We start from the raw sequence: 56169 nt of genomic DNA, 5'->3' as shown, positions 1-56169 counted from the left end.
GCTTTTGGCAACAGGTGAGTGCAGCCGGGTTTTTCCAAGGCCAGGTCGACGGAGACAGCCTGAGCCTTGTCGTCTTTCTGCTCGGACAACCAGCGCCATGCCAGGACGGCTCCGGGGCCGATGCCGCTGACCAGGGTCGCCGGGCCGTTCAGTTCGCGCAGGCCGGCTTGCAGGGCGCGGCTTTGCAGCAGGCAGTCCTTGGGCAGGATCACTTGAACGATCTGCGCCGAAGCGCTGCGGCTCAGGGTGCTCAGTTGCTTGTCGCTGAGTTTCTGGTCGTCGTTGACCGCCACCAGCACCTGCGCCTTGGGCTTGGTGCCGGGGATGACCCGGGTCATGGCGGCGCCATCGGCCGGGGTGAGCTGTTCGAGGGTCGGTTCCGGTGCCGGGCGTTTGAGGTACCAGAAACCGCCACCGGCAATCGCGGCCAGCACCAGCAGTGCGACCAGGATGTACTTCAGGGAGCGTTGAATCATCAGCGTTTCACCAATCCAGTCAAGCCGCCCGCGATCAGGGCAGCAGTGTCGGCCAGCGCCACCAGCGGATCGAGTCCGGCGGGCACGGCCATATAACGGGGTTCCCAGTCAGGCTGGAACTTGTCTTTGAAGCGGCGCAAGCCTTGGAAGTTGTACAGCTGCTCACCACGGCGGAAAACCATCGAGCCCAGACGCTGGGTCAGCGGTGCACCGCGCCGGGGTTGCAACCCCGACAGCGGCACCATGCCCAGGCTGAAGCGCGCGTATCCGTGACTCTTATAGTGTTGAATCAGACCGACCATCATGAATTCCATGGTCAGCTTGGGGGCGTCCGGGTGCGCGCGCATCAGGTCGAGACTGGCCAGGTCATGGCTGTAGGTCTCGAGCAGGTTGGCGAACGCCACCGGGCGGCCTTCGAAGCGAATCACCGCGATGCGGAAATGCTTCAGGTAATCATCGCTGAAACGGCCGAGGGAGAAGCCTTTCTCGCGCACGTTCTTGCCGGTCAGCCAGGCATCGGAAATCACCTTGAGCTCATCCATCGGCGCCTGGCCCGGCTCATGGATCTCCAGCGACAGGCCGTCACGGGTGCCACGGTTCCAGGTGTAGCGCAGGTCCTTCATCTCCTTGCCCTTGGCTTCCAGGTCAAAGCGATGCAGATCGACCCGGGCTTCCTCGCCGAGCTTGATCGCGGTCAGGCCGATGTCCATGTAGTACGGCAGGTTCTCGGCGCGCACTTGATAGAACACAGGCCGGGCGTGATGGATGTCGCACAGGTCGCGGAACTGCCAGATCATCTCGGCCCGTTGCTGGCCGGGGCCGATCGGGTCGTACAGGGCCACCAGACTGCGGCCACGGCGGGCGTACATCAGGAAGGCTTCGTCGTTGGGATGAAACAGCAGCGCCTTGTCGCCGGTCAGGGCCAGGCCGCCGTCCGGTTGCGAGGAGGCCATCAGAATCTTCGAGGCGCGTTCCAGTTCATCGGGTGTCGGCAGATGGATCACCGGGCGAGCGGTGCGCAGCAGCCAGGTCAGGGCGATCACCAGCAGCAACACGGCGGCACCGAGCAGCGAGCGCAGGCCGCGCGGGGCGTCGGCGTCGAGGGTGAACTGCCACCACAGTTGATGGCTGTACGGAACGTCCTGATAAGCGAACAGCAGCAGCCAGGTCGAAGCACCGAGTACGCACAGGCTGGCGACCAGATACAGCGGCGAGAACGGCAGTTCGGTCAGACGGCTCGGGCGGTAGAACGAGCGACGGAATACCCCCAGCAGCGCGGCGGTGAGGGTCATCAGGGTCGCTTCTTCCCAGTCGAAACCCTTGAGCAGCGAGAGCAGGGCGCCCACCAGCAACAGAATGGTGGTCAGCATCCACGCCGCCGACAACCGGCGACGCAGGCCCTGGGCGAGCATCAGGCACAGCACGCCGATCAGGCTGGCGCCAAAGTGCGAAGCGTCGACCAGACGGTGAGGAATCAGAAAGCCGATGTGCTCCAGGCGGGTGTCGATCTCTGGCGTCGCGCCGGAAAACAGCAGCACCACGCCGGACAGGAACACCAGCACTGCGAGAATCGGTGCCGCCAGACCGGACGCCGCACGCATGGTCTGCGATTGAAACAGGCGTTGGCCTTCGTTGATCAGCAACAGCACGCAGGCCACCAGCAACGGCAGCACCACATAGATCAGGCGATACAGGAGCAGGGCGGCAGCCAGTGGAGCGGCACCGAGTTTGTCGGCGAACGCCGCGAGCAGAATCGCTTCGAAGACACCCACACCACCCGGAACGTGACTGAGTACACCGGCCGCCAGCGCCAGCAGATAAACCAGCAGGAAGGCACCGAAGGGCGGCGCTTCCGGCAGCAGCAGATAAAGGACGGTTGCAGCGGCGGCGACGTCGAGGGCGGTGATGACCAGTTGCAGGAACGTCAGGCGGCGACCCGGCAGGCGCAGGGTGCGACGACCGGCTCGGACCAGCAGGTTGTCCGGATAAGGTTGTTCCGGCAGGCGACGGCGATAGATGCCGATGGCCAGAATCGCGCCGAGCAGCAGCACTACGCCGGCAATCGTCCCCAATAAAGTCTCGGACAGCCCCAGTGCCTGTGAGGCGGCGGGCAGGTTGCTCAGGGTCGCAAGTGCAGCCAGCGGCGGCAGGGCGCAGCCCAGTGACAGGCTGGCGAACAGGGTCATGTGCGCGACTTCGGAAGCGCCCAGGCCATGCCGTGCATATAAACGGTAACGCACCGAGCCACCGGACAGCATCGACAGGCCAATGGCATTGCCGATGGCAAACGCGGTGAAACCGCCGAGAGCCAGGGTTTTCGGTGCCAGCGTCACGCGGGCATACCGACTGGCCGACCATTCGTAGCCGAGCAGAATGATGAAGCCGACGACTGTCGCACCGAGGGCGCCGAGCAGGGCCGGTTTCGGCACGTCGAGAATCGAGTCGTGCAGGGCGTCGAGATCGAGTTCGCTGAGCAGATGGCGACAGGCAATCAGCGCGATGGCGAACAGCAGCAACGTGACCGCCAGACCGATCGGTTGCCGGTATTTGCTGATCCGATCCAGCAGGCGCAGACGCTCAGGCTTGATCGGTGGGGTCGCTGTGACGGTGTCTTGTGAATCAGACGAGTTGGCGCGCATCAATCACCTCTTGGATTGTGCGCGACAGGATGGAGGTATCCAGCCAAGTAACCAATCCCTGTAGAAAAAAATAATCACAAAATACTACGCCTCTCACCGGGGATCGGCGAGGGCAGCTCCTGGATTGCAGACGCCTTGCCTGCGACTTCAAGCATAGTCGCAACTTGGCGGGTCTGAAGATCCTGAACGGTTCACTGCACAGTGACAGATCATTGTTGCGAAAGGACTTTTTCCACAGATACAAAAAAGGCCACTCTTTCGAGTAGCCTTTTTTGATGTTTGGTTGCGGGAGCCGGATTTGAACCGACGACCTTCGGGTTATGAGCCCGACGAGCTACCAGACTGCTCCATCCCGCGTCTGTGTGGCGGCATTCTACAGGCGAACGGCGGGGTGTCAACCGATAATCCCGAGAAGGGTCAAATAAGTGTGCAATCGCGGCAAACGGTCGCAGGTGGCTGCTTAAGTTTCGGAATTGAAACGGATTCCTGTTTGCAGAACGCCGTGCATCGTCGTGAAAAACAGACACGCACAAAAAAGGCCAATCTTTCGATTGGCCTTTTCTGATGTTTGGTTGCGGGAGCCGGATTTGAACCGACGACCTTCGGGTTATGAGCCCGACGAGCTACCAGACTGCTCCATCCCGCGTCTGTGTGGCGGCATTCTACAGAGGAACGCCGGGGTGTCAACCTTCAATTTGGATAAAACCTCTTCAGCTTCAATCGGTTAGCGCTGACGGACGGTCTTTTCAGAGGCTGCAGGTCAGGCACAGCAAGGGTTTCAGCTCTATTGGAGGTTGGTTTTCGATTGAGAAAATAAATTCAAAGGTCGTTTCCTACAAACTGAAAAGAACATTCATACCACTGGTGCTATATACAGGTGTCAGTGAGATACTGCCGGTCCGGCTCGCCATGTTTCCTTTTCTGTCATGACTCAGCGAAAAATCATCCACGTCGACTGTGACTGTTTCTACGCCGCCATCGAGATGCGGGATGACCCGAGCCTCGCCGGCAAGCCGTTGGCGGTCGGTGGCTCGGCGGACAGGCGCGGGGTGATCGCCACCTGCAACTATGAGGCGCGTGCATACGGGGTTCGCTCGGCGATGTCCTCTGGACACGCCTTGAAGCTGTGCCCGGACCTGACCATCGTCAAGCCGAGAATGGACGCCTATCGCGAGGCGTCGAAAGAAATTCACACGATCTTCAGCGATTACACCGACCTCATCGAGCCGCTTTCGCTGGACGAGGCGTACCTCGACGTCTCGGACAGCGCGCATTTCGGCGGTAGCGCCACGCGGATCGCCCAGGACATTCGCCGCCGGGTGTCCAATCAGTTGCACATCACCGTCTCCGCCGGCGTGGCGCCGAACAAGTTTCTGGCCAAGATCGCCAGCGACTGGAAAAAGCCCAACGGCTTGTTCGTGATCACCCCGGATCAGGTCGAAGACTTCGTCAGTGGCTTGCCGGTGAGCAAGTTGCACGGGGTGGGCAAGGTCACGGCCGACAAGTTGAGCAAGCTGGGTATCAGTGACTGTCTGCAATTGCGCGACTGGGACAAGCTGGCGCTGGTGCGGGAATTTGGCAGTTTCGGCGAGCGCTTGTGGAGTCTGGCCCGTGGGATCGATGAGCGGTTGGTACATAACGACAGCCGCCGTCAGTCGATCAGTGTCGAAAACACCTACGACGTCGATCTGCCGGATCTGCGCAGTTGTCTCGATAAGCTCCCCGAGCTGCTGGAAACCCTGAAAACCCGCATGGCGCGGATCGACAGCAGCTACCGGCCGGGCAAGCCATTCGTCAAAGTGAAGTTTCACGATTTCACCCAGACCACACTGGAGCAGGCCGGGGCAGGGCGGGATCTGGGCAGTTACCAGTTGATGCTGACGCAGGCGTTCAACCGCGGTGGCAAACCGGTGCGGCTATTGGGAGTGGGCGTGCGGCTGGAGGATTTACGCGGCGGGTTCGAACAAATGGAGTTGTTCGAGCGATAGACGGACAAAAAAATGCCCGAACCAGGTTCGGGCATTTTTTCAGGGGGGTTCAGTTCGGCCCCGGATCCGCCACCAGACGCCCCGCATCCCGGGTCAGGGACTTGAGGAATTCGGCCTGCAACTCAGGATCGTTGCGGGTCAGTTCGATCAGGCTTTGTTCCAGTTCACTGGCTTCTTCTTCCAGACCCAGTTCCGACAGACGCTTCACCCGGTGTACCCACTGGCTCACTTCGTCGTCTTCCAGATCGTCGTAGATCAGCCCGTGAGCCTCCAGCAGCTTGCCGCGCAGGTGAGTGCTGATCGCCAGAGACGAATCGGAATGCACGTCATCCTTGCTGTCTTCGACGCTGATCTGCAGTTTGCCTACATGATTGAGGTCGTTTTCGGCGAACGGGCTGTCCAGCAGGTTCAGACGCAGCACGCCGTTGCGATCGGTGGTCATGTCGAAGGTCTGCTTGCCGGCCTTGACCTGAACCGGGCGCTCGCTCCACGGCAGGCTCGAATACTCCGTGCGCTTGTCGCGCTGGACTTCGTCGATGCCGGCCAGATTCTGTTGCGCGCGACCGTTCGATTGCACGTTCATGAACGGGTTGAGCCCGGCGAAACCGTAGCTGAGCCAGTCCCGTGTCACGCTGTCGGGCAGATTGCCGAGGGCAAACACGTTGACCACGTTCGCACCGACGCCGCCGACCACCGCCACCGCGCCCAGCGGAATCTCGTAGATCTCCCGCCATGGCTGGTAAGGCGTGTAACGGTCGTAATGGCGCGTGACCTCGAATTCTGTGACTTCGAAGGTCTTCTGTTCGTTGATCTTCACGCGCCGTTGCGGCAGCTCAAGCACCTTGGGCTCGCCGACATCGATCTGCAGGCTGTGATCGAGCAGTTTGCGCTCGACACGTTCCTCGTGCTCGCTGCGTTGTGACATGTGATTGGCACAGCCGCTGACCAGCAGGGTGCCGCACAGGGCGGCACCACCGAGGCCTAAGGTGTTTCGCTTGAACATGACGTCTCTATCTGGTTTCAGCGGCGGATACGGGCCTGAAGGAAGGACAGCACGTCGGCAACCGGCAGCGCTTGCGCCTGGCCTTCGGTACGGCTCTTGTATTCCAGGTTGCCTTCGGCGAGGCCGCGGTCGCTGACCACGATCCGGTGCGGAATGCCGATCAGCTCCATGTCCGCGAACTTGATGCCCGGGCTGGTTTTCTTGTCGCGGTCGTCCAGCAGCACTTCGAAGCCGGCCGCGGTCAGTTCCGCGTACAGCTTGTCGGTGGCTTCGCGCACCAGCTCGGTTTCATAGCGCAGCGGCACCAGAGCGATCTGGAACGGCGCCAGAGTGTCGCTCCAGATGATGCCGTTCTCGTCGTTGTTCTGCTCGATGGCGGCAGCCACCACGCGGGAAACACCGATACCGTAGCAACCCATTTCCAGGGTTACCGGCTTGCCGTTCTCGCCCAGCACTTCGCACTTCATCGCCTTGCTGTACTTGTTGCCCAGCTGGAAGATGTGCCCGACTTCGATGCCGCGCTTGATTTCCAGGGTGCCCTTGCCGTCAGGGCTCGGGTCGCCGGCCACGACGTTGCGCAGGTCGGCCACGGTCGGAACCGGCAGATCACGCTCCCAGTTCACGCCGAAGTAGTGCTTGTCGTCGATGTTGGCACCGATGCCGAAGTCGCTCATCAGCTCGACCGAGCGGTCGATGATGATCGGCAGCGGCAGGTTCAGCGGGCCGAGGGAGCCGGCACCGGCGCCGATGGCGTCACGCAGTTCGGCATCGGAGGCCATGACCAGCGGGCTGGCAACGCCTGGCTGGTTGGCAGCCTTGATTTCGTTCAGCTCGTGGTCGCCACGGATGATCAGCGCGATCAGCTTGCCTTCTTCTTCGGCGTGCACGATCAGGGTCTTGATGGTCTTTTCAATCGGCAGATTGAATTTCTCCACCAGGGCCGCGATGGTCTTGGTGTCTGGTGTGTCGACCAGACGCAGCTCTTCGCTTGGCGCGGCGCGCGAGGTTTCACGCGGCACGGCTTCGGCTTTTTCGATGTTCGCCGCGTAATCGGAACCGTTGCTGAAGACGATATCGTCTTCGCCGGACTCGGCCAGCACGTGGAACTCGTGGGAGCCAGCGCCACCGATCGAACCGTTGTCGGCTTCCACCGGACGGAACTTCAGGCCCAGGCGGGTGAAGATGTTGCAGTACGCTTCGTGCATGCGGTCGTAGGTGATCTGCAGCGACGCCTGATCCGCATGGAAGGAGTACGAGTCCTTCATGATGAATTCGCGACCGCGCATCAGGCCGAAGCGTGGACGGATTTCGTCACGGAATTTGGTCTGGATCTGGTACAGGTTGATCGGCAGCTGTTTGTAGCTGCTCAACTCGTTGCGCATCAGATCGGTGATCACTTCTTCGTGGGTCGGGCCCGCGCAGAAATCACGACCGTGGCGGTCTTTGATGCGCAGCAGCTCAGGGCCGTATTCTTCCCAGCGCCCCGATTCCTGCCACAGCTCGGCCGGTTGGGTGCTCGGCATCAACACTTCCAGAGAGCCGGCGGCGTTCATTTCTTCGCGAACGATGGCTTCCACCTTGCGCATCACTCGCAAGCCCATCGGCAGCCAGGTGTACAGGCCCGAGGCGAGTTTGCGGATCATGCCGGCGCGCAGCATCAGCTGATGGCTGATCACGACCGCGTCGGAAGGCGTTTCTTTCTGTGTGGCGAGCAAAAATTGACTGGTGCGCATGGTTGGCCGTTGTCGGTTGCTATGACTGGAAATGACGGAGCAGTGTAACGGCGAGATCCGCCGACGTACAGAAGTGCAACCCCGGCGCGAACCCTCTCGCCGGGTGCGAGATGTCTTACGATTCTTCCGCGACGGAGGTCGGTGCAGGTTCCGGCGTCGGTGTCGGGCCTTCGCGGCGGCTTTCCTGGAACCAGTGCAGGGCGATCAGCACCAGGGTCGGAACACCGAGCAGCGCGGTGATCAGGAAGAAGTTGTGATAGCCGAATTTCTCCACCATGACCCCGGAGTAGCCGCCGATCAGGCGTGGCAGCAGGAGCATGATCGAGCTGAGCAGGGCGTACTGTGTCGCGGAGAACTTCAGGTTGGTCAGGCTCGACAGGTAGGCGACGAACGCCGACGTGGCCAGGCCCGAGCTGAAGTTGTCGAGGGAGATCGTCACCACCAGCATCTGCAGGTTCGGACCCATGTCGGCCAGCATCAGGAACAGCAGGTTGGTGGCCGCCGACGCAGCGCCGCCGATGAGCAGGATCGGCAGGATGCCGAAACGCACGATCAGCAGGCCGCCCATGCCGGCGCCGACGAGGGTCATGATCAGGCCGAAGATCTTGCTGACGCTGGCAATCTGGTCCTTGGTGAAGCCCTGGTCGATGTAGAACACGTTGGCCATCACGCCCATCACCGTGTCGGACATCCGATAGGTGGCGATCAGACCGAGCAACAGCAGCGCCTGCCAGCGGTAGCGCAGGATGAAGTCGTTGACCGGCGTCAGCACTGGCGCCAGACCGCGACGCCCCATGGCCGAGAGGCACAGGCAAGTCAGCGTGGTGTAGAGAATCGCACGCAGGAACGCCCGGTCTTCCAGCAGCAGGTCCAGCGGGCTCATGTCGCCGAACAGCACGCTGGCGAAATCGGTGTTGTAGAGTTGGGTGAACATCGCAGGCACAGACACCAGCAAAATGATCAGCACGAACACCGACATCAACTGATGCATGAAGGTGTAGCGCCCGGCCTGCAACTGGGTGCGCAGCGGCACGGGCGGCTCGCGCATCAGCAGGGTGGTGAGCAGGGCAGGGACCATCAGAGCGCCGAACAGCACGTAGGTGCCGGTCCAGGCGGAGTGCTGGTAGTTGAAGCCGGTGGAGCCGAAGCCCTCGGCGAAGAACAGTGCACCGGCCGTCGCGAGCAGCGCAGCAACCCGATAACCGGACATGTAACTGGCGGCCAGTGCGGCCTGGCGGTTGTCTTCGGCGATTTCCAGTCGATAGGCGTCGACGGCGATATCCTGGGTGGCAGAGGCGAATGCAACGACCACCGCGATAGCGATCAGCCAGGACAGGTGTTTCTGCGGGTCGCAAAAGCCCATGCCGATCAGACCGAGGATCACCAGCGTCTGTGAAAGTACCAGCCACGAACGGCGGCGCCCCAGCTTGCCCAACAACGGCAGGCGCCATTGGTCGAGCAGGGGCGACCAGACCCATTTGAAGGCATAAGCCAGACCGATCAGGCTGGCGTAGCCGATCGTCTCGCGGGCCACACCGGCTTCACGCAGCCAGACCGAAAGTGTCGAGAACACCAGCATGTACGGCAGGCCGGCGGCGAAACCCAGCAACAACAGCACGAGCGTCGAAGGACTGGCATAGGCGGCGAGCGCGGCGCGCCAGGTTTTACGGGGCATGGGCTGAAGTCTGCCTCAAGATTGCGAAAACAAAGCGCGCACTCTAACCGCTGTGCTCTACCGGACGCCAGCCATGGCGCCGAATATCCACACGATTGTTCAGGACGGTGATGCCTTCCATGCGCAATCGTGCCCGCTGTTCGTCCCCGGACGGGCTGCCCGCCGGCAGGCTGATCCGACCGCCGGCGCCGAGTACGCGGTGCCACGGCAGCTTGGTGTCGCCGGGCAATTGGCTCAGGGTCCGGCCGACCCAGCGGGCGGCGCGCCCCAACCCCGCCAGTTCGGCCAACTGACCATAGCTGACGACCTTGCCCTCAGGCACTTGGGCGAGGGTGGAATAGAGTGCCGTGCGTCGGATTTGCGGATCGTTTTCGCAGGCATGCATCGGGTCTGTCACGTGCGCGGTTCCTGAGCTTGATCGCGTTATGTCCTTAAGCGTAATCGGTGGAGGGGCAATTGAGAAATGAACTCAACAGAAATAGCCGGGTCACTCCTTGTCAGGGAATTATTCCTACGGATAATGCCGACCCTTTTTCGCAAACCAGAGTCCCCGATTCGCTTATGTTGTCCAGAACCCTGCTGTGCCTTGCTGTCTTCAGTGCGTCCACACCCTTGCTTGCCGATACCGTCTGGTTGAAGAACGGTGACAAGCTGAGCGGCAAAATCACGCTGTTCGACGGTGGCAAGTTGCTGGTCCAGACCCAGTACGCGGGTGCCGTGACCATCGACTGGAAGCAGGTCAAGACCCTGGAGAGCGATCAGGAGTTGCTGGTCAAGCAGGACGCCTACAACGGCGAGAAGGCCAAGTCGCTGAGCGCCGCCGAAGACGGCAAGGTCACTCTGGCCAACGGCGAAGCGCCGAAAACCGTGGAGCTGGCGAGCATTCAGCAGATTCTCAAGCCCAAACCGGTGGTCGAGGACCTGGTGTGGAAGGGCAATGTCGACCTGGCGTTGGATTATCAGCGTGCGGAAAAGGACACCGACGACTACGACATCGGCTTCAAGACGTCCGCCCGCCATGGTCGCTGGCGGCACACCGCCGAGGGCGAGTACAACCGCGAAGTGCAGGACGACGTGACCACCACCGACAACTGGCGCGCCGAGTACGCACTCGACCGCTTCCTGACGGACAAGTGGTTCTGGCAGGGCCGCCTGAACTACAAGCGCGATCACATCGAAGAGCTGGCGCGCCAGCGCGTGGTCGGTACCGGTCCGGGTTACCAGTTCTGGGATGACGAGCTGGGGGCATTCTCCCTGGGCTCGCTGCTCAACCGCACCGACTACCAGTATCGCGATGGCAGCAAGGACAACTTCTATTCAGTCGCCATGAAGTGGGACTACAACCGCTACCTGATCGGCAAGAAGGTAGAGTTCTTCACCAATGGCGAAGTCGGCAAGCCGCTGTCCGGTGTGGCCGATTATGCGCTGGATGCGGAAATGGGCCTGCGCTACAAGGTCACCGACTGGGCATCCCTCAACCTCAAGGCTGAGCGCGACATCATCAGCGGCACCGAGGATGCGGACTTGAGCAAGACCCGCTACACCGCCGGCTTCGGCGTCGCCTGGTAAGCAACAAAAAAGATCGCAGCCTTCGCAGGCTGCGATCTTTTTTTGTGCCCGGAAAAACAGACGCCCACAAAAAAGCCCCGCTTTTGAGGGCGGGGCCTTTTACTAAAGAAGCTACAAGTTAGATAACTTGTACTTCTTCAGCTTGCATGCCTTTCTGACCGCGGGTAGCGATGAAAGAAACCTGTTGGCCTTCTTTCAGGCTTTTGAAGCCGTCGGATTGGATAGCTTTGAAGTGAACGAACAGGTCGTCACCGGATTGTGGAGTGATGAAGCCGAAGCCTTTTTCATCGTTGAACCACTTAACGGTACCGGTTTGGCGATTAGACATGGTGTAACTCCTTGAACAAAGATAACTGCGACTCAGGAAGAACCCTGGCCGAGACTGAGTGCAAAGAGCAGGAAAAATTCTTGTAGATGGTTGGATCGAAATTCAACATATCGTGTAGAGATTCTCAGTGACACAAGCAGCACAGTGGCGCCACCTTAACCCTTTTTCCGGAACGTGCCAATGCTTCTTGCGAAGGTTTCTCTGTTTTAGGGATCGGCGGTGTGACGGTTCGTCGCCAGGCCGCGTAATTCCTGCACGTTCGGCGAGATTTGCAGCCCGGACTTTGAACCCGGCGGCGCGCCCGGTAAGATGCCGGACAGATTTTTTCCACCTCGCTATTCAGGACACCCGCCATGAGCATCAAATCGGACAAGTGGATTCGCCGCATGGCGCAGGAACACGGCATGATCGAGCCGTTCGTCGAGCGTCAGGTACGTGGCAGCGACGACAGCCGTGTGATCTCCTACGGTGTGTCGAGCTATGGCTACGATGTGCGTTGCACCAATCATTTCAAGGTGTTCACCAACATCAATTCGGCCATCGTCGATCCGAAGAACTTCGACGCCGGCAGCTTCGTCGACGTCCACAGCGACGTCTGCATCATTCCGCCGAACTCCTTCGCCCTGGCCACGACCGTTGAATACTTCCGTATTCCACGCAATGTCCTGACCATCTGCCTGGGCAAGAGCACCTACGCTCGCTGCGGCATCATCGTCAACGTCACCCCGCTCGAGCCCGAGTGGGAAGGCCAGGTGACCCTGGAGTTCTCGAACACCACCAACCTGCCGGCGAAGATCTACGCCAACGAAGGCGTGGCGCAGATGCTGTTCCTCGAATCCGACGAGGAATGCGAAGTCTCCTACAAGGATCGTGCGGGCAAGTACCAGGGCCAGCGTGGCGTGACCCTGCCTCGCACCTGATCCGTCCATCCGGCAGTTACCGGGAATTCTTCGGCGGGTAGACACTCTATGGGGTGTACTGCCCGTTTCGCGAACAGCGGGACGGGCCTTCGCCGAGGAGTGCTCCATGAAGATCGATCCGCAAATCACTGCCGAACTGGCAAGGCTCGAGCCCAATCAGATTGGCGTATTGGCCTGGTCCTTGTTGGCACACCCGCCCATCGCCATGGCTGGCGGAATTCCTCACCAGCCCGATCCCGATACCCCCAACGAAGAACCGACCGAGCCCGGCGAGCCTACGTTGCCGGACAAACCGCCACCTGCGCCCGTCGCTTGATTGAATGCATGGCCCGTCGGCGGAATCCTGAACAGGGCTTCAGCCGACGGGCCATATTTCGTTGTCGCCGATGACAAAGATCCGACAGCTGTCTTCCTTCTCCACCGGATAACCGCCGGTGAAGGCCCCGAACGCCGGCAGCAGGCTGATGCGTTCTCCCAGTCTGAAACACGCCAGACGCAAACGCTGACGTCCCTTGCCGTTCAACCGATAGACCGGGTGGACGTGGCCAGCAAGCACGTGGCGTTCAGCGTGCGGATCGGGTTCGTGCTGCAACGCGAAGGGCCCCAGCAGCATCGGCTCCGGCACCACCCGAATGTTCAGCGACTGCGGCGGATCACCGGCACGTTTATCGTGATTACCGCGAATCAGCGTGATCGGCAGATCGGCATAGCGTGAGCGCCACTCAGCCAAAACACTCAAAGTGCCCGGGGCATGCGAACCCGGCCCGTGCAGAAAGTCCCCAAGAAAGATCAGTTGCCGACACGGCAGTTTCGCCAGCAACTGCTCGATCACGGCGATGTTGCTCGCTGTCGTGCCCTGCGGCACCGGCTGCCCCAGGCGCCGATAAGCGGCAGCCTTGCCGAAATGCACATCGGCAATCAGCAGCGCCTGTTGCGCCGGCCAGTACAGCGCCTTTTCCGGCAGCAACCAGAGGTCTTCGCCTGCCAGACGCACGGGGTAGGGCGTGTTCATCAGGATTGGCCCTTGTCAGCGGTTTTCTCCAGATCGCCGACCATTCGGCGGATCCGGTCGGCGAGTTTTTCCGAGCTCATGCTTTCGCGCATGCGTTCCACCAGCAATGGAAACCCGAGCGGTGTAGGACGTTTGATCAGGTGCAGGTTCAGTTTCATCCGGTTGATTCGCTCCAGTGTCTGTTCCAGTCGACGAATATCCAGTTCTTCTCGTAGTACTTCTTCCCCGGCCTGCGCCAGTAGCAGGTTGTCGGCGTCGTATTGTTTGAACACTTCGAAGAACAGCCCGCTGGAGGCCTGCACCTGACGGGTGCTTTTCGGCGCGCCGGGGTAACCGGCAAACACCAGTCCGGCAATCCGCGCGATTTCCCGAAAGCGCCGCAGCGCCAGCTCCCCCGCGTTGAGGCTGGCCAGCACATCCCTCAATAAATCCTCGGGGCTGAGCAGGGCATCATCCAGTTGCACAGACCAGTCAACGGGCGTAGCGCTGAGCAATTCCAGTCCGTAATCGTTGACCGCAATCGAGAAAGTCACAGGCAGGCGCTGGCTGACCCGCCACGCCAGCAGGCTGGCCAGCCCCAGATGCACCTGACGTCCGGCAAACGGGTAGAGGAAAAGGTGCCAGCCTTCGCGGGATTTCAGCACTTCGGCCAGCAGATTGTTGACGGTCGGCAGGCCCGACCAGCGCATCTGCGTTTCCAGCAATGGTCGCAACGCCTGTATTTCCGGGCCGACAAATTCGCCGTGTGCCACCGCGCTGAATCGGGTGACCACCGCTTCGGCCAATTCATTGGAGAGCGGCATGCGTCCACCATTCCAGCGCGGCACGGCGGCTTTTTTCGCCGTGCTGCGTTTGACGTAGGCGGTCATGTTTTCCACCCGCACCAGTTCCAGCAAGCGCCCGGCGAACAGGAAGCCATCGCCGGGCTTGAGGCGGGCGATAAAGCCTTCTTCAACGCTGCCCAGTTGTTTGCCGCCCCCGCCCTTGCTCCAGAACTTCAAATGGATCGCGGCATCGCTGACGATGGTGCCGATGCTCATGCGATGGCGGCGCGCCAGGCGGGCATCGGGGACGCGCCAGATCCCGTGCTCATCCGGCTCGACCCGGCGGTAATCCGGGTACGCCGTCAGCGACATCCCGCCGTGACGTACGAAAGCCAGCGCCCAGGCCCAGTCCGCGAGCGTCAGGTCACGATAGGCCCAGGCACCACGGACTTCTTCGTACAGCTCATCGGGAACAAAGCCACCGCCCAGGGCCATGCTGACCAGATGCTGCACCAGCACATCCAGCGGTTTGTGCGGTGACAGTCGAGGTTCGATCCGCCGCTGCGCCACGGCATCGCGAGCGGCCGCGGCTTCGATCAGTTCCAGGCTGTGTGTCGGCACCAGGGTGACCCGCGACGTTCTGCCGGGCGCATGGCCCGAGCGTCCGGCACGCTGCATCAGGCGCGCCACGCCTTTGGCCGAACCGATTTGCAGCACCCGCTCAACCGGCAGGAAATCCACCCCCAGATCCAGACTTGAAGTGCAGACCACGGCTTTGAGTTGACCATTCTTCAGCGCTTGCTCGACCCAGTCGCGAGTGTCGCGGGACAGCGAACTGTGGTGTAGCGCGATCAACCCGGCCCAGTCCGGCCGCGCTTCCAGCAACGCCTGATACCAGATTTCCGATTGCGCCCGGGTGTTGGTGAACACCAGGCTGCTGGCGCAGACGTCCAGTTCGGCAACGACCTGCGGCAACATTTTCAGACCGATGTGCCCGGCCCAAGGAAAGCGTTCTATCGCCGGCGGGAGCAGGGTGTCGACCTTGAGCGACTTTTCGCTTTGTCCCTGAATACTGATGCCGCCACCTTGTGGGATCAGCACCTGTTCGGCGTGGGACTGATTGCCCAGCGTCGCGGAAACGCCCCAGACGATCAGCCCCGGATGCCAGCGGCGCAACCGGGCGAGGGCCAGTTGCAATTGCACGCCACGTTTGTTGCCGAGCAATTCGTGCCATTCATCCACCACGACCATGCGCAATGTCGACAGCGCCGTTTGCGCGTCCGCGCGGGCGAGCATCAGGGTCAGGCTCTCCGGGGTGGTAATCAGCGTGGTCGGCAGGCGTCGGTTCTGGCGGGCTCGCTCGCTGCTGCCGGTGTCGCCGGTGCGCAGGCCGACGCTCCAGGGAATCTGCAGATCGTCCAGCGGCGTTTGCAGGGCGCGCGCAGTGTCGGCGGCCAGCGCCCGCATCGGCGTGATCCACAAGACGGTCAGCGGTTCGGCGGGTGGTGGGCGTTTGCGAGTGGTTGCAGCAACAGGCCCGGAGCGGGCAAAGCGATTGAGCGCGGCAAACCACACCGCGTAGGTTTTACCGGCGCCGGTGCTGGCGTGCAGCAGGCCGGATTCGCCACGTTTGACCGCCGCCCACACCTGCTTCTGAAAGGCGAACGGCTTCCAGTCGCGGGCGCTGAACCAGTGTTTGGCGAAGTCGGTGGAAGTGCCCATGCCGGCGACGTGTGCTCTGAAGGTGTTCCTTCAGTGACCGCGCCGGCCGGGCAATAGTTTTACTTGAGATTGCCGCTGAGGAATTGCTTCAGGCGTTCGCTTTTCGGATTGCCCAGCACTTCTTCGGGCGCGCCTTCTTCTTCCACCAGCCCCTGATGCAGGAACAGCACCTGGCTCGAGACCTTGCGCGCAAAGCTCATTTCATGGGTGACCATGATCATGGTCCGGCCTTCTTCGGCCAGGCCCTGAATCACCTTGAGCACTTCGCCGACCAGCTCCGGGTCCAGCGCCGAAGTCGGTTCATCGAACAGCATGACTTCCGGCTCCATCGCCAATGCCCGGGCAATCGCCACCCGTTGCTGCTGACCACCGGAGAGAAACGCCGGGTACTGATCCGCCACTCGTGCCGGCAGACCGACCTTTTCCAGATAACGCCGGGCGCGGTCGTCGGCTTCCTGTTTGCTGCAACCCAGCACCCGGCGCGGGGCCATGGTGATGTTTTCCAGCACGGTCATGTGGCTCCACAGGTTGAAGTGCTGGAACACCATCGCCAGCCGGGTGCGCAGGCGTTGCAGTTCATCGGCGTCGGCGACGTGCATGCCGTGGCGGTCGGTGACCATGCGGATCGCCTGGCCATCGAGGCTCATTGCGCCGTCGTTGGGTTGTTCGAGAAAGTTGATGCAGCGCAAGAAGGTGCTTTTGCCCGAGCCGCTGGCGCCGATCAGGCTGATCACGTCGCCGGTCTTGGCCTTGAGCGAGACGCCTTTGAGCACCTGATGGTCGCCATAGCTTTTGTGCAGGCCTTCAACGGTCAATTTGTACATGGGACAGGCATCCTCAAGGCGAAAGTAGATAGCCGCTGCGATAGGCTTCGGCGCCCGCGACGTGGGCGATCACCATACCGGCGGTGGCCATGCGCCGCAGCGAGCGGGCATAGAGCAGACCGGAAGCGGTGCAATGGACTGGTGTGACCCGGTCGCTGATCGGGTCGATGATTTCGGCGATTTTCTGCCCGGCTTCCAGCCACTGTCCGGGTGTGGCGCTGTAGACCAGCAGGCCGCCGACGGGAGTGGCTACCGGTTCCACGCCGGCCAGCGGTGTGGCGGGATGTGGCAGCGCCGGCAAGGCTTTGGGCTCACCGACGATAGCGCCGAAATGGATCAGGTAATCGATCAGCGCCTGGCAATCGCGACTGGCCAGCGGATGGGTGACATCTCCCTGGCCACGCAATTCGACGGTGACCGAGAAACTGCCCAGCGGAATCTCGAAGTGTTCGCCGAAGCGCTCCTTCAATTGCCACCACAGCAGGGTGAAGCACTCGTCGAACGACTGGCCGCCGGAGTCGGTGGCCAACAGGCTCGCCTGGGATTCGATATAGCGCGCCAGCGGCTCGACCTGCGGCCAGGCCTCGGGCGTGGTGTAGAGGTGAACCACGGATTCGAAATCGCAATGCAGGTCGAGCACCATGTCCGCATCGCAGGCCAGTCGTTGCAGGGTCAGGCGCTGGGATTGCAGTTGGGTCGTGGCGGTGTGGCGGGCGAGGGCGTTGCGCAGGCTGGACCGGATCAGTTCGAGGTTGCGCTGCGGGTCATCGTTTAGTTGCGCTTCGATTTCGTTGCCGATTTCTTCGCTGAGGTCGACGAACCAGCGGTTGAAGTTCTGTCCGCTCTCCAGCTCGTAGCGGCCCAGCGGCACGTCCATCAGCACCTGTTCGAGGCCGACCGGGTTGGCCACCGGCACCAGCACGATTTCGCTGCGCAGGCGCCCGGCGGCTTCCAGCTCCGCCAGACGCTGCTTGAGGTGCCAGGCCACGAGCATGCCGGGCAGTTCGTCGGCATGCAGCGAGGACTGGATGTAAATCTTGCCCTGGGCCTTGTCCGGGCCGAAGTGAAAACTGTGGATCTGTCGTGCGGTCCCCGGCAGCGGGGCCAGCAGGTCGTGTATCTGGTGGCGCATCTCAAAAGGGTCCTAGTGGGTCGGGCCGAGGAAGGCCAGCCATCGGCGTTCGGCAAGGCGGAACAGGCCGACCAGCGCAAAGGTGATGGTCAGGTAGATCAGCGCGGCGATGCCGAACGACTGGAAGGTCAGGAAGGTCGCCGAGTTGGCGTCCCGCGCGACTTTCAGGATGTCGGGGATGGTCGCGGTGAAAGCCACGGTGGTCGAGTGCAGCATCAGGATCACTTCGTTGCTGTAGTACGGCAACGAACGGCGCAGCGCCGACGGCATGATCACGTAGGCATACAGCTTCCAGCCGGTCAGGCCGTAGGCCTTGGCCGCTTCGACTTCGCCGTGGTTCATGCTGCGGATGGCCCCGGCGAAAATCTCCGTGGTGTAGGCGCAGGTGTTGAGGGCGAAGGCCAGGATCGTGCAGTTCATCGCATCGCGAAAGAAACTGTCGAGCACCGGTTGCGCGCGCACGGCGGCCAGGCTGTAGATCCCGGTGTAGCAGATCAGCAACTGGATATAGAGCGGCGTGCCACGGAACAGGTAGGTGTAGAACTGCACCGGCCAGCGAATGTAGAAGTGCGGCGACACCCGGGCGATCGACAGCGGTATCGACACGAGGAAACCGAAGAAGATCGAGGCGCTGAGCAGCCACATCGTCATCGCCAGCCCGGTGATGTTCTGGCCGTCGGTATAAAGGAAGGCTTTCCAGTATTCCTGCAGGAGTTCGATCATCGTACGGCCTCCCGGGCACCGGCGGCGTAGCGGCGTTCGAGCCAGCGCAGGATGATGTTCGAGGCACTGGTGATCAGCAGGTAGATCAACGCGGCGAGAACCAGGAAGTAGAACAGTTGATAGGTGCTCTTGCCGGCGTCCTGCGCGGCCTTGACCAGATCGGCCAGGCCGATGATCGAAACCAGCGCGGTGGCCTTGAGCATCACCATCCAGTTGTTGCCGATGCCCGGCAGGGCGAAGCGCATCATTTGCGGGAACACCACGAAACGAAAGCGCTGGCCGCGCTTGAGGCCATAGGCGGTGGCAGCTTCGACCTGACCGCGCGGTACGGCGAGAATCGCCCCGCGAAAGGTTTCAGTGAAGTACGCGCCATAAATGAAGCCCAGGGTCAGGACCCCGGCGCTGAACGGGTCAATCTCGATGTATTCCCATTCCAGATAATCGGTGAGCGTCGTCAGCCAGGTTTGCAGGCTGTAGAAGATCAGCAGCATCAGCACCAGGTCCGGCACCCCGCGAATCAGCGTGGTGTAGAGCTGGGCGGGCAGGCGCAGCAGTTTGACTTTTGACAGCTTGGCACTGGCGCCGAGCAGGCCGAGCAACACGGCCACCAGCAGCGACAACGCCGACAATTTGATGGTCATCCAGGTGCCTTCCAACAGCAAAGGGCCGAAACCCTTGAGGCTGAAGGCGGAGAGCCCCAGATTTTGTAAGAGGTTTTCGAACATAAATCAGCAACCTGACTGAATGAAAAAGGCGCCCATCGAGGATGGGCGCCGGGGCATTATTTGCCGCTGTACAGATTCAGATCGCCAAAGTGTTTCTTTTGAATCTCGGCGTATTTGCCATCATCGTGTAACGCTTTGATACCTTTATCCAAAAGCGCTTTCAGCTCGGTGTTACCTTTCTTAATACCGACAGCGGTCTTGGCTGGCAGCAAGTGGTTGTCGACCGGCTTGCTGACTTCATAATCAGCGCCTTGCGGCGACTTCAGAAAGCCCAGTTCGGCCTGCAGCATGTCCTGAATGCCCGCATCGAGACGGCCGGAAGTCAGGTCGGAATATACCTGGTCCTGATTCTGGTAGGCCTGGGTTTTCACGCCGGCCTTGTCCAGCACGGCTTTGGCATAGGCTTCCTGGATGGTGCCTTGCTCGTAGCCGACGGTTTTGCCTTTCAGCGAGGCCACGTCGTCGGTGATCCCCGAGCCTTTTTTCGACACGTATGCAGTCGGGCCGGAGAACAGCTCGCTGGAGAAGTCGATGACTTTTTCGCGGGCTTCGGTAACGGTCATCGACGAGATCACACCGTCGAATTTATTGGCCTTGAGGCCCGGAATCATACCGTCGAAGTCACTTTCGACCCATTTGCACTTGACCTTCAGCTCGGCGCAGATCGCGTTGCCCAGATCGATGTCGAAGCCAACCAGGCTGCCGTCTGCCGCTTTCGACTCGAACGGTGCGTAGGAAGGGTCAACGCCAAACCGCAGTTCTTTGTATTCCTTGGCCAGCGCGGAGCCGGCGGCCATGCACAACGCCAGTGCAGAAAGGGTCAGCAATGCTTTTTTCATTATTCAATCCCTAAGAACCAATATGAGCGCTTGTGGCGCGGAATGATTGTTACTGGAGCGCTTACGACTTATAGAAAGTAGCAATTTCCGAACCAGAGTCCCGAACAAGTGTTTTAAAAGGTGTAGGAAGTGCATGCCGGGGCCGGTCAGTGCACGAAAACGGGCGCGCCGGAAATGCTGCACCAGGTTGGTTCGTGGGATCGTTCCCACGCTCCGCGTGAGAATGCAGCCCGGGACGCTCCGCGTCCCAAAGCGGACGCAGAGCGTCCATTGAGGCATTCCCACGCGCAGCTTGGGAACGATCGGGGTTAGGGGGGAGTATCGGGGGGAAGGAGTCAGACCAACAGGTTTTGCAAGGTCGCCAGGCTGTCGGCCTCGTCCACGGTCTTGTCCTGGCGCCAGCGCAGCATGCGCGGGAAGCGCACGGCGATGCCGCTCTTGTGCCGGCGGGAGAGGGCGATGCCTTCGAAACCGAGTTCGAACACCAGGCTCGGCTTCACACTGCTGACCGGGCCGAATTTTTCGACTGTGGTCTTGCGCACGATGCTGTCGACTTCGCGCATTTCCGCATCGGTCAGCCCGGAATAGGCCTTGGCGAAGGGCACCAGCGCTCGCGCACTGGAACCGGGCGGGCCGTCCCACACCGCAAAGGTGTAATCGCTGTAGAGGCTGGCGCGGCGACCATGCCCTCGCTGGGCGTAGATCAGCACCGCGTCGACGCTGAACGGGTCGACCTTCCATTTCCACCACACGCCCATGTCCTTGGTTCGGCCCACGCCGTACATCGCGTCCCGAGCCTTGAGCATCATGCCTTCGACCCCCAAGCGTCTGGAGGCTTCGCGCTGGCGGGCGAGGTCGAACCAGTCGTCACCTGTCAGGATCGGCGAAGGCAACAGCACCGGGTTGTTGCAGCGGGCGATGACCTGCTCCAGTTGCTCACGACGCTTGGCCTGGGGCTGGTTGCGCCAGTCTTCGCCCTGCCATTCGAGCAGGTCGTAGGCGAGTACCACCACCGGCGCGTCTTCAAGGATTTTCCGGTCCAGCGACTTGCGGCCGATCCGCTGCTGCAACAGCGCGAAGGGTTGCACCGCCGGGGCTTCTGTCGACTGCGGATCGAACGCGTCTTCGGTGACCGGGCGCTGGTTTTTCCATACCACGATCTCGCCATCGATCACCGTACCGTCGGGCAAACCGTGCACCAGCGTATCGAGTTCGGGAAAACGTTCGGTGACCAGTTCTTCGCCCCGGGACCAGATCCACAGCTTTCCGTCACGCTTGACCACCTGCGCGCGAATGCCATCCCACTTCCATTCCACCTGCCAGTTACTGGCCGGCCCGAGCAGTGCGTCGAAGGTTTCCACCGGTTGCGCCAGCGCGTGGGCGAGGAAGAACGGGTAGGGCTGGCCGCCGCGCTGGGCGTGCTCGTCGCTGGATTCAGGGGCGATCAGTTTCAGGTAACTGGCGGCGTTCGGCCGGTTGGACAGGTCGGTGTAACCCACCAGCCGTTGCGCCACGCGTTTGCTGTCCAGCCCGGCCATCGAAGCTAGGGCACGGGTCACCAGCAGTTTGGAGACGCCGACCCGGAAACTGCCGGTGATCAGTTTGATGCACAGCATCAGGCTCGGCCGATCCAGTTGCGCCCACAGCGCGGGCAACTGGTGGGCGAGGTATTCCGGGGTTTCACCGCGCAGTGGCAGCAGTTTGTCTTCGATCCATTCGGCGAGGCCGGCCTCGGAGGTATGCGGGTGTTCCGGCAGCACCAGCGAGATGGTTTCCGCCAGATCGCCGACCGCTTGATAACTCTCCTCGAACAGCCATGGCGAAAGCCCGGACATCTCGACCGCGAGTTCTCGCAGGATCCGCACCGGCACCAGTTGCCGAGGCCGCCCGCCGGACAAAAAGTACACCGCCCACGCGGCATCCTGCGGTTGCGCCTGGGCGAAGTAGGTTTGCATGGCCGCCAGTTTGGCGTTGCTGGAGGTGGTGGCGTCGAGTTCGGCGTACAACCCGGCGAAGTCTTTCATGGTTGCACCTCGGCAACGGCGGGCGTGGCGGTGGACAGCTCTTCTTCATCGTCACCGTATTCGGTGTTGAAACCTTGTGCGTCCAGCCCTTTTTCGCGCAGATGACGCACCAGCACGCCAATCGAGCCGTGGGTGACCATGACCCGCTCGGCGCCGGTCTGTTCGATGGCCCACAACAGGCCGGGCCAGTCGGCGTGATCCGAAAGCACGAAACCGCGATCGACCCCGCGCCGCCGGCGGGTGCCGCGCAGGCGCATCCAGCCGCTGGCGAAGCTGTCGCTGTAATCGCCGAAACGGCGCATCCAGCTGCTGCCGCCGGCCGAGGGCGGGGCGATGACCAGCGCCTGGCGCATCATCGGGTCGTTCTTTTTCACATCGCCGGCGTAGAGGGTTGGCGGCAGGTAGACGCCGGCCTCGCGGTACACGCGGTTCAGTGGCTCGACCGCTCCGTGGCTGAGGATCGGCCCGAGGGTTTCGTCGATGCCGTGGAGAATCCGCTGGGCCTTGCCGAACGAATAGCAGAACAGCACGCTGGCCTTGCCGGCCTCGATGTTGGCCTGCCACCACTGATTGATCTCGGCGAACACCTGCGCCTGCGGCTGCCAGCGGTAGATCGGCAGGCCGAAGGTCGATTCGGTGATGAAGGTGTGGCAGCGCACCGGTTCGAACGGCGCGCAGGTGCCGTCGGGTTCGATCTTGTAGTCGCCGGACGCGACCCAGACTTCGCCGCCATATTCCAGCCGCACCTGAGCCGAGCCAAGCACATGGCCGGCGGGATGAAAACTTAAGGTGACGCCGTGGTGGGTCAGGCGCTGGCCGTAGTCGAGGGTTTGCAGGTTGATGTCCGCGCCCAGACGCGCGCGCAGAATCCCTTCGCCGGCGCTGGCAGCCAGGTAATGCTGGTTGCCGCCACGGGCATGATCGCCATGGGCATGGGTGATCACCGAGCGCTCGACGGGCCGCCACGGGTCAATGTAGAAATCCCCGGCGGGGCAGTAGAGGCCTTCGGGGCGGGCGATAACAAGGTCCATGGCGTTACCGGAATGGAGGGACTTGTTAGCTATGAGGTTGGCGCGAAGTCAGAAGTTCTATTGATTTTCTGAACTGTCGCACGATCGTTCCCACGCTCTGCGTGGGAATGCCTCAAGGGACGCTCTGCGTCCAGTGACGCGGAGCGTCACGGGCTGCATTCCCACGCGGACGGTTCGACGCCTCGACGTGGGAACGATCATGGGGGGTTATTTGCCGGGGGTAAGCGTCAACCGCGTCTTGCCATACACCCGGTCAAAGTTCTGCGGCTGCATCGGCAAGCCGATGTACTGGCCCTTGAGCCACGGATCGATGCCGTTCAGGTAGTTCGGGCTCACCGGATTCCCGGATTGCCCCGTCCCGTTCTGCCCCATCAACGGTTCGCTCTGACCGAAATCGACAATGAAGCGCATCGACGGCGCACGGGTGGTGTTGAAGTCCTGACCCCAGGCAAACGCTGCGGTGTTGAGCGTGGTGTGGTCACCGCCCGCCGCGATCGGGCCGCGAACGGTCTGGCCGTTGGCATTCTTCCACTCGTAGCGGTGCAGTTTGCCCCACTGCCAGGCCCGGCGGTCGCCGCTCAATTGGCTGTCGCCGGCGCTGATCGCTGCCGCCAGACTACGGGCGAGGATCGTCGGTTTGTCTTCTTTTTGCGGGGTGCGGGCGTCGTCCCAGAACGGGCTGTCTTCGCGGCCCAGCAAGTGATCAGCCTGGGCAGCGTAGGACATATCGCCATTGGAGATAAACGCTTTCCACGCCGGGCTGCCTTGCGGGCCGAGCTCGTCGAGGAAAATCTGCTTCATGCTTTCCTGCAGGAACAGCTCGTAGATCGCCGCATCGGCGGAAGTCGGGCTGAGCTTGCCGTCGAAGGCCATCAAGCGGGTATAGGCCTCGCGGGCCTTGCTGCGCTCGGCTTCCGGCAGTGCGTCGATCGCCTGTTTCAGCGGCTGCGCCATGCCCGGTGCCTCGAACATTTTCTTCAGTTTGGCGGCGAAGGTGGTGGTCTGGTCGTACTGCATGGCGATCACGCTGCGACCGTCGTGTTTACCGCTGCCGGCCAGTTCGGCCAGGCGCTCGCCACGCTCCGGCGCCGCCCAGGAATTGGACAGTTGCATGCCGTAGCCGTGAGGGATGACCCGCTGGTTGGCGGTGCCGAGCCAGCCTTGGGCCGGGTCCTGATCGTACGGGTGCAGCATCGGGTCGGCGTAACCGTCCCAGTCATAGCGACCTTCCCAGCCCGGCGACGGCAGCAGACCTTCACCTTCACGGCGGTTCGGGAACCGCCCGGTAACTTGCCAGCCAATGTTGCTGGCGTCGGCAAACACCAGATTCAGCGCGATGGCGCGGATTTCCCGGCTGGCGTCCGAGGCACGCTCAACGTTCTGGGCGCGGCTCAGATCGAAAAATGCATCGAGGGATTTGTCGTCGGTGAAGCTCGGCGTCTGCAAGGCCAGGCCCAAACCTGCGCCCTGAGTGGCAGCCTGGGTGCTGTTGAGCAGCGCGCCATGGCGGGTTTCGTACACCGCTTCGCGAATTGGCCGCTGGCCTTTGACGAAGTAGGTTTCGTTGCGCACGGCGACCGGTTGCCACTTGCCGTTGACCTCGTAGGACAACGTGCTGCCCTGACGACGGATTTTTTCCAGGAACAGGTCCTGGTTATCGCCGAGCACGCTGGTCAGGCTCCACGCCACCTTGCCGTTGAAACCGCCGAGCACCATCGGCAGACCGGCCACGGTCACGCCGGCGGCCTGGTATTTCGGAGCGCGGATCTGCACGAAACTCCACAGCGACGGCGCAGCCAGCGGGCCATGGCTGTCGCTGGCCAGCAGGCTCTTGCCGCTGCGGCTGCGTTGCGGGGCGATGGCCCAGTTGTTCGACGACTGAGTGCCCAGCAGGTTGATGGCGGCCAGTTGTTCGCTGGCGTTGCTCAGCTCCGTCAGCCCCGGAATCTGCCCGTTGAGCTTGATGCCTTGCAGCTTGTCGGCTTCGGCCAGCGGCAGGTTTTCGTCGGGAGCGGACGGGGTCAGCCACGCCAGTTTGTCGTTGGTCACGGTCTGCGCCAGCACCAGCGAAGCGATTTCTTCCGGCAGGTTGGCCGACTGGCTGAAGTTCAGCAGGCAGAAGATCAGCGCCGAATCTTCCGGTTTCCAGTATTCAGGCTTGTAACCGCTGGAAGCCAGGTCCCCCGGCAACTTGTCGGCATAGCGGAACAGATAGGCGTTGACGCCCCGGGCATAGACCTCGAAGAAGCGCTTGAGCCGTGGCGACGAAGCCTTGTACAGCTCGCCGGCGCTTTTCTTCAGGTTGACGGCGCGCATGTAGCGGTCGGCGTCGAGCATCGACGCACCGGACATTTCCGCCAGACGGCCCTGAGCCAACAGGCGCAGGGTGACCATCTGATTGATCCGGTCGCTGGCGTGCACATAACCGAGGGCGAATAACGCGTCGTGGAAACTGTTGCTTTCGATCAGCGGCATGCCCATGGCATTGCGGCGTACCGAAACGTTCTGCGCCAGGCCCTTGAGCGGCTGCACACCGGAGGTCGGCGGGAGGGTGTCCTGGGCGTTCCAGGTCTGACAACCGGTCAGGCTCAGAACACCGGCCACTGCTGCGGCAACGCCGAACCGGGGAAGAAAATGTGAAAGGGCTGGCGAGGCCATGGCAAAGCTCCTGCGGGGGTGTAGAGGCTGGGGGCGCAATAAAGCCGCTACGTTAGTGAGCAGGAGGGGGCCGCGCAAGCGGGGCGAGCGGTTATTTCTTCCCGTTGATCGTTCCCGCGCGCGGGAACGATCAGGCCGGGTGACTCAAGACTTCGGCGGATTGATCTTCTGCACCAGCGCGTAGGCCTTCACGGTCGCCGGGCGGTCCTTGATGTGGTTGAACCAGCGCTGCACGTTCGGGAAGTCTTCCAGGTTCTGGCTCTGCCACTTGTGCGAGACGATCCACGGGTAGATCGCCATGTCGGCGATGCTGTATTCGCTGCCGGCGACGAACTCGTTGTTCGCCAGTTGCTTGTCCAGCACCCCGTACAGGCGCGCGGTTTCATCGATGTAGCGCTTGATCGCGTAGGGGATTTTTTCCGGGGCGAACTGGCTGAAATGATGGTTCTGCCCGGCCATCGGCCCCAGCCCGCCCATTTGCCAGAACAGCCATTGCAGCGCCACCTGGCGGCCACGCAGATCCTTGGGCAGGAACTTGCCGGTCTTTTCCGCGAGGTACAGCAGGATCGCCCCGGACTCGAACAGCGACAACGGTTCGCCGCCGTCAGCCGGTTCATGATCGACGATCGCCGGGATGCGGTTGTTCGGTGCGATTTTCAGAAAGTGCGGCTGGAACTGCTCGCCCTGGCTGATATTGATCGGGTGCACGTCGTAGCGCAGGCCCGCTTCTTCGAGGAACAGGGAAATCTTGTGGCCGTTGGGCGTGGTCCAGTAATACAGGTCGATCATGGAAAGCTCCAAATCAGGAAAATGGCTTACATGCGGACAGCAAACGCCGGCTTCAGGTTGTCCTGTGTGCGTTCGATAGCTTGCTTAGTCACAGGAGGTGATGCTCAAGTACGGGAAATTCAATGACCCCGCGTGAGAAAAATCGCCATGGAACTCAAGGCCAGCGCTGCACTGATCATCATCGACCAGCAAAAAGGCATTCTGGAACCGCGTCTGGGGCGGCGGAACAATCCGTCGGCCGAAGAGCGGATTCTCGATTTGCTGAGTTTCTGGCGACGCAGCGGGCGGCCGGTGATCCACGTGCAGCACCTGTCGCGCTCGCCGGATTCGGTGTTCTGGCCCGAGCAGTCAGGCGTGGATTTTCAGGAAAGGTTTTTGCCGCAGGACGGCGAGTGGCTGATCCAGAAACAGGTACCGGATGCGTTTTGTGCGACAGGCCTTGAGGCGAAGTTGCGTGAGGCGGGGATCGGGCAATTGGTCATCGTCGGCGTGGCGACGAACAACTCTGTGGAGTCCACGGCGCGCACGGCAGGCAATCTGGGGTTTGACGTGTGGGTGGCGGAGGATGCGTGCTTTACCTTCGACAAGGCCGACTATTTCGGCACGTTGCGTTCGGCGCAAGAGGTGCATGCGATGTCGCTGGGGAACTTGCACGGGGAGTATGCGACGGTGGTCGGCACCGAGCACATTCTGGCGGCAGGCTGAAAAGCTTCCAGTGAATGGGCAGGCCCCTTCGCGAGCAAGCCCGCTCCCACATTTGCCTGCATTCCGTCAGAAGGAATACGGTCGAATGTGGGAGCGGGCTTGCTCGCGAAGGCGGTATCTCAGGCGAAGAAGATAATTGCCTGAAACATCAAGCGCCGTGGCACTTCTTGAATTTCTTGCCGTTGCCGCATGGGCAAGGGTCGTTGCGGCCAACGTCTTTCAGGGCGTTGCGCACCGGTTCCTGGTGAGCGTGGCCGCAGTTCGGGCCGTGGACATGGCCATGGTCGTGATCATGGTGGTGATGGTCATGATCGTGGTTGCAGTCTGGGCCATGGACATGAGGTTGCTGGGTCATCGGGGTCACTCCGTAATCAAATCGGCGGGGATTATCACGCCATTGCGCGCCAGGTGCACGTAGTGAGCGATGAATAAACCGGTTTCCATCTCGCCTTCCAATCGGTAGGGAATCTGCTGGTGCGGGTTTTTCAGCATTTTCACCACCTCTTTCACCTTCGGCCACAGGTTGGTACGGATCGGCACGTTGTAAAACGCGCTGCTTTTGGGGTTCACCGTGATCCAGTGTTCGTGCTCGCCCTCGGCCAGCAACATGTCGGCCAGGTGTATGCGGTATTCCAGGCCGCGCACCGTCAGGTCGCTGTCGTTGGGGTTGTCGATGCGAAAGTGCAGGATGAATTTCTGTTCCAGCAACTTGGCGCGCACCACTTCGACTTTCACCAGGTGAACGGCGGGGTCGCGGGCGTCGTCGGTAAACCATGACGCGCAGCCGCCGAGCCCCAGAAACACGAGCAGTGAGAAGACCTGGAATGTGCGCCAATGACCGAGCATGGTTTAACTCCCTTTGCTGCCCAGTCTAGCTTCAGCTGCCGAAATACCCCGCACAGCATTTCTTGAACTTCTGGCCGCTGGCGCACGGGCAGGCGTCGTTGCGGCCCAGCTTCAGTTGCACGGTCGGGTCGATGAAGTACCAGCGCCCGTTGTTCTGCACGAACGAGGAGCGCTCGCGGTGGCTGTGCTCGCCCTGACCGTCATGCCAGCGCGCGGTGAACGTGACGAACGCGTGTTCCGGCTGGCCGCCGAGCACTTCCGAACTTTCCACGTCCAGGCCGAGCCAGGTGCTCTGGGCGCTCCAGTCGCTGATCGACTGGCGATCCAGCCCCGCTTGCTGGGCGGGCAGGGTGGTGGCCACCAGATAATCGATAAGACCCAGCACATAGGCGCTGTAGCGCGAGCGCATCAGGGCTTCGGCGCACGGGGCCGGGTGGCCGGCGTGATAGTGACCGCAGCAGGCATCCAGCAGGTTGCCGCTGCCGCAAGGGCAAATGGCTGTACTCATTGCATTACCACCAGTATTTCCCGAAGTTTTCCGGATTGGCCCAGAACCGCGAGTTGAGCCAGTCGGGGACTTGTTTGTAGTCAAGCAGATCGTAGGTGAACAGGGTCAGCACCTGCTCGTCACGGGCGAAGCGTTCGCTGGCTTGCAGGGCCAGGGAATAAAAATCGGTTTCCTGCCAGCCACTGGCCGGCAGATCCGCCAGCACGGCGATGCGGCTGGCGTTGAGGTTGCGGATCCCGCCCAACAGATTCAGGCCGTCGCGCTTGGGCAAATGTTCCAGGCAATCGACCACCAGCGCCAGGTCGAAACGGCGGGCCGCCAGTTCCGCCGGCAATGCACCGGGCGCGGCGTGCGCGACGCAGGTGTCCGGGTGCGCTTCCTTAAAGGCAGCCAGCGCCGGGAATTCGCTGGCGCCGATCAGCAGCAGACGTGCCGGGGCATAGCGGTCGAGCAGGGCGGCCAATGCCTGCTGCGGCGTGCGGGAAGAAATGGCGACGTTCATCGAAGCTCCTCAATCAGAGCGCCAAGACTAGCCTGCCCGGACGCCAAGGCCTAGATCTCTGTCTCGCGGGTTTGCGGCAAATTCGTCGAAGTCCCGTGAACAGGCGCACAAACAGCAATGGCCTATTGCTGGCGGAGATTAAAACTCCGGTCTTTACTCCCTGAATCGGTTCTAAGCCGATCCCTCAGGAGAAAACTAGATGAGCATAGTTCGGACAGCATTACCCTTGGTTCTGCTAACCAGTGTGTTGACTGGTTGCGCAGGTTTGCAGAAAACCGACTGGCCGACCTGTGCGGCAGTCGGTGGTGTCGTCGGTGCGGGTCTCGGTGCGACCGAAAGCTCCGCATGGGCGGGGTATGGCGCGTTACTCGTCGGCGGTACGGCAGCAGCCTATTGCTGGGTTCACGGTGATGGCGATGAAGACGGCGATGGTGTGCCGGACAGTCGCGACAAGTGCCCGGGCACGCCTAAAGGCGTACAGGTCGATGCTGACGGCTGCCCTCCACCAGCCCCTGCGCCAGTGGTCGAAGAAGCTGTAGTGGTCAAGGAAGAAACCATTGTCATCCGCGATGTTCACTTCCAGTTCGACAAGGCCACGCTGACCCCGGCCGACAAACTGGTCCTGGATAAAGTCGCCACGCGCCTGAAACAGGAAACCAGCACGGCACAACTGACCGTGACCGGCCACACCGACAGCGTCGGCAGCGATGCCTACAACCAGAAACTGTCGGATCGCCGCGCGCACTCGGTGGTCAAGTACCTGGTCGAAAGCGGTGTACCGCAAAGCAGCTTCGTGTCGGTGACCGGTGCCGGTGAAAGCCAGCCGGTGGCAGACAACAAAACTGCGGACGGACGTGCGCTGAACCGTCGTACCGAAATCAAAATCAACCGCTAGCCCCCTCGCATCCGCGGCTTGTGCAGTCGCGGATGCGGGTCTTTACTCCTGTGTAACCGGTATGGGCCGGTGACACAGGAGCTTTAACGATGAGTGTTCTTACAAGGTCCGTCTTGCCGGTTCTGCTGCTGGGCAGCCTGTTGACCGGTTGCGCCACCCACAGCGATGGCACCGCTCCCCTCAATCAACGTACCTGGCCGATCTGCAGCCTTATTGGCGGACTGGTCGGCGGCGGTCTCGGCGCGCTCGAAAGTGGCGGCTGGGCCGGCGGTGGCGCTGCGCTGGGGATCCTCACCGGCGGATTGATCTGCTATGCCCAGGATGGCGATGAAGACGACGACGGCGTGTTCGATCGCCGCGACCGTTGCCCCGATACCCCGGCCAATACCCCGGTCGACCACCGTGGCTGTCCGCTGCCGCAATACCCGGTCACCGAGAAACCGGCCGAACCGGCCCCGCAAACCGAAGTCATCACCCTCAACGATGCCGGCAACGTGCTGTTCGACTTCGACAAGTCCGATCTGAAACCGGCCGCGAAAAGCCAGCTGGACACGCTGATGGACAAACTGCGCAATGCCGATGTGGTGAGCATCAAGGTCATAGGCCACACCGACAGCAAGGGTTCGGATGCCTACAACCAGGCACTTTCGGAACGTCGCGCCAGCAGCGTGGCGGAGTATTTGCTGAGCCAGGGCCTGGCGCCAAACAAACTCACCAGTGAAGGGCGCGGCGAAAGCGAACCGGTCGCCGATAACAACACGGACGAGGGGCGTGCGCAGAACCGTCGGGTGGAACTGCACATCAATCGTTAGGATGAGTCTGTAGTCCGCAGGCTAGAGCTGTCGGTCGATGAACGTCGTCGAACCGGCAGCCATCCGGCGGCGGTCCGGTTTTTTTCATTTTCCCCTCTGGCTTATCCCCTGCAGAAGCCGTTACTGTGCGCCCAAAGAATAATTCGCAACACGGGGGAGCGTATGAAGGTGTTCTGTGGGCTGGGGCGATTGTTGACCCTGCTGTTCTGCTGCGTGGTGCTGGCCAATCAGCTGGTGCCGTTTGTTCATCCGCTGCACCTGCTGGTCAATCTGGCGGGCGGTCTGCTGCTGGCGATCCACGTACTCGAAGTGCTGCTGTGCAACCGCAGTCTCAAGGGGCGTCCGCACCCTTGGCGTGATCGTGGCCGTATCCTGTTGTTCGGCGTATTCCACCTGCAAACCATCCCGGCCCCGGCCGCTCCGGAGGCTTCCCATGCGTAAACTCTGCCTGCTCGCTGCATTCATCAGTCCCCTGGCCTGCGCCCAGGTGGTCAGCGTCGAAACCAACTCGCTGATGCGTCTGCCGAACACCGCCAGCACTCTGCAACTGGAGAAACTGGTGGTCGCCGATTACGGCACTTTGCTGATTCCTTCGAACGTGACCGAACTGAGTGTCGGCGAATTGCAACTGGGCCATGAAGCGCGCATTGCCATCGTGCCGAGCGAACAGGCGCTGGAGATGAAAGTCATCCGCGCTCAACTTGCCGAAGGCAGCCAGATTACCGCCCGTGGCGCACCGGGCACGTACGAAAAAGCCGCCCGCGCCGGGCGCAATCTGAATCTGCAATTCAAGGCGTTGAATGCGCCGAAACTGGTGGTCGATGCCCGTGGCGGCACCGGTGCGCCGGGTTTTGTCGGGCTCGATGGCGCCAACGGTCAGGAGCCGGGTTGCACCTGGGGCCAGGCGGGACATGGTTTTGATGGCAGCAACGGCAGCGATGGCCAGCCGGGTGCACCGGGCGCGCTGGTGCGTCTTGAAGTGCCGCGCGAGTTTCCGGCCGAGCTGATCAAAGTTGAAGTTGCCGGCGGTGCCGGTGGCCCGGCCGGTCCTGGCGGCAAGCCGGGGGCGGGTGGCAAGTCCAAGGGCTGCCTGGTCTATCGCGCCGATGGTGGCAAGAGCGGCAAACCGGGGGCTGACGGACAGCCGGGGCCTGCGGGTGCGGCGGGGTCTGTCACTGTACAGCGCTTGTAACCGATTGCTCTCACCTTCGTTGATCGTTCCCACGCTCCGCGTGGGAATGCCTCAAGGGACGCTCCGCGTCCAGTGACGCGGAGCGTCACGGCTGCATTCCCACGCAGAGCGTGGGAACGATCAGGCAAAACGCGCTCGTCAGAACGAGGGTCGCGCAGCAGCCACCGCCACCAGCACCACCCCGACCAGCAGATTGAAACCCACCACTTTGCGAATCCGCCCCAGCACTGCCGCACCCGCCGGCCAATCCTTCGCCTGCACCGCCGTGCGCAGTTCCGGCAGCATCAACGCCTGAATCCGGATGAACAGCGCGGTCATCACCACATACAACCCCATCATCACCTGCACATAACGCGGCGCGTTATCGAAGGCGATGTGTTGCAGATGCAGCATGCCCACCCCGGTGACCGGCAGCAGAATCACCGCCCCCCATACCCAACGAAAAAAACCTTGAAACACTTCCACCCAGAGCGTCAGGCGTCCGGGACCGTCCAGTGCCTTCATCGCCGCAGGGCGCAGCACCATCCAGGCGAAAAACATACCGCCGACCCACACCAGCGCGGCCAGTACATGGATGGGGTAAACGAGGCTAAAAGGTGTCATTGGGGTACTCCGTTCTGCGCAGGATCGATTCGCGGGGTATGATAGCCCCCCATCCGAACCACTGAAAATTTATCCAGCGTTTTTTGCGCCCGACACTCAATGATCAGCACTGAACTCAAAACCACGATCCAGGGCGCCTACTCGCGTTTTCTAGAGGCCAAGAGCCTCAAACCGCGTTACGGCCAGCGCCTGATGATCGCTGAAGTCGCCAAGGTCCTCGGGGATATCGACACCGACGACGAAGGCCGGCGCAGTGGCGACCCCGCGATTGTCGCGGTGGAAGCCGGCACCGGTACCGGCAAGACCGTGGCCTACAGCCTGGCGGCGATCCCGACCGCCAAACTGGCCGGCAAGCGCCTGGTGATCGCCACCGCCACCGTCGCCCTGCAAGAGCAGATCGTCTACAAGGATTTGCCCGACCTGATGCGCAACAGCGGGCTGAACTTCAGCTTCGCCCTGGCCAAGGGCCGTGGCCGCTACATGTGCCTTTCCAAGCTCGACATGCTGTTGCAGGAAGGCCATGCGCAGACCGCCACTGCGCAGCTGTTCGAAGAAGAAGGCTTCAAGATCGAGGTCGATGAAGCCAGCCAGAAGCTGTTCACCAGCATGATCGAGAAGCTTGCCGGCAATAAATGGGACGGCGACCGCGACAGCTGGCCCAACGCGCTGGAAGACGCCGACTGGGCGCGCCTGACCACCGACCACAGCCAGTGCACCAACCGTCATTGCCCGAACTTCGGCCAGTGCGCCTTCTACAAGGCTCGCGAAGGCATGGGCAAGGTCGACGTGATCGTCACCAACCACGATATGGTGCTGGCCGACTTGGCACTGGGCGGCGGGGCAGTCTTGCCCGATCCGCGCGACACCATTTATGTGTTCGACGAAGGTCATCACCTGCCGGACAAGGCCATCGGCCACTTCGCCCATTACACGCGTCTGCGCTCCACCGCCGACTGGCTGGAAACCACCGCCAAGAACCTCACCAAGCTGCTGGCCCAGCACCCGCTGCCGGGCGACCTCGGCAAGCTGATCGAGCAGGTGCCGGAGCTGGCGCGGGAGATCAAGACCCAGCAGCAATTCATGTTCACCGCGTGTGAACAGATAGCCGATTTCAAGCCCGGCGAAGACGTCGAGGGCCGCGAGCGCCCGCGTCATCGCTTCATCGGTGGGGTGATTCCCGAACACATGCGCGAGATGGGCATCGAGCTGAAAAAAGGCTTCTCCCGTCTCAATGATCTGTTTACCCGTCTGACCGACCTGCTAAAGGAAGGCATGGACGGCGAGGTCAACATCGGCATCGCCAGCAATCAGGCCGAAGAGTGGTATCCGCTGTTCGGCAGCCTGTTGTCCCGTGCTTCCGGCAACTGGGAGCTGTGGACCGCGTTCACCGCCGAAGACCCGGAAGACAACCCGCCGATGGCCCGCTGGCTGACGCTGGCCGAAAGCGGTTCGCTGTTCGACATCGAGGTCAACGCCAGCCCGATCCTCGCAGCCGAAACCCTGCGTCGCAGCCTGTGGAACGTGGCCTACGGCTGTCTGATCACCTCCGCGACCTTGACCGCCCTCGGCACGTTCGACCGCTTCCGCATGCGCGCCGGCCTGCCGAAAAAAGCCGTCACCGCCGTGGTGCCGAGCCCGTTCCATCATGCCGACGCCGGTGTGTTGCGGGTGCCGGACCTGAAAGCCGACCCGCGCGATGCCGCCGCCCACACCGCCGCGATCATCCGCGATCTGCCGGAGCTGGTCGAAGGCTCGCGCGGCAGTCTGGTGCTGTTCTCTTCGCGCAAACAGATGCAGGACGTGTTCGACGGCCTCGACCGCGACTGGCGCAAGCAAGTGTTCATTCAAGGCAACCTGTCGAAACAGGAAACCCTGAACAAGCACAAGGCGCGGGTCGATGGCGGCGATTCCAGCGTGCTGTTCGGCCTCGCCAGTTTTGCTGAAGGCGTGGACTTGCCCGGCGCCTATTGCGAGCATGTGGTGATCGCCAAGATCCCGTTCTCGGTGCCGGACGATCCGGTCGAAGCCGCACTGTCGGAATGGATCGAAGCCCGGGGCGGCAATCCGTTCATGGAGATCTCGGTGCCCGACGCCTCGCTGAAGCTGGTTCAGGCCTGCGGCCGACTGCTGCGTACCGAAGAAGACCGCGGCACCATCACCTTGCTGGATCGGCGGCTGGTCACCCAGCGCTACGGCAAGGCGATCCTCAATGCGTTGCCTCCTTTCCGTCGTGAAATATCCTGAGACATCGGTGGGCAGTTTTGCCCGCCGCGCTGTCTATCTCTCTGCTATCGCTTTTCCATTGGCCCTTGCGGGTCGTTAGGGAGAAATCCGTTCTCATGATTCGTCGTTCGTTGCCTGCCATTTTTGCCCTGGTTTTCGCTGGCCCCTTGCTGGCGGCACCTGCCGGCCAGCAGACCCTGTTCAACTTTGTCCGCCCCGCCGACGTGGTGAAGGTCGCGACCGAAAACGCCGACCTGCCGCAAGCCAACGCCGAGCAGACCCCCGAAGGCGAAGTGCTGCGCCGGGTGACGTTCAACCCGACGGCCCGCCCGACCTTGCGTCTGTCACCGCAGACCGGTGCCTGGGACTGGTCGCAGTCCGGCATGATGAGCCTGCGTATCCAGAGCGCGATGAACTGGGCGGTGACCGTCTACGTACAAATCCAGAGCAACGACGGCAAGACCCTGGTCAGCCGCGTCGATCTGCCGGCCGGCCCGGCGCAGACCTTGCTCGTGCCATTGACCGCAACCTCGCCACTGAGCCAGGGCATGAAAGCCGGGCCGGTGATGCCGATGACGATCGATGGGCAGCGCATCCTGCTGGCGAGCAGCAGCGGTGAGCTGGATCGCAGCCAGGTGGTGTCGGTCAGCCTGTCGATGGATCAGCCGAAAGCCGCGCAAAGTCTGTTGCTCGAGCGCTTTGGCGTGCAGGACGAGGGCGAGGTGATCAAATCCGCCTACGGCAATCTGGTGGATGCCTACGGCCAGTCGACTCGCGGCAAGTGGCCGGAAAAAGTCGCCAATGACGAACAACTGAAATCCGCCGCCGCCAAAGAACAGCAACAACTGAACACCTGGCTGGCCGAGCGCGAAAAGTCCTCGCTGGACAAGTTCGGTGGCTGGAGCAAAGGCCCGGCGTTCAAGGCCAGCGGTTTCTTCCGCACCGAAAAACGTGACGGCCGCTGGTATCTGGTGACGCCCGAGGGCCATCCGTTTTATTCCCTTGGTGTGAACACCGTCAGCCCGGAGGTCAACCAGACCTACGTGGCCGGCCGCGAGTACATGTTCGAATTCCTGCCAAAACCGGGAGAGCCGCTGGCCAGCCATTTCGGCGAAGGCGACAACCGTGGCGGCAACGGTGTCGATCAGGGTCGTGGCTACAACTTCGGTCGCTGGTACGACTTCTACGGCGCCAACCTTCAGCGTCTGTATGGCGAGCCATGCATTCCGGACAGCGGCAACAAGGCCGGAGTGGCCGAAGCCGCCAAGGCTGGCGCCGCAGAAGAAGCCGCGACCAACGCCAGTGCACCGGTAGCCGCCTCCGAACAGCCGAAAGCCGGGGTCGCCGAGTCGGCAGCCACCAGCGGGCAAAGCGTTGCGAAGCCGTGCACGAACACGGTCGACGAGCAAAAGTGGGCCAGCCACACCCTCGATCGCCTGCAAGCCTGGGGCTTCAACACGGTCGGTAACTGGAGCGCGCCTGCCCTAGGTGACGCCGAGCGCATGCCGTACACCTTGCCGCTATCGATCGTCGGTGATTACACCAGCATCAGCACCGGCACCGACTGGTGGGGCGGCATGCCTGACCCGTTCGATCCGCGCTTCGCCATGGCCACCGAACGCGCCGTGGCGATTGCCGCCCGCGATCATCGCGATGATCCGTGGCTCATCGGCTACTTCGCCGACAACGAACTGGCCTGGGCTGGCCCCGGTGATGATCCGAAATCCCGTTACGCGCTGGCCTACGGCACCTTGAAAATGACCACCGACGTTCCGGCCAAACGCGCGTTCCTCAAGCAGTTGCGCGACAAGTACCGCAATCAGGCGGGGCTGTCGAAGGCCTGGGGCATTGATCTGCCGGCGTGGGAATTGATGGAAGACCCGGGTTTCGAGGCGCCGCTGCCGAATCCGGAGCATCCGGAAATCGAGGCCGACTTCAAATATTTCCAGAAGGTGTTCGCCGACACCTACTTCAAGACCATTTCCGACTCGCTGAAATGGCACGCGCCGAACCAGTTGCTGCTTGGTGGCCGTTTCGCCACCAGCACCCCGGAAGCCGTGGCGTCCTGCGCCCAGTATTGCGACGTGCTGAGCTTCAACATGTACACCCTGCAACCGCAGGACGGTTATGACTTCGCCGCGCTGCGCAACCTCGACAAACCGGTGCTGATCACCGAATTCAACTTCGGCTCCACCGACCGTGGCCCGTTCTGGGGCGGCGTGACTCCGTTGAGCAAGGAAGAAGACCGCGGCCCGGCCTACGCCAACTTCCTCAAACAGGCGCTTAGCGAGCCGTCGATTGTCGGCGTGCACTGGTTCCAGTATCTGGATCAACCGGTGACCGGGCGTCTGCTCGATGGCGAAAACGGCCACTTTGGTCTGGTTGGCGTCACCGATCTGCCGTTCCAGGGTTTTGTCGAAGCCGTGCGCAAGAGCAACCTGGCGACCGTCGATCAGTTGAACAAAGAGGCGCAGAAAGCGGCTGCCGCTGCGGACAAGACCGGCCACGAAGCCGAAGGCGGCCGCAAGGCAGACGCCGGCAAAGGCCCGGGGCAGGGGGCCGGCCACACCGGCGGGCATTCGGGCAACGGTCACTGATCGTTACGAAACCTGAAGACCGCCCGGCCCGCAGCGGTTCCCAAAACCCTCACGGGCTGGAACAATGCGGGCCACTTTGTAGAGCGTTTTCGCGGGGGAGTTGCGGGTGCAGATTCAGGGACATTACGAGCTTCAATTCGAAGCGGTGCGCGAAGCTTTCGCCGCACTGTTCGACGATCCCCAGGAACGCGGCGCCGCGTTGTGCATCCGGGTCGGCGGGGAAACCGTCCTCGACCTCTGGTCCGGCACCGCCGACAAGGACGGCGCCGAGGCCTGGCACAGCGACACCATCGCCAATCTGTTCTCCTGCACCAAGACCTTCACCGCCGTCACCGCGCTGCAACTGGTTGCCGAAGGCAAGTTGCAGCTCGATGCGCCGGTCGCCCGTTACTGGCCGGAATTCGCCGCCGCCGGCAAGGAATCCGTCACCCTGCGCCAACTGCTTTGCCATCAGGCCGGTCTGCCGGCCCTGCGCGAATTGCTGGCGCCGGAAGCGCTGTATGACTGGCAAACCATGGTCGACGCTCTCGCCGCCGAAGCACCGTGGTGGACGCCGGGCACCGGTCATGGCTATGCCGCGATCACCTACGGCTGGCTGATTGGCGAATTGCTGCGGCGTGCCGACGGTCGCGGGCCGGGGGAATCGATTGTGGCGCGGGTCGCCAAACCGCTGGGGCTGGATTTCCATGTCGGTCTGGCCGACGAAGAGTTTCATCGCGTGGCGCACATTGCGCGGGGCAAGGGCAACACCGGCGACGCCGCTGCCCAGCGCCTGCTGCAAGTGACCATGCGCGAGCCGACGGCCATGACCACCCGGGCCTTCACCAATCCCCCGTCGGTGCTCACCAGCACCAACAAGCCGGAGTGGCGCCGCATGCAGCAACCGGCAGCCAACGGCCACGGCAATGCACGCAGCCTGGCCGGGTTTTACGCCGGTCTGCTCGACGGCAGCCTGCTGGAAAGCGAAATGCTCGAAGAACTGACCCGCGAACACAGCCTCGGCGAGGACAAGACCTTGCTGACCCGCACCCGTTTCGGTCTCGGTTGCATGCTCGATCAACCCGACGTGCCAAACGCCACTTACGGCCTCGGCCCGCGTGCATTCGGCCATCCGGGTGCGGGCGGTTCCATCGGTTTTGCTGATCCGGAGCACGATGTGGCCTTCGGATTTGTGACAAATACCCTGGGGCCGTACGTCTTGATGGATCCGCGCGCGCAGAAGCTGGCGCGGGTACTAGCCACTTGTCTGTAAAGCATCGCACGAGGCTCCAGGGCCGGAACCTCATGGCGAATTTCGTTTCAAAGCGTCTGTTTATCCGGGCGAAAGTCCTCTGATTGTTCACTACTTCTTTTTGTGGGTTTCCAATGTCGTCCAAACAAACTCTCGCCCTGGCCCTGTGTTTCGCAATCACCGGTTGTGCACAGACTCCGAAGAACGACGCCGATGGCGGCAGCTGGTGGCCGTTCGGTTCTTCCGACAAAGTCGCAGCCAAGGAGCCGGCTCCGGCGCCTGCCCCGTTGAAACCGGCCGCCACCGCGCCGGTTGCCAAGGCCGAGAGCAGCAGTCCGTGGTACTGGCCGTTTGGCTCCGACGACTCGGCGGCCAAGGCTGAGGTGAAGGCTGAAGCCAAACCCGAAGCCAAGCCGGTCGAAGTCGCCAAGGCTGAGGCCGACAAGGGTGGCAAATGGTGGTGGCCGTTTGGCGGCAAGGAGCAGGACACGGCCAAAGTCGTGCCGATGCCCGATCCAAAAGTGACTCAAGCCTGGCTGGATGACTACGAGCCGCGCCTGCGCACCGCGATCAAGGACAGCAACCTGCAACTCGAGCGCCGTGAAAACGTGCTGGTCGTGACCGCGCCGGTGGAAGGCTCGTTCAACCCGGACCGCCCGGCGATGCTGCTGCCAGTGACCCTCGGCCCGTTCACCCGCGTGGCGAAAATCCTCGAAGCCGACCCGAAAACCGCCGTGCTGGTGCTCGGTCACAGTGACACCACCGGCGCCGCTCCGGCCAACGTCAAGTTGAGCCAGGAACGCGCCCAGGCCGTGGCGGCGATCTTCCGTCTGAGCGGTCTGCAGCGTGATCGCCTGATGCTGCGCGGCATGGGTTCCGAAGCGCCGCGTGCCGCCAACGACAGTGTTGAAGGCCGTGCCCTGAACCGTCGTGTCGAACTGCTGGTGACGCCGCAAAACACCATGGTCGCACTGCTGAGCAAATACAACATGCCAGCACCGAAGCCAGTGACCATGGTCGCTGCTCAGGACGTCAAGCCTGCCGCCAAACCGGTGACCCCGGCACCGGCTGCGAAGAAAGCCGCTGTACCGGCCACCAAAAAGGCTCCGGCCAAGAAAGCTGCTGCTAAGGCTCCAGCGAAGAAGGCCCCGGCCAAGGCTCCGGCGAAAAAGACCGCGCCCGCCAAAGCTGCCGCAACCGACAAGAAAGTCGCTGCGACCGATACCACTAAAAAGTGATCCGCTAACGAAAAGGAATGCGCCGTGACCCAGTCTCTGGCAGATATGCGTCGTGATTACACCCGGGACGGCCTGACCGAGGCGCAAGCCCCGGCTGAGCCCTTTGCGTTGTTTCACCAGTGGTTTGCCGAAGCGGTGAAAACCGAACAGGCGCCGGTGGAAGCCAACGCGATGACCCTGGCCACGGTGGATGCGGACGGCCGTCCGCATTGCCGCATTCTGCTGCTCAAGGGGCTGGACGAGCAGGGCTTCACCTTCTTCACCAACTACGAAAGCGCCAAGGGCCAGCATCTGGCGGCGAACCCGTTCGCTGCCATGACGTTCTTCTGGCCGACCCTGGAGCGCCAGGTACGGATCGAAGGGCGGGTGGTGAAGGTCACGCCTGAAGAGTCCGACGCTTACTATCAGGTGCGACCGCTGGGCAGCCGTCTCGGCGCTTGGGCCTCCCCGCAGAGCCGGGTGATCAACGGCCGGGGTGAACTGGAAGACTTGCTCAAGGCCACCGAGCAACGTTTCACCAACACCCAGCCCGATTGCCCGGAACACTGGGGAGGCTACCGTTTGCTCCCTGAGCGCATCGAGTTCTGGCAGGGCCGCGCGAGCCGTCTGCACGATCGCCTCAACTACCGTGTGCAGGGCGCCGACTGGATTCTTGAACGTCTGGCACCGTAAACAGTCTACCGAGCGGGATAGCCTGCCGCAGCGGCCTCAAGCCACTTCGGCAGGTCCCGGCGCTTGATCTTCTGCGCCTGAGCCTGCTTCAGCCGTTCGAGCATGAAGGCGCGTTTGCCTTCATCCTTGCCGGCCAGTGACAGGGCCAGGTCGCGATCCATCCAGCGTTTGATCCGCACATACAGCCACCAGTGGAAGTACAGACCGGCGGCGGTGGTGACGACAATGATGAAGTAATCCATGGAAATCCTTGGGTCGGCGGCGCAGGAAACGGATTTTGGCGCTACTGTTGGGTGAGTTCGCGGGCGCCTGTACCGGGCCTGAATGAAAGCAACTTTATCCGGGCGACGCCGTGACAGGCGTCAAGCTGCGGAGTTTAATGAATACCTGTCCTTTGGAGTTGATGCTATGCGTAAGTCTGTTCTGCTGGTTGCTTCCTTTTCCACGATGGCGATGTTGCTGACCGGCTGCCAGTCGAGCCTGACCGGTGACTCCTACTCCCGTGACGAAGCGCGTCGCGTGCAGACGATTCGCATGGGCACCATCGAATCCCTGCGTCCGGTGAAAATCGAAGGCACCAAGACCCCGATCGGCGGCCTCGCCGGTGCAGCGGTGGGCGGTGTCGGCGGCAGCGCCATCGGCGGCGGCAAAGGCAGCATCGTTGCAGCCGTTATCGGTGCCGTGGCCGGCGGCCTGATCGGTTCGGCCACTGAAGAAGGCCTGACCCGCACTCAAGGCGTTGAAATCACCGTGCGCGAAGACGACGGCAGCATGCGTGCCTATGTGCAGCAAGTGCAGGAGAATGAAGTATTCCGCGTGGGTGAGCGGGTACGGATTTCGACTGTTGGCGGCACCAGCCGCGTTTCGCACTAATCGCGAACAAGCGGTAAAAGAAAACCCCGATCAGGTGACTGGTCGGGGTTTTTGTTTGGTGTTCACCAGTGATCGCGATAGACGAATGCGATTGGGTAGGACGTATCTTTAAAGGCGTGGGTGATTGTTCGACGTGAATAAAGGCCGACATTAAGAGAAGTCGTAGGCTTGTGATCTAGATCAGTTTATCGAGCAGGAACTCTTTAAACCAAGGTGGCTGTACGTCAGATTTGATTTCAATCAGCTCCCCGTCTGTGATCTCTGCAACCTGTGTCAGTCCTTCGCTACCTTCGTCGGAGTTATCAAAGATATAGGCTCTGTTCGAGGTGAGGATTGCATCCGATAGGAGCGCCAGAGACCTCCAATAACGCTTTCGTATCTTTTCAGGAGGAACGTTGTGCCCACCCTGTGATACGCGATAGGCAACCCTGGCGACATTGATTTCCGGGTCGGCTGTTGCAACGTAATAGACGTAAACCCTGTACCCGGATCTCTGGGCTTCGTAGAGCAAATCGACTTTATCTGATGAGGACATGACGGTTTCGAACGTAAAACTGATTTTCTCTTTGATCAGAGAGCGCCGTATGAAGTCGGAAAGAGCGGAGGCTACATAGGAGTCGATCTGAGTATCCGAGAAGCTGAGCCTGTCACCTTCAATCGTAATCGAATCCATTTTTGCCAATGACTCTGGAGCTTTTTTCAGCAGGGCGTGGTTGCGGAAAAAATCGAAAATGTCATTTTTGTGAGATTCGATGCGATAGGTGGTGAAATCAAAATAACCAGTGTCTTTGATTGCACGCTCTATATCATCCGGGTTTATGTAATTTCCCAATAGATGCGCAGGAACCAGCCGATTAAAGGTGCTTTTTCCTGAGCCATTTGGTCCGGCGAATATACGTACCCTCGGTGTGCTCAAGAAACGACCTGTTTAGGCAGTTTGCTGATTTGCAGGCGAGTCCCGCTTTTCAGGTTTCCATAGGTGCCGATCGAGCGCAGTGCAACCGAAGATTTTTCTGTAACTTCAAACAATTGACCATCTTTGGCGACAAGCACAGCAGCCCCATTGGCAAGCGCCATTTTGTAGGCGTTGTTGAATGCTTTCAGGGCAATGTCCGGAATATAAGACTCCTGCACGGCAATCTGACTGTCCGTCATTGGGCGCTTTTCTGCTTTGCGTGACATGGAAGGCTCCGAAAAAACATTCTGAGGTGACGCTGCTGTCAACAGGAGATATAGCACACTTGAAAGGCTCAGGTTAAGCGCTGCGAGCAGCGCCAACGGGAGACTATCAATGCTTTGCAGGGTTCTGGAGCCCAATCATGTGTGTGAATCTTTCATTGAGTCTTGGGCCTTCCAGTGAGAGGCGCGTAATGAGCGTGTTAACTTCCTTGTGTGGATCCTTTTCTGCTCGCCGCCAACGTCACCGCATAACCGATCAATGCCGCAAACACCGAGCCGGTGAGAATGCCCATCCGGTCCATCCCGGCGTATTCACTGGCGCCCGGCACGAAGGCGAGGGAGCCGACAAACAGACTCATGGTGAAGCCGATCCCGCAGAGGATCGCCACGCCCAGCACCTGGCCCCAATTGGCGCCTTGGGGCAGGGCGGCGATGCCGGTCTTGACGGCGAGCCAGGTCAGGCCGAACACGCCGATGGTCTTGCCCAGCAGCAGGCCGACGGCGATGCCCATCGGGACGTGGTGGGTGAAGCTTTCAGCGGTTACGCCGGTCAGCGACAGGCCGGCGTTGGCGAAGGCGAACAGCGGCAGAATGCCGTAGGCGACCCACGGGTGCAGCGCGTGTTCGAGGGTCAGCAGCGGCGAAGGCTCGGCATTCCTGGTGCGCAGCGGGATACAGAATGCCAGGGTCACGCCGGCCAGCGTCGCGTGGACGCCGCTCTTGAGCACGCAGACCCAAAGGATCAGACCAATGATCATGTACGGCCCGAGCTTGACCACGCCGAGCCGGTTCATCGCCACCAGCGCCGCGATGCACGCCGCCGCCAGGCCCAGCGACAGGGTCGACAGCTCGCCGGAGTAGAAGATTGCAATGATCACGATGGCCCCGAGGTCATCGATAATCGCCAGGGTCATCAGGAACAGTTTCAGCGACACCGGCACGCGCTTGCCGAGCAAGGCCAGCACGCCGAGGGCGAAGGCGATGTCGGTGGCGGTCGGAATCGCCCAGCCGTCGAGGGCGGCGGGATTGTCGCGGTTGAGGAACCAATAGATCAGCGCCGGCACCAGCATCCCGCCGATGGCCGCCGCGCCAGGCAGGACGATCTGCGACGGTTTCGACAGCTGGCCGTCGAGCACTTCGCGCTTCACTTCCAGGCCGATCAGCAGGAAAAACAGCGCCATCAGGCCGTCGTTGATCCACAGCAGCAGGGGCTTGGCGATCTTCAACGCGCCGATCTGCGCCACCACCGGGGTGTCGAGCAGGCCGCTGTACAACCACGACAACGGCGAGTTGTTGATGATTAGAGCCAGGATGGCCGCGGCGATCAGTAACAGACCGCTGGCAGCTTCCAACTGAAAGAAACGCGTGAAAGTGCTACGCAGAGGCAAGGTCGCTCTCCATCGATAAAGTCAAAAGGTGGCACACCCTAACCCGTACCGTTAGTTGTTAAAACAAAAGTTATATTCTTTTTTGTTATATGTGGTTACAGGGCGCCAGGCCGACATGCAGCAGAGCCTAGCAGTTGCCCAAGGGATTGAAGCTCAGCTGTATCTGTCGGTGCCGTGGGATTTTTCCTAAGCTTGGGGGCTGAGCCTGTGAAGGCACTTCTGCACGATTCAACGAGAACGACAGCCATGAGCGACAACCGACAGTGGGCCCGCGAAGCCATCCGGATCATCGAAGCGGACTTCCAGCGCAGCGCCGACACCCACCTGATCCCCTTGCCGCTGCCGGGGTTCCCAGGCATCGAGTTGTACTTCAAGGACGAGTCCAGTCACCCGACCGGCAGCCTCAAGCATCGGCTGGCCCGCTCGCTGTTTCTCTACGCCTTGTGTAACGGCTGGCTCAAGCCCGGCGCGCCGGTGATCGAGGCGTCCAGCGGATCGACGGCGATTTCCGAGGCGTACTTCGCGCGGATGCTCGGGCTGCCGTTCATTGCGGTGATGCCGGCGACCACCTCCAAGGAAAAAATTGCGCAGATCGCGTTCTACGGTGGCCAGAGTCATCTGGTGGACGATCCGACCCAGATCTACGCCGAATCCGAACGCCTGGCCCGCGAGCACGACGGTCACTTCATCGACCAGTTCACCTACGCCGAGCGGGCCACCGACTGGCGGGCGAACAACAACATCGCCGAGTCGATCTTCCAGCAGATGCGTTACGAGCAGCACCCGTGCCCGGCCTGGCTGATTTCCAGTCCCGGCACCGGCGGCACCACCGCGACCCTCGGTCGCTACGTGCGTTATCGCCAGCACTGCACCCGCGTGCTGTGCGCCGATGCCGAGCGTTCGGTGTTCTTCGACTTTTACCAGACCGGCGACGCGAGTTTGCGTCTGGACCACGGTTCACGCGTCGAAGGCATCGGCCGGCCGCGGGTAGAAGCGTCGTTCCTGCCGAAGGTAATCGATGCGATGGTCAAGGTGCCGGATGCTTTGTCGCTGGCGGCCATGCATTACCTGGCGCAGCGTCTGGGCCGCCATGTGGGCGGTTCGAGTGGGACCAACCTGATCGGCGCGCTGATGGCGGCCCAGCAGATGAAAGCGGCGGGGGAGTCGGGCTCGATCGTGGCGATCCTGTGCGATGGCGGCGAGCGCTACGCGGACACGTATTACGATCAGGCGTGGCTCAAGGCGCAGGGCTATGAGCTGGATGGATTGATAGCGGCCGTAGCGGCGAGTGCCGAGCAGGGTAAGGCGCTGCCGACCTCGGTTCTGCGCGCCAATATTTGATACACCCGGAACCTAATGTGGGAGCGGGCTTGCTCGCGAATGCTTTGGATCAGTCAACATAATTGTTGAATGTAACACCGCATTCGCGAGCAAGCCCGCTCCCACAATTTTGCGGTGTCAGGCCTCTAGACCGAGAATGTCACGCGCCACGGCTTCTGCGATGCGAATACCATCGACACCCGCCGACAGAATCCCGCCCGCATAACCCGCGCCTTCACCGGCCGGGAACAGGCCTTTGACGTTCATGCTCTGCAGCGTCTCGTTACGCGTGATGCGCAGCGGCGAAGAGGTGCGGGTCTCGATGCCGGTCAGCACCGCATCGTGCAGCGAATAACCGCGAATCTGCTTCTCGAACGCCGGCAGTGCTTCGCGGATCGCTTCGATGGCGAAGTCCGGCAAGGCCAGGGCCAGATCGCCCAGTGCCACGCCCGGTTTGTACGACGGCTCGACTTCGCCCAGTTCGGTCGAAGGAATGTCGTTGATGAAGTCGCCGACCAGTTGCGCCGGCGCCTTGTAGTCGCTGCCGCCGAGGATGAAGGCGTGGGACTCCAGACGTTCCTGCAACTCGATCCCCGCCAGCGGGCCGCCCGGATAATCGACTTCCGGGGTGATGCCGACGACGATGCCGGAGTTGGCGTTGCGCTCGTTACGCGAGTACTGGCTCATGCCGTTGGTGACCACGCGGTTCGGCTCGGAGGTCGCCGCCACCACGGTGCCGCCCGGGCACATGCAGAAGCTGTAGACCGAACGGCCGTTCTTGGCGTGGTGCACCAGTTTGTAGTCGGCGGCTCCCAACTTGGGATGGCCGGCGTACTTGCCCAGACGCGCACGGTCGATCAGCGATTGCGGGTGCTCGATCCGGAAGCCCACCGAGAACGGCTTGGCTTCCATGAACACGCCACGGCTGTGGAGCATGCGGAAGGTGTCGCGGGCACTGTGGCCGAGGGCCAGGACCACGTGTTTCGAATGCAGGGTTTCGCCGCTGGCCAGCTCGACGCCGACCAGTTGACCGTCTTCGATCAGCACGTCGGTGACGCGCTCCTGGAAGCGTACTTCACCGCCCAGTGCACGGATCTCTTCACGCATGGTCTCGACCATGCCGGTCAGACGGAACGTACCGATGTGCGGTTTGCTGACGTAGAGGATTTCTTCCGGCGCGCCGGCCTTCACGAATTCGTGCAGCACCTTGCGGCCGAGGAATTTCGGGTCCTTGATCTGGCTGTACAGCTTGCCGTCGGAGAACGTGCCCGCGCCGCCTTCGCCGAACTGCACGTTGGACTCAGGGTTGAGCACGCTTTTGCGCCACAGGCCCCAGGTGTCCTTGGTGCGCTGGCGCACTTCGGTGCCGCGCTCGAGGATGATCGGCTTGAAGCCCATCTGTGCCAGCAACAGGCCGGCGAAGATCCCGCACGGGCCGAAACCGACCACGATCGGGCGCTGGCTCAGGTCGCTGGGCGCCTGGCCGACGAATTTGTAGCTGACATCCGGCGCCACGTTGACGTTACGGTCGTCGGCGAACTTGCCCAGCACTTTGGCCTCGTCGCGCACTTCGAGGTCGATGGTGTAGATGAAGCACAGTTCGGAGGACTTTTTGCGCGCATCGTAGCTGCGCTTGAACAAGGTGAAATCGAGCAGGTCATCGCTGGCAATGCCCAGGCGTTGCACGATGGCAGCGCGCAGGTCTTCGTCGGGATGGTCGATCGGCAGCTTGAGTTCAGTGATTCGTAACATGACAGGATCCGGTTCGCGGGGCGCACAACTGCGCCAGGGCGTTTGAAGGCGGCGATTATAAGCCGCATCGGCCGGATCCCGTGAGGGTAAAACGATCAGTCGTTACGCGAACCGCCGAAATACCCGCAACCACGCTGCACCTTGCCGTCGATACGCAGCTCGGCGCTCATGTGCTGCACGCTGCCGGTGCTGCTGTCGACGCAGCGCTGCGGTGCCACCCACAGCTCGATGCGCTGGTTGTTGGCTTCGCTGCTGAGGTTGAAACGGCCGTCACCCAGTTGCTCTTCGACGTAGGGTACGGCGAGCGGTGGCTGGCCTTCGCGGTCGATGACCAGGCCCTTGCCGCTGACTTTTACATTCCATTCCGGGCCATGGCCGGCGGCGCGCAGGATCAGTTGTTTGAAGTTGGGGTCGTCACAGGCGGTGCCGGAGCGTTCGACGCGATAAAGCTGGGTCAGGTCGAGGCGGTCGCCGGCGATCTTCCCGCGCACGTCGGCGAACAGCTTGCCCTGCTGATCGGCCAGGGTGGCGGCCTCTTGCAGGACGCTGGTGCCGCCAATGTCATTGACCACGTACTGGCGCTGCTCGCCGCAGGCCTGGAACACCAGTTTGCCGTCGGCAGCGGTCAGTTGCCCCTGCATCCGCGTCTGGCCGACGTGGGAGGCGCTTTCCCGCGCGCCATCGAACAACTGGCACGCGGCAAACAACGGGAGCAGGGCAACAACGATCAGGGAACGGGCAACACGCATCTTTGGCTCTCCAGACAAGTGCCGCCACGTTACGCAGGCTGACCGTTCATCACAAGGGTTTAGCCCACGTGAAATGTCTGACCTGTCTGCAAGCCTTCGACACTTTTGGCGTAGGCCAATGCCACATCCGCCGCAGGAACCGGCTTGTAGCCACGGAAGTACGGGGCGTAGCTGCCCATGGCTTCGACCAGCACGGTCGGGCTGATCGAGTTCACGCGCAGGCCGCGTGGCAGCTCGATGGCGGCGGCTCGAACGAAGCTGTCGAGCGCGCCGTTGACCAGTGCAGCCGAGGCGCCGCTGCGGATCGGATCGTGGCTGAGCACGCCGGTGGTGAAGGTGAACGACGCGCCGTCGTTGGCGAATTCGCGGCCGATCAGCAGCAGATTGACCTGCCCCATCAACTTGTCTTTCAGGCCGAGGGCGAAGCTGTCTTCGGTCATTTCACCCAGTGGGGCGAAGGTCACGTTGCCGGCGGCGCAGACCAGCGCGTCGAACTTGCCGGTCTGTTCGAACAGCTTGCGGATCGATGCGCTGTCGCTGATATCCACCTGGAAATCGCCGCTGCTGCGACCGATACGAATGACTTCATGACGCTGCGACAGCTCTTTGTCCACGGCCGAACCGATGGTGCCGCCCGCGCCGATCAACAGAATTTTCATCGTGATTGCCTCAAGTGATTGAACGAGGTTTCAGTCTAGAGTGGTTTTTTCTGCGGATAAGCGCACTAATGGGCAACCTTTGGTTTTCAAATGGAAACAATCCATGAGCGAGATGGATGATCTGGCAGCGTTCGCGGTGTTGATCGAAGCCGGCAGTTTTACCTTGGCGGCGCAGCAATTGGGTTGCAGTAAGGGGCAGTTGTCCAAGCGCATCAGTCAGCTGGAGGCGCGGTTTTCCGTGGTGTTGCTGCAACGCACAACGCGTCGGCTGAGCCTGACCGCAGCCGGTGCGGCGTTGTTGCCACAGGCTCAGGCGCTGGTAGTCCAGGTGGAGCGAGCGCGTCAGGCATTGGCGCGATTGAAGGACGACATGGCAGGTCCCGTGCGTATGACGGTGCCGGTTTCGCTGGGGGAAACGTTCTTCGACGGTCTGCTGCTGGACTTCTCGCAGAAATACCCCGAGGTGCAGATCGAACTGGAGCTGAACAACAGCTACCGCGACCTGTCCCGCGACGGCTTCGATCTGGCGATCCGCACTGAAGTGGCCAATGACGAGCGACTGGTGGCCAAACCGCTGCTGGCCTGGCAGGAAATGACCTGTGCCAGTCCTGACTATCTGGAGCGCTTTGGCGAACCGCTGACGCCGCAAGCATTGGCCGAACACCGTTGCCTGCTCAACAGTCACTACAGCGGTCGCGAGGAATGGCTTTATCACCAGCAGCACGAACTGCTGCGGGTGCGGGTGTCGGGACCGTTCGCCAGCAATCACTACAACCTGTTGAAGAAAGCCGCACTGGCCGGCGCCGGGATCGCTCGCTTGCCTTCCTATCTGTTGCAGACGGAATTGGCTGACGGCCGATTGCGCTGGCTCCTGCGCGATTTTCAGACCCGGCGCATGCCGATGTACTTGGTGCATCCGTATCAGGGCGGGTTACCGAAACGCACCCAAGTGCTGGCGGATTATCTGATCGGCTGGTTCAAGCTCAGCGGCGAGGCGCTGGACCGGTTGTAGTGCCGGGCGATCAGGTGATCGATCGACAGTTTGCCCGGCCCGGTCGCCATCAGGTACAGCAGCACCGCCATCCAGGTGCCGTGGGTCGGGTAGGCATCCGGGTACACGAACAGCTGAATGGTCAGGGTCATGCCCAGCAATGCCAACGCCGAAAAGCGCGTGGCGAAGCCGATGAGGATCAGGATCGGGAAAAAGTGTTCGGCGAACGCGGCCAGATGCGCGGCGATTTCCGGCGACAGCAGCGGCACGTGGTACTCGCTCTTGAACAGCGGAATCGTCGAGTCGGCAAGACGCGGCCAGCCGAACTCGAAGGTGCCATCGATCAGGTCGACGGCCAGCCCTTCGACCTTGGTCTGCCCGGATTTCCAGAACACCGCCGCGATGGAAAAACGCGCAATGAAAGCGATCAGGCTGTGAGGGATTTTTTCCAGCAGCGCGATGGCGCGGGCAACGAGACAGTTCATGACGACACCTTTGGGTGGAAATGAGTGATGACGTGGCGACTGATCAGCAGGGCGAGGGTCTGGCTGAGGTCGAAGGTCTCAGCGGATTCCAGAGCCTGGGTCAGTGACAGGCCGACCTTGAGCTGGCGAATGAACTGGCTGGCGCCGCGATCCACGGTGAACACCTCGACTTCCAGTCCATTGCGCAGGATCAACGCGTGTTGGGCGTGATGCAGATCGATCCCGGCCAGCGTCGCGTCGTGTTGATGCGCGGCCCAGATGTCCACCACGGCGAAGTTTGAATCGAGCAGATGCAGCGAAGGGTGCAGGCCGATGCGCAGTTCATTCAGCGCATCGGCATCTGCAAACACAGCAGCGATCCGGTCCTGACTCAGGGGCAACGCATCGGCAGCGTGATAGGCCAACGTGCGCAAGCGTTCCAGTCGCGCGACATCGGCCAGATAGGGGACGCTCGTGGCAGGTTCGAAGCCGCTGATGAAGTCCGCCAGTTCATTGCCGAAGTCACTCATCAACGGACTGTGTGGCGGATGGCTTTGCACGAAAATTCCGGCCATCGCCCGGAAGAATTCGTCACCCACCAACTGCATCACCACGGGATAACTGTCGGCCAATGCGTTGATCAACGAGCTCTGAACATTGTTGCGGTACACCGCGAAACGGCTGGCCGGATCGGCGCCGTTGGCACTGCACAAACCGTCGGGGCAGGGCAGGTCGATATCGAGCAACGCCGCGCTGAACGCAGCTTGAGTGCTCACGGCCGACCTCCCGCGCAGTGCAACAGCTCATCGGCCTGCTGCGCTTCCGCCAACAGCACGTCGAAGGCCGGCACCTGATTGTCCCGTTCGATCAACGTTGCCACCGGGCCGACGCGTTCCAGCGCTTGCCGGTACAACGACCAGACCGCTTGATCGATTGGCGCGCCGTGATCGTCGATCAGCAAGCGATCACCGAGGCTGTCGGAATCTTCGGCAAACCCGGCCAGATGAATCTCGCCCACCGCGTGCAGCGGCAGTGCGTAGAGATAAGTCAGGGGATCACGCTGATGGTTGATGCACGAGACGTAGACATTGTTCACGTCCAGCAACAGACCGCAGCCAGTGCGCCGGATGACTTCACGGATAAAGTCCGCTTCGTCCATGGTCGAGCGCTGGAACGCCAGATAGGTCGCCGGGTTTTCCAGCAGCATCGGACGCTTGAGGGTGTTTTGCACCTGATCGATGTGGTCGCAGACGCGGTTCAGCGTCGGCGTGTCGTACGCCAGGGGCAACAAGTCATTGAGAAACACCGGGCCATGGCTCGACCAGGCCAGGTGTTCGGAAAAGGAGTGGGGTTGATAGCGCTCGATCAGCGCCGCCAGGCGTTTGAGGTGCTGGACATCCAGCGGGTTTTCGGCACCGATGGACAGCCCGACGCCATGCAGCGACAGCGGATACGCCTCGCGAATCAATCCCAGAAAATGATGAAACGGGCCGCCGGCCACCATGTAGTTTTCGGCATGGACTTCGAAGAAACCGATGTCCGGACGTGAATCGAGCACTTCGCTGAAGTGCTCGCTCTTGAGCCCCAGCCCGGCACGGGACGGGAGCCCGGTGAGGGCTGCCCGAGTGCGGCGCAAGGCATGGTCGCAGGATGTGATCATGATCGACACTCGGGCGGCTCCCGGATCAGGACTTGGCTTTGAACGCTTCGAGCTGACCGAAACCGGTCGGCGAGGTTTTGCTTTCGGTGGTGGCGCAGGTGCCTTTCGGAACCAGTTTCCAGGCGTTGGCCTGATGATCCATTTTCGCGGTGCCGGCACAGGTGGTGCCCGCGCCTGCGGCGCAATCGTTCTTGCCTTTCATGGCCACGCCGAAGCATTTTTCCATGTTGTCGTCAGCGGCGTGGGCGGTGGAGACGGCAGCGATGCTCAGAGCAGAACCGAGGGCCAGAACCAGGGCGGTGGCGGACAGGGTGCGGGTGGTAGCAGTCATGATGTTTCTCCGGTTTGAACTTGGGTTTGAACAAGCGATTGCGCTTGCTTGCCCCACTAGAGAAACGACTCGGCGATGCGTTACAGCGATCGATAAAGTTTTTTTGCCGGGCACAAAAAAAACGGCCCGAAGGCCGTTTTTTGTTTGAAGCGATCGATCAACCGCCGAGGTACGCCTCGCGCACTTTCGGGTCGGTCAGCAGCGCTTCGCCGGTGCCTTGCATCACCACCCGGCCGTTCTCAAGAACGTACGCACGGTCGGCGATTTTCAGCGCCTGGTTGGCGTTCTGTTCGACCAGGAACACCGTTACACCGTCCTTGCGCAGCTGTTCGATGATGTCGAAGATCTGCTGGATGATGATCGGTGCCAGGCCCAGCGACGGCTCGTCGAGCAGCAGCAGTTTCGGCTTGCTCATCAGCGCACGGCCGATGGCGAGCATTTGCTGTTCGCCGCCGGACATGGTGCCGCCGCGCTGGTTGAAGCGTTCTTTGAGGCGTGGGAAAAGTCCGAGGACCTTGTCCATCTGTTCCTGATAGTCGCCCTTGTCGGTGAAGAATCCGCCCATGGACAGGTTTTCTTCGACGGTCAGACGGGCAAACACCCGACGACCTTCCGGCACTACGGCGATGCTCTTGCGCATGATCTGCGACGAGTCCTGGCCGACCAGTTCCTCACCCATGTAGCGGATGCTGCCGCTGTGGGCCTGCGGCGAACCGCACAGCGTCATCAGCAGCGTGGACTTGCCGGCACCGTTGGCGCCGATCAGAGTCACGATCTCGCCCTGGCGGACTTCGACGTTGACGCTGTGCAGGGCCTGGATCTTGCCGTAGAAGGTGGAAACGTTTTCGAACTGCAGCATTTACGCTTCCCCCAGGTAGGCTTTGATCACTTCAGGATTGTCGCGGATCTGTTCCGGCGTGCCGTCGGCCAGAGGCGTGCCCTGGTTGATCACGACGATGTGGTCGGAAATGCTCATGACCAGTTTCATGTCGTGTTCGATCAGCAGCACGGTCACGTTGTGCTCTTCACGCAGCACGCTGATCAGCGCCTTGAGGTCTTCGGTTTCCTTCGGGTTCAGGCCGGCGGCCGGTTCGTCGAGCATGAGGATCCGCGGACGGGTCATCATGCAGCGGGCGATTTCCAGGCGACGTTGCTGACCGTAGGCCAGGGTGCCGGCGGGGCGGTTGGCGAACTCTTTCAGGTTGACCTTTTCCAGCCAGTACTCGGCGAACTCCATGGCCTCGCGCTCGCTCTTGCGAAACGCCGGGGTCTTGAACAGGCCGGACAGGAAGTTGGTGTTCAGGTGACGGTGCTGGGCGATCAACAGGTTCTCGACCGCCGTCATGTCCTTGAACAACCGCACGTTCTGGAAGGTGCGCACCACGCCTTTGAGGGCGATCTTGTGGCCCGGCAGGCCGTGAATCGGCTCGCCGTCCAGCAGGATGCTGCCGCCCGATGGCTGGTAAAAACCGGTCAGGCAGTTGAACACGGTGGTCTTGCCGGCGCCGTTCGGCCCGATCAGTGCCACCACCTGTTTTTCCTTCACGGTCAGGGCCACGCCGTTGACCGCCAGCAGGCCGCCGAAGCGCATGCTCAGATTTTCGACTTTCAGGATCTCGCGGCTCATTTGCGCAGCTCCATGTGAGGACGTTGCATGGGCAGCAGACCTTGAGGTCGCCAGATCATCATCAGCACCATCAGGGCGCCGAACATCAACATGCGGTACTCACTGAACTCACGCATCATTTCCGGCAGCAGGATCATCACCACGGCCGCGAGAATCACGCCCAGCTGCGAGCCCATGCCACCCAGCACCACGATGGCGAGGATGATCGCCGACTCGATGAAGGTGAACGACTCCGGCGTCACCAGACCCTGACGGGCGGCGAAGAAGCTGCCGGCGAAACCGGCAAATGCCGCGCCGAGGGTGAACGCTGAGAGCTTGATCACGGTCGGGTTGAGGCCCAGCGCACGGCAGGCGATTTCGTCTTCACGCAGCGCTTCCCACGCACGGCCGATCGGCATGCGCAGCAGGCGGTTGATCACGAACAGCGCCGCCAGCGCCAGCAACAGGGCAACCAGGTAGAGGAAGATCACCTTGTTGATCGAGTTGTACTGCAGGCCGAAATATTCGTGGAAGGTTTGCATCCCTTCTGCGGCTTTACGTTCGAAGGTCAGGCCGAAGAACGTCGGTTTCTCGATGTTGCTGATGCCGTTCGGGCCGCCGGTGATGTCGGTCAGGTTACGCAGGAACAGGCGGATGATTTCCCCGAAGCCCAGGGTCACGATCGCCAGGTAGTCGCCGCGCAGACGCAACACCGGGAAGCCGAGCAGGAAGCCGAACGTCGCCGCCATCAGGCCGGCAATCGGCAGGCAGATCCAGAAGCTCAGGCCGTAGTAGTGCGACAGCAGCGCGTAGCTGTAGGCGCCGACGGCGTAGAAGCCGACGTAACCCAGGTCGAGCAGACCGGCCAGACCGACCACGATGTTCAGACCGAGGCCGAGCATCACGTAGATCAGGATCAGCGTCGCGATGTCCACCGCGCCACGGGAGCCGAAGAACGGCCACACCAGCGCACCGATGATCAGCGCGATGATGAAGTAGCGTTGGGTGGTCGGCAGGGTCAGGAAGTTGCTGGCCTTGGCCGGAATCAGCGGCATGCCTGGCGACGAACGCCACGCCTTGCTGATCTGCTGGTTGAACAGCACCCGCAGGAACATCAGCACCGAGCAGATGGCGATGGTCGCCAGAATGGCCGGGCTGGTGTTGTGCACTTCCAGGTTGACACCCACGATGGTCAGTTTCAGACCCAGTACCGGATAGGCCACGGCCCAGACCAGCAAGGCACTGAACAGCGCCTGTTTAAGATTCCTAGTCATACTTTCTCAACCTCCGGACGGCCCAGAATGCCGGTCGGACGGAACAACAGCACCAGAACCAACAAGCCGAAAGCCACGACGTCCTTGTACTGGTCGCCGAAGATATCGGCGCCAAAGGCTTCCGCCACCCCGAGCACCAGCCCGCCGAGCATGGCGCCGGGGATGCTGCCGATCCCGCCCAGTACAGCGGCGGTGAAGGCCTTGAGGCCGACGAGGAAACCGGCGTTCGGGTTGATCACGCCGTATTGCATGCTCAGCAGCACGGCCGCGACGGCCGCCAGCGCAGCACCGATGACGAAGGTCAGGGCGATGATGTTGTTGGTGTTGATGCCCAGCAGGTTGGCCATCTTGATGTCTTCGGCGCAGGCGCGGCAGGCGCGGCCCAGGCGAGAGCGGGAGATGAACAGCGTGAGGCCGAGCATGGCGATCAGGGTCACCACGAACACCACGATTTGCATGTAGGAAATCAGCACTTCATGTGCGCCACCTGGGCCGAAGGCGAAGTTGCCCGGAATCAGGTTGGGGATTGCTTTGTCCTTGGAGTCTTGCGCCAGCAGAACCGTGTTCTGCAGGAAGATCGACATACCGATCGCGGAAATCAGCGGGATCAGACGGTTGCTGCCGCGCAACGGGCGGTAGGCAATGCGTTCGATGCTGTAACCGTAGGAGCTGGTGACGACGATGCTGGCGATGAACGCCACGGTCATCAACAGCGGGACGCTTTCGAGTCCCATCATGGTCAGCCCGGCGATGGCGATGAACGCCACGTAGGAACCGATCATGTACACCTCGCCGTGGGCGAAGTTGATCATTCCAATGATGCCGTAGACCATCGTGTAGCCGATGGCGATCAGGGCATACATGCTGCCAACGTTCAAGCCGTTAACCAGCTGTTGGAAGAAGTGATAGATGTCAGGCATTACAGCGCTCCTAAAAACCTGATACGCATTTCACTGGTGGAGTCATTTTCCCGCCCGGTCCCGTGGATCTTTATCCACTTCGAATCCGGGTTTTGCCAGCGAACCGCTGATGACGGTTTTGAGATTTTCAGGTGGGGAGACTGGCGGATCACGCCAGCGCGGCCCAATACATTCGTAAAACAAAGCCCACGGCACGCCGTGGGCTTTATTGGCAGTCAGTCAGGCAGGGCCTTACTGAGGCGACACTTCGGTTTTAGGTTTGCCGTTGTGCCACTCGTAAACCACGAATTTGAAGTCCTTCAGGTCGCCCTTGGCGTCGTAGCTCAGGTCGCCGGTCGGGGTCTTGAAGGTGCCGGCGTGGATGGCTTCAGCCACCTTGGCAGGGTCTTCGGACTTGGCTGCGGT

The 56169-nt window shown here is 61.6% G+C and carries 56 protein-coding genes and 2 tRNA genes (2 of these 58 running past the window's edge); 17 read left to right on the top strand and 41 right to left on the bottom strand.

Annotated features, from left to right (window positions below):
* The 4 genes from K5E37_RS00530 to K5E37_RS00515 all read right to left on the bottom strand — a co-directional run.
* A protein-coding gene (locus tag K5E37_RS00530) for a virulence factor family protein (protein WP_064593891.1) crosses the window boundary here: on the bottom strand, positions 1–476 show its beginning. The gene continues 820 nt to the left of window position 1, outside the view; 476 of the gene's 1296 nt are visible here — the first part of the coding sequence; the start codon lies at positions 474–476; its stop codon lies off the left edge, out of view.
* Complete coding sequence (gene mprF, locus K5E37_RS00525) at positions 476–3115, bottom strand: bifunctional lysylphosphatidylglycerol flippase/synthetase MprF (RefSeq protein WP_221532880.1); 2640 nt, start codon at positions 3113–3115, stop codon at positions 476–478. The genes K5E37_RS00530 and mprF overlap by 1 nt, the downstream gene beginning before the upstream one ends.
* A 280-nt stretch (positions 3116–3395) precedes the next feature.
* Positions 3396–3472, bottom strand: a tRNA-Met gene (locus tag K5E37_RS00520).
* 212 nt (positions 3473–3684) lie between these two features.
* A tRNA-Met gene (locus K5E37_RS00515) sits at positions 3685–3761 on the bottom strand.
* A gap of 280 nt (positions 3762–4041) precedes the next feature.
* On the opposite strand from K5E37_RS00515, the gene dinB reads away from it, so the two are divergent.
* Positions 4042–5103, top strand: a complete 1062-nt coding sequence (dinB, locus tag K5E37_RS00510) for a DNA polymerase IV (protein WP_221532879.1) — start codon at positions 4042–4044, stop codon at positions 5101–5103.
* A 49-nt stretch (positions 5104–5152) separates the two neighbouring features.
* Here dinB and K5E37_RS00505 read toward each other — a convergent pair whose 3' ends face one another.
* The 4 genes from K5E37_RS00505 to K5E37_RS00490 form a co-directional block, all read right to left on the bottom strand.
* Entirely contained in the window at positions 5153–6106 is a 954-nt protein-coding gene (locus K5E37_RS00505; RefSeq protein ID WP_007954977.1) for a hypothetical protein, read from the bottom strand.
* Between the two features lie 17 nt (positions 6107–6123).
* Entirely contained in the window at positions 6124–7839 is a 1716-nt protein-coding gene (locus K5E37_RS00500; protein WP_115076782.1) for a proline--tRNA ligase, read from the bottom strand.
* Between the two features lie 115 nt (positions 7840–7954).
* Complete coding sequence (locus K5E37_RS00495) at positions 7955–9514, bottom strand: AmpG family muropeptide MFS transporter (protein ID WP_085605327.1); 1560 nt, start codon at positions 9512–9514, stop codon at positions 7955–7957.
* 43 nt (positions 9515–9557) lie between these two features.
* The gene (locus K5E37_RS00490; RefSeq protein ID WP_011332761.1) at positions 9558–9899 is read right to left on the bottom strand and encodes an MGMT family protein; all 342 of its coding nucleotides are present in this window, start codon (positions 9897–9899) and stop codon (positions 9558–9560) included.
* Between the two features lie 176 nt (positions 9900–10075).
* On the opposite strand from K5E37_RS00490, the gene K5E37_RS00485 reads away from it, so the two are divergent.
* The gene (locus K5E37_RS00485; RefSeq protein ID WP_007954986.1) at positions 10076–11083 is read left to right on the top strand and encodes a DUF481 domain-containing protein; all 1008 of its coding nucleotides are present in this window, start codon (positions 10076–10078) and stop codon (positions 11081–11083) included.
* Positions 11084–11201: 118 nt separating this feature from the next.
* On the opposite strand, the gene K5E37_RS00480 is transcribed toward K5E37_RS00485, so the two are convergent.
* Positions 11202–11411, bottom strand: coding sequence for a cold-shock protein (locus tag K5E37_RS00480; RefSeq protein WP_002554837.1), 210 nt, complete (start codon positions 11409–11411; stop codon positions 11202–11204).
* 353 nt (positions 11412–11764) lie between these two features.
* On the opposite strand from K5E37_RS00480, the gene dcd reads away from it, so the two are divergent.
* Entirely contained in the window at positions 11765–12331 is a 567-nt protein-coding gene (gene dcd / locus K5E37_RS00475; RefSeq protein WP_007954988.1) for a dCTP deaminase, read from the top strand.
* Positions 12332–12437: 106 nt separating this feature from the next.
* Positions 12438–12647 (top strand): hypothetical protein, encoded by a 210-nt coding sequence (locus K5E37_RS00470; protein WP_085605329.1) that lies wholly within the window; start codon positions 12438–12440, stop codon positions 12645–12647.
* Between the two features lie 39 nt (positions 12648–12686).
* Here K5E37_RS00470 and pdeM read toward each other — a convergent pair whose 3' ends face one another.
* The 11 genes from pdeM to K5E37_RS00415 form a co-directional block, all read right to left on the bottom strand.
* Positions 12687–13343 (bottom strand): ligase-associated DNA damage response endonuclease PdeM, encoded by a 657-nt coding sequence (gene pdeM / locus K5E37_RS00465; RefSeq protein ID WP_085605331.1) that lies wholly within the window; start codon positions 13341–13343, stop codon positions 12687–12689.
* Positions 13343–15829, bottom strand: coding sequence for a ligase-associated DNA damage response DEXH box helicase (locus K5E37_RS00460; protein ID WP_221532878.1), 2487 nt, complete (start codon positions 15827–15829; stop codon positions 13343–13345). The genes pdeM and K5E37_RS00460 overlap by 1 nt, the downstream gene beginning before the upstream one ends.
* 59 nt (positions 15830–15888) lie before the next feature.
* Complete coding sequence (locus K5E37_RS00455) at positions 15889–16653, bottom strand: ABC transporter ATP-binding protein (RefSeq protein ID WP_007954993.1); 765 nt, start codon at positions 16651–16653, stop codon at positions 15889–15891.
* Positions 16654–16666: 13 nt separating this feature from the next.
* Positions 16667–17785: a succinylglutamate desuccinylase/aspartoacylase family protein gene (locus K5E37_RS00450; protein ID WP_221532877.1), complete on the bottom strand. Its 1119-nt coding sequence runs from the start codon at positions 17783–17785 to the stop codon at positions 16667–16669.
* A gap of 12 nt (positions 17786–17797) precedes the next feature.
* A complete protein-coding gene (locus K5E37_RS00445) occupies positions 17798–18508 on the bottom strand; it encodes an ABC transporter permease (protein WP_007954996.1) in 711 nt (236 codons plus the stop codon).
* Positions 18505–19233 carry an ABC transporter permease gene (locus K5E37_RS00440; RefSeq protein WP_007955000.1) on the bottom strand — a complete coding sequence of 243 codons (729 nt, stop codon included), beginning with the start codon at positions 19231–19233 and terminating at the stop codon, positions 18505–18507. The genes K5E37_RS00445 and K5E37_RS00440 overlap by 4 nt, the downstream gene beginning before the upstream one ends.
* 56 nt (positions 19234–19289) lie before the next feature.
* Complete coding sequence (locus K5E37_RS00435) at positions 19290–20072, bottom strand: transporter substrate-binding domain-containing protein (protein WP_011332769.1); 783 nt, start codon at positions 20070–20072, stop codon at positions 19290–19292.
* A gap of 335 nt (positions 20073–20407) precedes the next feature.
* Entirely contained in the window at positions 20408–22096 is a 1689-nt protein-coding gene (locus tag K5E37_RS00430) for an ATP-dependent DNA ligase (protein ID WP_221532876.1), read from the bottom strand.
* Positions 22093–23127 (bottom strand): ligase-associated DNA damage response exonuclease, encoded by a 1035-nt coding sequence (locus tag K5E37_RS00425; RefSeq protein WP_085605341.1) that lies wholly within the window; start codon positions 23125–23127, stop codon positions 22093–22095. Before K5E37_RS00425 ends, K5E37_RS00430 begins: the two co-directional genes overlap by 4 nt.
* A 207-nt stretch (positions 23128–23334) precedes the next feature.
* Positions 23335–25785 (bottom strand): penicillin acylase family protein, encoded by a 2451-nt coding sequence (locus K5E37_RS00420; protein ID WP_221532875.1) that lies wholly within the window; start codon positions 25783–25785, stop codon positions 23335–23337.
* A gap of 144 nt (positions 25786–25929) precedes the next feature.
* Positions 25930–26574, bottom strand: coding sequence for a glutathione binding-like protein (locus K5E37_RS00415; protein ID WP_039771345.1), 645 nt, complete (start codon positions 26572–26574; stop codon positions 25930–25932).
* A gap of 147 nt (positions 26575–26721) precedes the next feature.
* Here K5E37_RS00415 and K5E37_RS00410 point away from each other — a divergent pair, with 147 nt between their 5' ends.
* Positions 26722–27279: a cysteine hydrolase family protein gene (locus K5E37_RS00410; RefSeq protein WP_221532874.1), complete on the top strand. Its 558-nt coding sequence runs from the start codon at positions 26722–26724 to the stop codon at positions 27277–27279.
* A 148-nt stretch (positions 27280–27427) separates the two neighbouring features.
* Here the strand turns inward: K5E37_RS00410 and K5E37_RS00405 are convergent, their stop codons facing one another.
* Genes K5E37_RS00405 through K5E37_RS00390 form a run of 4 tightly spaced genes read right to left on the bottom strand, consistent with a single transcriptional unit; the run spans position 27428 to position 29135 of the window.
* Positions 27428–27634 carry an SEC-C metal-binding domain-containing protein gene (locus tag K5E37_RS00405; RefSeq protein WP_007955014.1) on the bottom strand — a complete coding sequence of 69 codons (207 nt, stop codon included), beginning with the start codon at positions 27632–27634 and terminating at the stop codon, positions 27428–27430.
* 5 nt (positions 27635–27639) lie between these two features.
* Positions 27640–28125 (bottom strand): LEA type 2 family protein, encoded by a 486-nt coding sequence (locus K5E37_RS00400; protein ID WP_007955016.1) that lies wholly within the window; start codon positions 28123–28125, stop codon positions 27640–27642.
* 31 nt (positions 28126–28156) lie between these two features.
* Positions 28157–28633, bottom strand: a complete 477-nt coding sequence (locus tag K5E37_RS00395; protein ID WP_221532873.1) for a YchJ family protein — start codon at positions 28631–28633, stop codon at positions 28157–28159.
* A 4-nt stretch (positions 28634–28637) separates the two neighbouring features.
* Complete coding sequence (locus K5E37_RS00390; RefSeq protein ID WP_011332778.1) at positions 28638–29135, bottom strand: DUF6231 family protein; 498 nt, start codon at positions 29133–29135, stop codon at positions 28638–28640.
* 199 nt (positions 29136–29334) lie between these two features.
* Between K5E37_RS00390 and K5E37_RS00385 the strand changes: the two genes are divergently transcribed.
* The 4 genes from K5E37_RS00385 to K5E37_RS00370 all read left to right on the top strand — a co-directional run bounded on the left by K5E37_RS00385 (position 29335) and on the right by K5E37_RS00370 (position 32034).
* On the top strand, positions 29335–30030 hold the full coding sequence (locus K5E37_RS00385) for an OmpA family protein (protein WP_007951999.1): 696 nt from the start codon (positions 29335–29337) through the stop codon (positions 30028–30030).
* Positions 30031–30119: 89 nt separating this feature from the next.
* A complete protein-coding gene (locus tag K5E37_RS00380; protein ID WP_007952001.1) occupies positions 30120–30842 on the top strand; it encodes an OmpA family protein in 723 nt (240 codons plus the stop codon).
* Between the two features lie 162 nt (positions 30843–31004).
* Entirely contained in the window at positions 31005–31283 is a 279-nt protein-coding gene (locus K5E37_RS00375; RefSeq protein ID WP_039771353.1) for a DUF1145 domain-containing protein, read from the top strand.
* Positions 31276–32034, top strand: a complete 759-nt coding sequence (locus K5E37_RS00370; RefSeq protein ID WP_007952004.1) for a hypothetical protein — start codon at positions 31276–31278, stop codon at positions 32032–32034. Before K5E37_RS00375 ends, K5E37_RS00370 begins: the two co-directional genes overlap by 8 nt.
* Before the next feature lie 138 nt (positions 32035–32172).
* Here K5E37_RS00370 and K5E37_RS00365 read toward each other — a convergent pair whose 3' ends face one another.
* Positions 32173–32637, bottom strand: a complete 465-nt coding sequence (locus K5E37_RS00365) for a CopD family protein (RefSeq protein ID WP_064382929.1) — start codon at positions 32635–32637, stop codon at positions 32173–32175.
* Between the two features lie 99 nt (positions 32638–32736).
* On the opposite strand from K5E37_RS00365, the gene dinG reads away from it, so the two are divergent.
* The 5 genes from dinG to pdxH all read left to right on the top strand — a co-directional run bounded on the left by dinG (position 32737) and on the right by pdxH (position 40598).
* The gene (gene dinG / locus K5E37_RS00360; RefSeq protein WP_221532872.1) at positions 32737–34881 is read left to right on the top strand and encodes an ATP-dependent DNA helicase DinG; all 2145 of its coding nucleotides are present in this window, start codon (positions 32737–32739) and stop codon (positions 34879–34881) included.
* A 95-nt stretch (positions 34882–34976) separates the two neighbouring features.
* A complete protein-coding gene (locus tag K5E37_RS00355; protein WP_221532871.1) occupies positions 34977–37457 on the top strand; it encodes a beta-galactosidase in 2481 nt (826 codons plus the stop codon).
* Between the two features lie 106 nt (positions 37458–37563).
* Entirely contained in the window at positions 37564–38709 is a 1146-nt protein-coding gene (locus tag K5E37_RS00350; RefSeq protein WP_007959136.1) for an EstA family serine hydrolase, read from the top strand.
* 113 nt (positions 38710–38822) lie between these two features.
* Entirely contained in the window at positions 38823–39926 is a 1104-nt protein-coding gene (locus K5E37_RS00345; protein WP_085605356.1) for an OmpA family protein, read from the top strand.
* Between the two features lie 24 nt (positions 39927–39950).
* The gene (gene pdxH / locus K5E37_RS00340) at positions 39951–40598 is read left to right on the top strand and encodes a pyridoxamine 5'-phosphate oxidase (RefSeq protein WP_085605358.1); all 648 of its coding nucleotides are present in this window, start codon (positions 39951–39953) and stop codon (positions 40596–40598) included.
* 5 nt (positions 40599–40603) lie between these two features.
* On the opposite strand, the gene K5E37_RS00335 is transcribed toward pdxH, so the two are convergent.
* Positions 40604–40840, bottom strand: coding sequence for a hypothetical protein (locus K5E37_RS00335; RefSeq protein ID WP_007959143.1), 237 nt, complete (start codon positions 40838–40840; stop codon positions 40604–40606).
* 166 nt (positions 40841–41006) lie between these two features.
* Between K5E37_RS00335 and K5E37_RS00330 the strand changes: the two genes are divergently transcribed.
* Positions 41007–41471, top strand: a complete 465-nt coding sequence (locus tag K5E37_RS00330) for a glycine zipper 2TM domain-containing protein (RefSeq protein ID WP_007918566.1) — start codon at positions 41007–41009, stop codon at positions 41469–41471.
* Between the two features lie 175 nt (positions 41472–41646).
* On the opposite strand, the gene K5E37_RS00325 is transcribed toward K5E37_RS00330, so the two are convergent.
* The 3 genes from K5E37_RS00325 to nhaA form a co-directional block, all read right to left on the bottom strand.
* On the bottom strand, positions 41647–42387 hold the full coding sequence (locus K5E37_RS00325) for a zeta toxin family protein (protein ID WP_085605360.1): 741 nt from the start codon (positions 42385–42387) through the stop codon (positions 41647–41649).
* The gene (locus K5E37_RS00320) at positions 42384–42653 is read right to left on the bottom strand and encodes a hypothetical protein (protein ID WP_085605362.1); all 270 of its coding nucleotides are present in this window, start codon (positions 42651–42653) and stop codon (positions 42384–42386) included. Before K5E37_RS00320 ends, K5E37_RS00325 begins: the two co-directional genes overlap by 4 nt.
* A 197-nt stretch (positions 42654–42850) precedes the next feature.
* A complete protein-coding gene (gene nhaA, locus K5E37_RS00315; RefSeq protein ID WP_085605364.1) occupies positions 42851–44038 on the bottom strand; it encodes a Na+/H+ antiporter NhaA in 1188 nt (395 codons plus the stop codon).
* A 246-nt stretch (positions 44039–44284) separates the two neighbouring features.
* Between nhaA and K5E37_RS00310 the strand changes: the two genes are divergently transcribed.
* Positions 44285–45379, top strand: coding sequence for a PLP-dependent cysteine synthase family protein (locus K5E37_RS00310; RefSeq protein WP_221532870.1), 1095 nt, complete (start codon positions 44285–44287; stop codon positions 45377–45379).
* Positions 45380–45496: 117 nt separating this feature from the next.
* Here the strand turns inward: K5E37_RS00310 and K5E37_RS00305 are convergent, their stop codons facing one another.
* The 3 genes from K5E37_RS00305 to K5E37_RS00295 all read right to left on the bottom strand — a co-directional run bounded on the left by K5E37_RS00305 (position 45497) and on the right by K5E37_RS00295 (position 48518).
* Positions 45497–47110: an NAD(P)/FAD-dependent oxidoreductase gene (locus tag K5E37_RS00305; protein ID WP_085605368.1), complete on the bottom strand. Its 1614-nt coding sequence runs from the start codon at positions 47108–47110 to the stop codon at positions 45497–45499.
* A 95-nt stretch (positions 47111–47205) separates the two neighbouring features.
* Positions 47206–47859, bottom strand: a complete 654-nt coding sequence (locus K5E37_RS00300) for a COG3650 family protein (protein WP_085748187.1) — start codon at positions 47857–47859, stop codon at positions 47206–47208.
* A 59-nt stretch (positions 47860–47918) separates the two neighbouring features.
* Positions 47919–48518: a short chain dehydrogenase gene (locus K5E37_RS00295; protein WP_007959150.1), complete on the bottom strand. Its 600-nt coding sequence runs from the start codon at positions 48516–48518 to the stop codon at positions 47919–47921.
* 103 nt (positions 48519–48621) lie between these two features.
* On the opposite strand from K5E37_RS00295, the gene K5E37_RS00290 reads away from it, so the two are divergent.
* Positions 48622–49530 (top strand): LysR family transcriptional regulator, encoded by a 909-nt coding sequence (locus K5E37_RS00290; protein WP_221532869.1) that lies wholly within the window; start codon positions 48622–48624, stop codon positions 49528–49530.
* Here K5E37_RS00290 and K5E37_RS00285 read toward each other — a convergent pair.
* The 9 genes from K5E37_RS00285 to K5E37_RS00245 form a co-directional block, all read right to left on the bottom strand.
* A complete protein-coding gene (locus K5E37_RS00285) occupies positions 49479–49994 on the bottom strand; it encodes a DoxX family protein (protein ID WP_221532868.1) in 516 nt (171 codons plus the stop codon). The two genes, K5E37_RS00290 and K5E37_RS00285, sit on opposite strands and share 52 nt — an antisense overlap.
* The gene (locus tag K5E37_RS00280; RefSeq protein ID WP_221532867.1) at positions 49991–50749 is read right to left on the bottom strand and encodes a DUF2063 domain-containing protein; all 759 of its coding nucleotides are present in this window, start codon (positions 50747–50749) and stop codon (positions 49991–49993) included. The genes K5E37_RS00285 and K5E37_RS00280 overlap by 4 nt, the downstream gene beginning before the upstream one ends.
* A complete protein-coding gene (locus K5E37_RS00275) occupies positions 50746–51633 on the bottom strand; it encodes a DUF692 domain-containing protein (RefSeq protein WP_221532866.1) in 888 nt (295 codons plus the stop codon). The genes K5E37_RS00280 and K5E37_RS00275 overlap by 4 nt, the downstream gene beginning before the upstream one ends.
* A 25-nt stretch (positions 51634–51658) precedes the next feature.
* Entirely contained in the window at positions 51659–51964 is a 306-nt protein-coding gene (locus tag K5E37_RS00270; RefSeq protein ID WP_007959157.1) for a DUF2282 domain-containing protein, read from the bottom strand.
* 157 nt (positions 51965–52121) lie between these two features.
* Positions 52122–52823 (bottom strand): ABC transporter ATP-binding protein, encoded by a 702-nt coding sequence (locus K5E37_RS00265; RefSeq protein WP_003222380.1) that lies wholly within the window; start codon positions 52821–52823, stop codon positions 52122–52124.
* Positions 52824–53591, bottom strand: a complete 768-nt coding sequence (gene livG / locus K5E37_RS00260; protein WP_007959160.1) for a high-affinity branched-chain amino acid ABC transporter ATP-binding protein LivG — start codon at positions 53589–53591, stop codon at positions 52824–52826. It lies immediately after the preceding gene.
* Complete coding sequence (locus tag K5E37_RS00255) at positions 53588–54844, bottom strand: high-affinity branched-chain amino acid ABC transporter permease LivM (protein WP_007959162.1); 1257 nt, start codon at positions 54842–54844, stop codon at positions 53588–53590. The genes livG and K5E37_RS00255 overlap by 4 nt, the downstream gene beginning before the upstream one ends.
* Positions 54841–55764 (bottom strand): high-affinity branched-chain amino acid ABC transporter permease LivH, encoded by a 924-nt coding sequence (gene livH / locus K5E37_RS00250; RefSeq protein ID WP_007959165.1) that lies wholly within the window; start codon positions 55762–55764, stop codon positions 54841–54843. Before livH ends, K5E37_RS00255 begins: the two co-directional genes overlap by 4 nt.
* A gap of 231 nt (positions 55765–55995) precedes the next feature.
* Positions 55996–56169, bottom strand: partial view of a branched-chain amino acid ABC transporter substrate-binding protein gene (locus K5E37_RS00245; protein ID WP_221532865.1) — the final stretch only. 954 nt of this gene lie beyond the right edge of the window; only the last 174 of its 1128 coding nucleotides appear in the window; its start codon lies beyond the right edge, outside the window — the gene reads right to left on this strand; its stop codon occupies positions 55996–55998.

The organism is Pseudomonas sp. RIT778, from assembly GCF_019718735.1.
GTDB lineage: Bacteria > Pseudomonadota > Gammaproteobacteria > Pseudomonadales > Pseudomonadaceae > Aquipseudomonas > Aquipseudomonas aphyarum.
This window is presented reverse-complemented; position numbering and strand designations above follow the sequence as displayed.

Coding starts and splice junctions, on each gene's coding strand:
- mprF (WP_221532880.1), bottom strand. CDS start 3,115: ATGCGCGCCAACTCGTCTGATTCACAAGACACCGTCACAGCGACCCCA.
- dinB (WP_221532879.1), top strand. CDS start 4,042: ATGACTCAGCGAAAAATCATCCACGTCGACTGTGACTGTTTCTACGCC.
- K5E37_RS00505 (WP_007954977.1), bottom strand. CDS start 6,106: ATGTTCAAGCGAAACACCTTAGGCCTCGGTGGTGCCGCCCTGTGCGGC.
- K5E37_RS00500 (WP_115076782.1), bottom strand. CDS start 7,839: ATGCGCACCAGTCAATTTTTGCTCGCCACACAGAAAGAAACGCCTTCC.
- K5E37_RS00495 (WP_085605327.1), bottom strand. CDS start 9,514: ATGCCCCGTAAAACCTGGCGCGCCGCGCTCGCCGCCTATGCCAGTCCT.
- K5E37_RS00490 (WP_011332761.1), bottom strand. CDS start 9,899: ATGCATGCCTGCGAAAACGATCCGCAAATCCGACGCACGGCACTCTAT.
- K5E37_RS00485 (WP_007954986.1), top strand. CDS start 10,076: ATGTTGTCCAGAACCCTGCTGTGCCTTGCTGTCTTCAGTGCGTCCACA.
- K5E37_RS00480 (WP_002554837.1), bottom strand. CDS start 11,411: ATGTCTAATCGCCAAACCGGTACCGTTAAGTGGTTCAACGATGAAAAA.
- dcd (WP_007954988.1), top strand. CDS start 11,765: ATGAGCATCAAATCGGACAAGTGGATTCGCCGCATGGCGCAGGAACAC.
- K5E37_RS00470 (WP_085605329.1), top strand. CDS start 12,438: ATGAAGATCGATCCGCAAATCACTGCCGAACTGGCAAGGCTCGAGCCC.
- pdeM (WP_085605331.1), bottom strand. CDS start 13,343: ATGAACACGCCCTACCCCGTGCGTCTGGCAGGCGAAGACCTCTGGTTG.
- K5E37_RS00460 (WP_221532878.1), bottom strand. CDS start 15,829: ATGGGCACTTCCACCGACTTCGCCAAACACTGGTTCAGCGCCCGCGAC.
- K5E37_RS00455 (WP_007954993.1), bottom strand. CDS start 16,653: ATGTACAAATTGACCGTTGAAGGCCTGCACAAAAGCTATGGCGACCAT.
- K5E37_RS00450 (WP_221532877.1), bottom strand. CDS start 17,785: ATGCGCCACCAGATACACGACCTGCTGGCCCCGCTGCCGGGGACCGCA.
- K5E37_RS00445 (WP_007954996.1), bottom strand. CDS start 18,508: ATGATCGAACTCCTGCAGGAATACTGGAAAGCCTTCCTTTATACCGAC.
- K5E37_RS00440 (WP_007955000.1), bottom strand. CDS start 19,233: ATGTTCGAAAACCTCTTACAAAATCTGGGGCTCTCCGCCTTCAGCCTC.
- K5E37_RS00435 (WP_011332769.1), bottom strand. CDS start 20,072: ATGAAAAAAGCATTGCTGACCCTTTCTGCACTGGCGTTGTGCATGGCC.
- K5E37_RS00430 (WP_221532876.1), bottom strand. CDS start 22,096: ATGAAAGACTTCGCCGGGTTGTACGCCGAACTCGACGCCACCACCTCC.
- K5E37_RS00425 (WP_085605341.1), bottom strand. CDS start 23,127: ATGGACCTTGTTATCGCCCGCCCCGAAGGCCTCTACTGCCCCGCCGGG.
- K5E37_RS00420 (WP_221532875.1), bottom strand. CDS start 25,785: ATGGCCTCGCCAGCCCTTTCACATTTTCTTCCCCGGTTCGGCGTTGCC.
- K5E37_RS00415 (WP_039771345.1), bottom strand. CDS start 26,574: ATGATCGACCTGTATTACTGGACCACGCCCAACGGCCACAAGATTTCC.
- K5E37_RS00410 (WP_221532874.1), top strand. CDS start 26,722: ATGGAACTCAAGGCCAGCGCTGCACTGATCATCATCGACCAGCAAAAA.
- K5E37_RS00405 (WP_007955014.1), bottom strand. CDS start 27,634: ATGACCCAGCAACCTCATGTCCATGGCCCAGACTGCAACCACGATCAT.
- K5E37_RS00400 (WP_007955016.1), bottom strand. CDS start 28,125: ATGCTCGGTCATTGGCGCACATTCCAGGTCTTCTCACTGCTCGTGTTT.
- K5E37_RS00395 (WP_221532873.1), bottom strand. CDS start 28,633: ATGAGTACAGCCATTTGCCCTTGCGGCAGCGGCAACCTGCTGGATGCC.
- K5E37_RS00390 (WP_011332778.1), bottom strand. CDS start 29,135: ATGAACGTCGCCATTTCTTCCCGCACGCCGCAGCAGGCATTGGCCGCC.
- K5E37_RS00385 (WP_007951999.1), top strand. CDS start 29,335: ATGAGCATAGTTCGGACAGCATTACCCTTGGTTCTGCTAACCAGTGTG.
- K5E37_RS00380 (WP_007952001.1), top strand. CDS start 30,120: ATGAGTGTTCTTACAAGGTCCGTCTTGCCGGTTCTGCTGCTGGGCAGC.
- K5E37_RS00375 (WP_039771353.1), top strand. CDS start 31,005: ATGAAGGTGTTCTGTGGGCTGGGGCGATTGTTGACCCTGCTGTTCTGC.
- K5E37_RS00370 (WP_007952004.1), top strand. CDS start 31,276: ATGCGTAAACTCTGCCTGCTCGCTGCATTCATCAGTCCCCTGGCCTGC.
- K5E37_RS00365 (WP_064382929.1), bottom strand. CDS start 32,637: ATGACACCTTTTAGCCTCGTTTACCCCATCCATGTACTGGCCGCGCTG.
- dinG (WP_221532872.1), top strand. CDS start 32,737: ATGATCAGCACTGAACTCAAAACCACGATCCAGGGCGCCTACTCGCGT.
- K5E37_RS00355 (WP_221532871.1), top strand. CDS start 34,977: ATGATTCGTCGTTCGTTGCCTGCCATTTTTGCCCTGGTTTTCGCTGGC.
- K5E37_RS00345 (WP_085605356.1), top strand. CDS start 38,823: ATGTCGTCCAAACAAACTCTCGCCCTGGCCCTGTGTTTCGCAATCACC.
- K5E37_RS00335 (WP_007959143.1), bottom strand. CDS start 40,840: ATGGATTACTTCATCATTGTCGTCACCACCGCCGCCGGTCTGTACTTC.
- K5E37_RS00330 (WP_007918566.1), top strand. CDS start 41,007: ATGCGTAAGTCTGTTCTGCTGGTTGCTTCCTTTTCCACGATGGCGATG.
- K5E37_RS00320 (WP_085605362.1), bottom strand. CDS start 42,653: ATGTCACGCAAAGCAGAAAAGCGCCCAATGACGGACAGTCAGATTGCC.
- K5E37_RS00310 (WP_221532870.1), top strand. CDS start 44,285: ATGAGCGACAACCGACAGTGGGCCCGCGAAGCCATCCGGATCATCGAA.
- K5E37_RS00305 (WP_085605368.1), bottom strand. CDS start 47,110: ATGTTACGAATCACTGAACTCAAGCTGCCGATCGACCATCCCGACGAA.
- K5E37_RS00300 (WP_085748187.1), bottom strand. CDS start 47,859: ATGCGTGTTGCCCGTTCCCTGATCGTTGTTGCCCTGCTCCCGTTGTTT.
- K5E37_RS00295 (WP_007959150.1), bottom strand. CDS start 48,518: ATGAAAATTCTGTTGATCGGCGCGGGCGGCACCATCGGTTCGGCCGTG.
- K5E37_RS00290 (WP_221532869.1), top strand. CDS start 48,622: ATGAGCGAGATGGATGATCTGGCAGCGTTCGCGGTGTTGATCGAAGCC.
- K5E37_RS00285 (WP_221532868.1), bottom strand. CDS start 49,994: ATGAACTGTCTCGTTGCCCGCGCCATCGCGCTGCTGGAAAAAATCCCT.
- K5E37_RS00275 (WP_221532866.1), bottom strand. CDS start 51,633: ATGATCACATCCTGCGACCATGCCTTGCGCCGCACTCGGGCAGCCCTC.
- K5E37_RS00270 (WP_007959157.1), bottom strand. CDS start 51,964: ATGACTGCTACCACCCGCACCCTGTCCGCCACCGCCCTGGTTCTGGCC.
- K5E37_RS00265 (WP_003222380.1), bottom strand. CDS start 52,823: ATGCTGCAGTTCGAAAACGTTTCCACCTTCTACGGCAAGATCCAGGCC.
- livG (WP_007959160.1), bottom strand. CDS start 53,591: ATGAGCCGCGAGATCCTGAAAGTCGAAAATCTGAGCATGCGCTTCGGC.
- K5E37_RS00255 (WP_007959162.1), bottom strand. CDS start 54,844: ATGACTAGGAATCTTAAACAGGCGCTGTTCAGTGCCTTGCTGGTCTGG.
- livH (WP_007959165.1), bottom strand. CDS start 55,764: ATGCCTGACATCTATCACTTCTTCCAACAGCTGGTTAACGGCTTGAAC.